The sequence below is a fragment of the Rhodopirellula sp. UH5 genome, assembly GCF_056839225.1.
Genome location: NZ_CM166390.1, coordinates 980,418 through 1,038,088, shown reverse-complemented (window position 1 = coordinate 1,038,088; position 57,671 = coordinate 980,418). Strand labels below are relative to the sequence as shown.

General features: G+C 56.9%; 45 protein-coding genes (2 of these 45 cut by a window edge). 26 read left to right on the top strand and 19 right to left on the bottom strand.

Annotation, left to right across the window (positions count from 1 at the left end; all coding sequences use genetic code 11):
- From UH5x_RS03725 to UH5x_RS03710, 4 genes are all read left to right on the top strand, one after another.
- A protein-coding gene (locus UH5x_RS03725) for an FAD:protein FMN transferase (protein WP_482636118.1) crosses the window boundary here: on the top strand, positions 1-719 show its 3' portion. 301 nt of this gene lie to the left of the window's left edge; the window shows 719 of its 1,020 coding nt (coding positions 302-1,020); its start codon lies off the left edge, out of view; the stop codon is at positions 717-719.
- 182 nt (positions 720-901) lie between these two features.
- Positions 902-1,423 (top strand): hypothetical protein, encoded by a 522-nt coding sequence (locus UH5x_RS03720; RefSeq protein ID WP_047814980.1) that lies wholly within the window; start codon positions 902-904, stop codon positions 1,421-1,423.
- Positions 1,424-1,466: 43 nt separating this feature from the next.
- Positions 1,467-3,473 carry a biosynthetic arginine decarboxylase gene (gene speA, locus UH5x_RS03715; RefSeq protein ID WP_047814981.1) on the top strand — a complete coding sequence of 669 codons (2,007 nt, stop codon included), beginning with the start codon at positions 1,467-1,469 and terminating at the stop codon, positions 3,471-3,473.
- A gap of 88 nt (positions 3,474-3,561) precedes the next feature.
- The gene (locus UH5x_RS03710; protein WP_482634747.1) at positions 3,562-5,130 is read left to right on the top strand and encodes a nitrilase-related carbon-nitrogen hydrolase; all 1,569 of its coding nucleotides are present in this window, start codon (positions 3,562-3,564) and stop codon (positions 5,128-5,130) included.
- Between the two features lie 264 nt (positions 5,131-5,394).
- Here the strand turns inward: UH5x_RS03710 and UH5x_RS03705 are convergent, their stop codons facing one another.
- The 4 genes from UH5x_RS03705 to UH5x_RS03690 all read right to left on the bottom strand — a co-directional run bounded on the left by UH5x_RS03705 (position 5,395) and on the right by UH5x_RS03690 (position 9,885).
- Positions 5,395-6,165 carry a hypothetical protein gene (locus tag UH5x_RS03705; RefSeq protein WP_236696306.1) on the bottom strand — a complete coding sequence of 257 codons (771 nt, stop codon included), beginning with the start codon at positions 6,163-6,165 and terminating at the stop codon, positions 5,395-5,397.
- Positions 6,166-6,337: 172 nt separating this feature from the next.
- The gene (locus UH5x_RS03700; RefSeq protein ID WP_047814983.1) at positions 6,338-7,732 is read right to left on the bottom strand and encodes a beta-ketoacyl-[acyl-carrier-protein] synthase family protein; all 1,395 of its coding nucleotides are present in this window, start codon (positions 7,730-7,732) and stop codon (positions 6,338-6,340) included.
- A gap of 87 nt (positions 7,733-7,819) precedes the next feature.
- Positions 7,820-8,239, bottom strand: a complete 420-nt coding sequence (locus UH5x_RS03695; protein ID WP_047814984.1) for an OsmC family protein — start codon at positions 8,237-8,239, stop codon at positions 7,820-7,822.
- Between the two features lie 131 nt (positions 8,240-8,370).
- Complete coding sequence (locus tag UH5x_RS03690) at positions 8,371-9,885, bottom strand: MFS transporter (protein WP_047815075.1); 1,515 nt, start codon at positions 9,883-9,885, stop codon at positions 8,371-8,373.
- A 562-nt stretch (positions 9,886-10,447) separates the two neighbouring features.
- Here UH5x_RS03690 and UH5x_RS03685 point away from each other — a divergent pair.
- Entirely contained in the window at positions 10,448-11,353 is a 906-nt protein-coding gene (locus tag UH5x_RS03685) for a sigma-70 family RNA polymerase sigma factor (RefSeq protein ID WP_236696307.1), read from the top strand.
- Between the two features lie 197 nt (positions 11,354-11,550).
- On the opposite strand, the gene UH5x_RS03680 is transcribed toward UH5x_RS03685, so the two are convergent.
- The gene (locus UH5x_RS03680; protein ID WP_047815463.1) at positions 11,551-12,744 is read right to left on the bottom strand and encodes an ATP-binding cassette domain-containing protein; all 1,194 of its coding nucleotides are present in this window, start codon (positions 12,742-12,744) and stop codon (positions 11,551-11,553) included.
- A gap of 170 nt (positions 12,745-12,914) precedes the next feature.
- Here UH5x_RS03680 and UH5x_RS03675 point away from each other — a divergent pair, with 170 nt between their 5' ends.
- Positions 12,915-14,117: an ABC exporter membrane fusion protein gene (locus UH5x_RS03675; protein ID WP_236696381.1), complete on the top strand. Its 1,203-nt coding sequence runs from the start codon at positions 12,915-12,917 to the stop codon at positions 14,115-14,117.
- A 104-nt stretch (positions 14,118-14,221) separates the two neighbouring features.
- Positions 14,222-15,361, top strand: coding sequence for an FtsX-like permease family protein (locus UH5x_RS03670; RefSeq protein WP_482636117.1), 1,140 nt, complete (start codon positions 14,222-14,224; stop codon positions 15,359-15,361).
- 33 nt (positions 15,362-15,394) lie between these two features.
- Here the strand turns inward: UH5x_RS03670 and UH5x_RS03665 are convergent, their stop codons facing one another.
- The 3 genes from UH5x_RS03665 to UH5x_RS03655 form a co-directional block, all read right to left on the bottom strand.
- The gene (locus UH5x_RS03665; protein WP_047815461.1) at positions 15,395-16,363 is read right to left on the bottom strand and encodes a UDP-glucuronic acid decarboxylase family protein; all 969 of its coding nucleotides are present in this window, start codon (positions 16,361-16,363) and stop codon (positions 15,395-15,397) included.
- Positions 16,364-16,563: 200 nt separating this feature from the next.
- On the bottom strand, positions 16,564-17,415 hold the full coding sequence (gene panC / locus UH5x_RS03660) for a pantoate--beta-alanine ligase (RefSeq protein WP_482634746.1): 852 nt from the start codon (positions 17,413-17,415) through the stop codon (positions 16,564-16,566).
- A 92-nt stretch (positions 17,416-17,507) separates the two neighbouring features.
- A complete protein-coding gene (locus UH5x_RS03655) occupies positions 17,508-17,927 on the bottom strand; it encodes a bifunctional nuclease family protein (RefSeq protein WP_047815460.1) in 420 nt (139 codons plus the stop codon).
- Positions 17,928-18,258: 331 nt separating this feature from the next.
- Between UH5x_RS03655 and UH5x_RS03650 the strand changes: the two genes are divergently transcribed.
- The 4 genes from UH5x_RS03650 to UH5x_RS03635 all read left to right on the top strand — a co-directional run bounded on the left by UH5x_RS03650 (position 18,259) and on the right by UH5x_RS03635 (position 24,108).
- Complete coding sequence (locus UH5x_RS03650) at positions 18,259-20,298, top strand: flagellin N-terminal helical domain-containing protein (RefSeq protein ID WP_482634745.1); 2,040 nt, start codon at positions 18,259-18,261, stop codon at positions 20,296-20,298.
- Between the two features lie 588 nt (positions 20,299-20,886).
- Positions 20,887-21,342 (top strand): flagellar protein FliS, encoded by a 456-nt coding sequence (locus UH5x_RS03645; RefSeq protein ID WP_315852653.1) that lies wholly within the window; start codon positions 20,887-20,889, stop codon positions 21,340-21,342.
- Positions 21,343-21,520: 178 nt separating this feature from the next.
- Complete coding sequence (locus UH5x_RS03640) at positions 21,521-22,519, top strand: SDR family oxidoreductase (protein ID WP_482634744.1); 999 nt, start codon at positions 21,521-21,523, stop codon at positions 22,517-22,519.
- Positions 22,520-22,704: 185 nt separating this feature from the next.
- Positions 22,705-24,108, top strand: a complete 1,404-nt coding sequence (locus tag UH5x_RS03635) for a sulfatase (RefSeq protein ID WP_482634743.1) — start codon at positions 22,705-22,707, stop codon at positions 24,106-24,108.
- A 21-nt stretch (positions 24,109-24,129) separates the two neighbouring features.
- On the opposite strand, the gene UH5x_RS03630 is transcribed toward UH5x_RS03635, so the two are convergent.
- Positions 24,130-24,345 carry a hypothetical protein gene (locus tag UH5x_RS03630; RefSeq protein ID WP_482634742.1) on the bottom strand — a complete coding sequence of 72 codons (216 nt, stop codon included), beginning with the start codon at positions 24,343-24,345 and terminating at the stop codon, positions 24,130-24,132.
- Between the two features lie 367 nt (positions 24,346-24,712).
- Between UH5x_RS03630 and glpK the strand changes: the two genes are divergently transcribed.
- Together glpK and UH5x_RS03620 are read left to right on the top strand one after the other, a co-directional pair.
- Positions 24,713-26,218, top strand: coding sequence for a glycerol kinase GlpK (gene glpK, locus UH5x_RS03625; RefSeq protein WP_482634741.1), 1,506 nt, complete (start codon positions 24,713-24,715; stop codon positions 26,216-26,218).
- A gap of 72 nt (positions 26,219-26,290) precedes the next feature.
- Positions 26,291-27,883 carry a glycerol-3-phosphate dehydrogenase/oxidase gene (locus UH5x_RS03620; RefSeq protein WP_482634740.1) on the top strand — a complete coding sequence of 531 codons (1,593 nt, stop codon included), beginning with the start codon at positions 26,291-26,293 and terminating at the stop codon, positions 27,881-27,883.
- Positions 27,884-27,916: 33 nt separating this feature from the next.
- Here UH5x_RS03620 and UH5x_RS03615 read toward each other — a convergent pair whose 3' ends face one another.
- The gene (locus tag UH5x_RS03615; RefSeq protein WP_047815453.1) at positions 27,917-28,963 is read right to left on the bottom strand and encodes a DUF1593 domain-containing protein; all 1,047 of its coding nucleotides are present in this window, start codon (positions 28,961-28,963) and stop codon (positions 27,917-27,919) included.
- Positions 28,964-29,224: 261 nt separating this feature from the next.
- Here UH5x_RS03615 and UH5x_RS03610 point away from each other — a divergent pair, with 261 nt between their 5' ends.
- From UH5x_RS03610 to UH5x_RS03580, 7 genes are all read left to right on the top strand, one after another.
- On the top strand, positions 29,225-30,319 hold the full coding sequence (locus UH5x_RS03610; protein WP_482634739.1) for an isocitrate/isopropylmalate dehydrogenase family protein: 1,095 nt from the start codon (positions 29,225-29,227) through the stop codon (positions 30,317-30,319).
- Positions 30,320-30,381: 62 nt separating this feature from the next.
- Positions 30,382-31,683 carry an MFS transporter gene (locus UH5x_RS03605; protein WP_047815451.1) on the top strand — a complete coding sequence of 434 codons (1,302 nt, stop codon included), beginning with the start codon at positions 30,382-30,384 and terminating at the stop codon, positions 31,681-31,683.
- Positions 31,680-32,729: a Gfo/Idh/MocA family protein gene (locus UH5x_RS03600; RefSeq protein WP_482634738.1), complete on the top strand. Its 1,050-nt coding sequence runs from the start codon at positions 31,680-31,682 to the stop codon at positions 32,727-32,729. Before UH5x_RS03605 ends, UH5x_RS03600 begins: the two co-directional genes overlap by 4 nt.
- Positions 32,726-33,373, top strand: coding sequence for a cyclase family protein (locus tag UH5x_RS03595; protein ID WP_482634737.1), 648 nt, complete (start codon positions 32,726-32,728; stop codon positions 33,371-33,373). The genes UH5x_RS03600 and UH5x_RS03595 overlap by 4 nt, the downstream gene beginning before the upstream one ends.
- 48 nt (positions 33,374-33,421) lie before the next feature.
- Positions 33,422-34,822, top strand: a complete 1,401-nt coding sequence (locus UH5x_RS03590; RefSeq protein ID WP_482634736.1) for a four-carbon acid sugar kinase family protein — start codon at positions 33,422-33,424, stop codon at positions 34,820-34,822.
- A 20-nt stretch (positions 34,823-34,842) separates the two neighbouring features.
- Positions 34,843-35,259 carry a VOC family protein gene (locus tag UH5x_RS03585; protein WP_482634735.1) on the top strand — a complete coding sequence of 139 codons (417 nt, stop codon included), beginning with the start codon at positions 34,843-34,845 and terminating at the stop codon, positions 35,257-35,259.
- Positions 35,260-35,263: 4 nt separating this feature from the next.
- Positions 35,264-35,803, top strand: coding sequence for a hypothetical protein (locus tag UH5x_RS03580; RefSeq protein WP_482634734.1), 540 nt, complete (start codon positions 35,264-35,266; stop codon positions 35,801-35,803).
- A 289-nt stretch (positions 35,804-36,092) separates the two neighbouring features.
- On the opposite strand, the gene UH5x_RS03575 is transcribed toward UH5x_RS03580, so the two are convergent.
- From UH5x_RS03575 to UH5x_RS03555, 5 genes are all read right to left on the bottom strand, one after another.
- Positions 36,093-39,185, bottom strand: a complete 3,093-nt coding sequence (locus tag UH5x_RS03575) for a PAS domain S-box protein (RefSeq protein ID WP_482634733.1) — start codon at positions 39,183-39,185, stop codon at positions 36,093-36,095.
- A 58-nt stretch (positions 39,186-39,243) separates the two neighbouring features.
- Positions 39,244-39,642, bottom strand: coding sequence for a response regulator (locus tag UH5x_RS03570; protein WP_047815589.1), 399 nt, complete (start codon positions 39,640-39,642; stop codon positions 39,244-39,246).
- 316 nt (positions 39,643-39,958) lie between these two features.
- Positions 39,959-42,532: an ABC transporter permease gene (locus UH5x_RS03565; protein WP_482634732.1), complete on the bottom strand. Its 2,574-nt coding sequence runs from the start codon at positions 42,530-42,532 to the stop codon at positions 39,959-39,961.
- Between the two features lie 72 nt (positions 42,533-42,604).
- On the bottom strand, positions 42,605-43,687 hold the full coding sequence (locus tag UH5x_RS03560; protein ID WP_047815444.1) for an ABC transporter ATP-binding protein: 1,083 nt from the start codon (positions 43,685-43,687) through the stop codon (positions 42,605-42,607).
- Entirely contained in the window at positions 43,684-44,130 is a 447-nt protein-coding gene (locus UH5x_RS03555) for a hypothetical protein (RefSeq protein WP_236696378.1), read from the bottom strand. Before UH5x_RS03555 ends, UH5x_RS03560 begins: the two co-directional genes overlap by 4 nt.
- A gap of 456 nt (positions 44,131-44,586) precedes the next feature.
- Between UH5x_RS03555 and UH5x_RS03550 the strand changes: the two genes are divergently transcribed.
- The 5 genes from UH5x_RS03550 (at position 44,587) to UH5x_RS03530 (ending at position 52,698) form a co-directional block, all read left to right on the top strand.
- The gene (locus UH5x_RS03550; RefSeq protein ID WP_482634731.1) at positions 44,587-45,636 is read left to right on the top strand and encodes a sensor histidine kinase; all 1,050 of its coding nucleotides are present in this window, start codon (positions 44,587-44,589) and stop codon (positions 45,634-45,636) included.
- Between the two features lie 184 nt (positions 45,637-45,820).
- Entirely contained in the window at positions 45,821-50,056 is a 4,236-nt protein-coding gene (locus UH5x_RS03545) for an FtsK/SpoIIIE domain-containing protein (protein ID WP_482634730.1), read from the top strand.
- Positions 50,057-50,087: 31 nt separating this feature from the next.
- A complete protein-coding gene (locus UH5x_RS03540; RefSeq protein WP_482634729.1) occupies positions 50,088-50,450 on the top strand; it encodes a hypothetical protein in 363 nt (120 codons plus the stop codon).
- Positions 50,451-50,724: 274 nt separating this feature from the next.
- The gene (locus UH5x_RS03535) at positions 50,725-51,780 is read left to right on the top strand and encodes an NHL repeat-containing protein (protein WP_482634728.1); all 1,056 of its coding nucleotides are present in this window, start codon (positions 50,725-50,727) and stop codon (positions 51,778-51,780) included.
- Between the two features lie 6 nt (positions 51,781-51,786).
- Positions 51,787-52,698 carry an NAD(P)-dependent oxidoreductase gene (locus UH5x_RS03530; protein ID WP_482634727.1) on the top strand — a complete coding sequence of 304 codons (912 nt, stop codon included), beginning with the start codon at positions 51,787-51,789 and terminating at the stop codon, positions 52,696-52,698.
- 8 nt (positions 52,699-52,706) lie between these two features.
- Here the strand turns inward: UH5x_RS03530 and UH5x_RS03525 are convergent, their stop codons facing one another.
- Genes UH5x_RS03525 through UH5x_RS03510 form a run of 4 tightly spaced genes read right to left on the bottom strand, consistent with a single transcriptional unit; the run spans position 52,707 to position 57,188 of the window.
- Positions 52,707-54,125: an MBOAT family O-acyltransferase gene (locus UH5x_RS03525; protein ID WP_482634726.1), complete on the bottom strand. Its 1,419-nt coding sequence runs from the start codon at positions 54,123-54,125 to the stop codon at positions 52,707-52,709.
- The gene (locus tag UH5x_RS03520; RefSeq protein ID WP_482634725.1) at positions 54,122-55,222 is read right to left on the bottom strand and encodes a hypothetical protein; all 1,101 of its coding nucleotides are present in this window, start codon (positions 55,220-55,222) and stop codon (positions 54,122-54,124) included. The genes UH5x_RS03525 and UH5x_RS03520 overlap by 4 nt, the downstream gene beginning before the upstream one ends.
- Positions 55,219-56,196 (bottom strand): CDP-diacylglycerol--serine O-phosphatidyltransferase, encoded by a 978-nt coding sequence (gene pssA, locus UH5x_RS03515; RefSeq protein ID WP_047815437.1) that lies wholly within the window; start codon positions 56,194-56,196, stop codon positions 55,219-55,221. Before pssA ends, UH5x_RS03520 begins: the two co-directional genes overlap by 4 nt.
- Positions 56,193-57,188 carry a phosphatidylserine decarboxylase family protein gene (locus tag UH5x_RS03510; protein WP_482634724.1) on the bottom strand — a complete coding sequence of 332 codons (996 nt, stop codon included), beginning with the start codon at positions 57,186-57,188 and terminating at the stop codon, positions 56,193-56,195. The genes pssA and UH5x_RS03510 overlap by 4 nt, the downstream gene beginning before the upstream one ends.
- A 123-nt stretch (positions 57,189-57,311) precedes the next feature.
- On the opposite strand from UH5x_RS03510, the gene nadB reads away from it, so the two are divergent.
- Positions 57,312-57,671: the 5' portion of an L-aspartate oxidase gene (nadB, locus tag UH5x_RS03505; protein WP_047815435.1), read on the top strand. 1,323 nt of this gene lie beyond the right edge of the window; 360 of the gene's 1,683 nt are visible here — the first part of the coding sequence; its start codon is at positions 57,312-57,314; its stop codon lies beyond the right edge, outside the window.

Below are 57,671 nucleotides of genomic sequence, written 5' to 3'. Positions count from 1 at the left end.
AAGGCCGCAAGCCGAAACCAGACGAAATTGAGCTCGCCAGGTCTCGTGTGGGTTGGGAACATCTGATGCTGGACACGACTCACCGAACCGTTCGCTTTGGTGTCGAAGGCATGGCGTTGAATCTGGGGGCAATCGGCAAGGGCCACGCGATTGATGTTTTGGCTGCAGCGATGCGGGCAGACGGCATGCGTGACTTCCTCATCCATGCGGGGCACAGCAGCGTTCTGGCGGCTGGCAATCAGCAACCGTTGGAACCCTCGAGCTCCGAGGACATCGCCCGCGCCAAAACGGAACTCAATGAAGTCTCCGAACGGAACAAGGAAGCAGCCACCCAAGAAGAAGCCCCGACGGGTTGGCTGGTCGGCGTGTCACACCCCACTCGTCCGGGACGTCGATTGGGCGGGCTTTGGCTGCGTGACGAAGCGTTGTCGACCAGCGGCAGTGGCAAGCAATTTTTTCACCACCAGGGCAAACGATACGGCCACGTCATTGATCCACGAACGGGATACCCCGCTGGCCAGTGGTTGTCGTTGACCTTGACGACGACTCATGCGGTGGATGCGGACGCCTTGTCGACCGCTTTGTTTGTGATGGGAAACGAGGACGCGAAAGCGTATGCTGCTGAACACGGCATTGGATTGATTTTGGTCCGTGCTGGAAAACGCCAGGAAGAGGTCTCGATCGACAAAACGGGGCCCTTGATCTGGCACGACAATTGACCATCGTTGGAACATCCCTTGGCGGCCCGTTGGCGGATGGCCCATTCAGCGGGCCCAGGTCTCGAAGCCACAACTTTTTCCAGCCGTTTCGGTGAATCGGTCGGCGATCGTTTGGTCCTTTGATTCCATTGCGTTCTGGCTGACACACCTCACCTCTGCATCGTCCTCGCTGACACCCTTCCATGTCCGATTCATCCACCAGCACCACACCAACAACCGCTCCTCCAACGGAATCGAATCCGGCGGTTCATGATCCACCGCGATCCATCGCGCCGACGCCTCAGTTGTCCAGACGCGGCCTGTTCCTCGCTTTGGCGACGGTCTGTTTTGTCCCGCTGTTCGGGCTGAGTCTGTACGCAGTGATCTTCGGCAAAGCCAGCGAACATGGTCTTCCGGTCGAGATTCTGATCGACCGCCGGCCGCTGATGACCGTGCAAGGCAACTCGCAGTTGTTGGACGATGTCTTGGTGGTGACCAACCAAGCGGACTTTGAGATCCCCAATGTCACGATGAATTTGAACGGCCAGTACTTTCTGTACCAGGACAAGCCGCTGGGCGTGGGCGAAACTCTGGTTCTCCGCCAAGCCGCCTTTGCCACCAAAAGCAGCCAATTCTGGGTTCCTGGACGCTATCCAATCACAGAAATCACGGTAACTGGGAAGTTGCCCACTGGTGCGCGGGGCGTGAAAGAGGTGCAATTCTGACTCTCACGTTTCAAACACAATTTTCTTACACAGGGAACTCTGGGTGAGCTCGGTTTTGGATCCCAAATGGACGCGCAGCGACGCGTCCCAAACGTACGACATCGATCGCTGGGGCGGAGGTTATTTTTCAATTTCCGAATCGGGCACGGTGTTGGTTTCACCCGACCGGGATTCGTCCCAGAGCATTGACTTGAAGGAGCTGGTCGATCGCTTGGGACAACGCAATTTGGACCTGCCGATTCTGTTGCGATTCAACGGGATTTTGCGTGACCGGCTGCGCCAATTGGACGAGTGTTTCAAGAATTCGATCCGAGACCACAAGTATCAAAACCGCTACCGCTGCGTGTTCCCGATCAAGGTCAACCAGCAGCGCGAAGTCGTCCAACAGATCGTCAGCGAGGGCGCCCGACTGGGGTTCGGCATTGAAGCGGGCAGCAAACCCGAGTTGGTCGCGGCGGTGGCAATGGGCGATGCCAGCGTTCCTGTCGTCTGCAATGGTTTCAAAGACGAAGAGTTCATTCGATTGGCTCTGTTGGCGCAGCGTCTTGGCCGGGTTGTCTTGCCCGTCGTTGAAAAGGTCAGCGAACTGGATCTGATCTTGGATGTGGCCAAGGACATTGGCGTGCGTCCAACGATCGGCATGCGTGTGAAGTTGGCGACTCGAGGCAGCGGTCGTTGGCAGGCCAGCGGAGGTTACCGCAGCAAATTCGGGCTGACGGTGGCCGAATTGCTCGACCAACTGGATCGCTTGATCGCGATGGACATGGGCGACTGCCTGCAGTTGCTGCACTTCCATGTCGGCAGCCAAATCGGAAACATTCGGCAACTGAAATCGGCCATTTTGGAAGCGGCTCGAATCTACGTGGACTTGGTGCGTCGCGGCGCAGGCATGCGTTACCTGGACGTCGGTGGCGGCCTGGGCGTCGACTACGACGGTTCACGCAGTGACAGCGAATCCAGCATGAACTACACGATGCAGGAATACGCCAATGACGTCGTCTATCACACGCAAACGGTTTGCGACGAAGCCGGTGTGCCGCACCCCGAACTGATCTCAGAATCGGGTCGGGCCGTCGCCGCTCACCACAGCGTGTTGGTGATGGAGACGCTGGGCGTGACCTCGCAAGGCGTCGCGAATTTGCCCTCGTGGGCAAAAGTCGAAGGCGAGCCAGTCTCACCAGATCACGGGGGCAGTGAGATGGACTCCGTCGGAGCCATTGAGACTTCCGAGATGGAAGGACCACCTCAGTCTTACGAACAACCGGTGCATGATCTGTGGGTTGGTTATGTGAACATGACGCAAGCCAGCATGATGGAGACGTTTCACGACGCGCAGGTATCACTGGATCTTTGCATGAACCTGTTCAGTGGTGGTTACTTGCCATTGGAACAACGTGTGGCCGCGGAAAACCTGTACTTCGCGATCTGCCACCGGGTGCGAGAGCTGGCCGAATCAATGAAGGAACGTCCCGACGATTTGAAGCATCTCGACCGAATGTTGTCGGACATCTACTTCGCGAATTTCTCTCTGTTTCAGTCGATGCCGGATTCCTGGGCAATCGATCAACTGTTTCCGATCATGCCGATCCATCGGTTGCTGGAAAAGCCAACCCGCCACGCGGTGCTGGGGGACATCACCTGCGACAGCGACGGCAAGGTTGACGCGTTTGTTGGCGGCGGTGGACGGCAGCGAACATTGATGTTGCATCCGCTGAAATCCGGCGAACCCTATCAGTTGGCGGTGTTCATGGTGGGTGCCTATCAAGAGATTCTGGGAGACCTGCACAACTTGTTTGGCGACACCCATGCGGTCCACGTGGACATCGAGGACGGTGTGACCAAGGTCCGCTCGATCGTCAAAGGCGACACGGTCTCGGAGGTCTTGGGCTACGTCCAGTACGAGGACCGTGAGCTGATCGAGAACCTGCAAGATTCGGTAGAAACCGCGATTGGCAAAGGGAGCATCGATCATCAGCAAGCTGGCGAGACCGTCGCCGCCTACGAACGCGCACTCAGCGGATACACGTATCTGTCGACACGAACAAAATGATTCGTGGATCTGCTGTGGTTCCGTGGCAGACTTTTTGCACGGTTCGATTTGAGTCGTTTCCTTCTCTTCGGTTCTATGACTGCCCTTTATGTCGTCGCCCACACCTGACTTTGACGTTTCGAACTTCGAACGCGAACTGATTCTCCGAAACATGCGGCTGGAGGACTACGATTCGATGGTCGAGATGCAGCTCGCCTGTTTCCCTGACATGCAACCGTGGACACGAGAGCAAGTCGAAAGCCAGCTGGCGCACTTTCCAGAAGGCCAGATTGTGATCGAATGCGACGGGAAGTTGGTCGCCAGTAGCAGCAGTTTGTTGCTGCACTACGACGACGACTTGGAATGGCACGACTACAAGAAGATCGCCGACAGTGGCTTCATTCGAAACCACCAACCCACCGGCGACACGCTGTATGGCATCGAAATCATGGTGCATTCCGATCTTCGAGGGATGCGTTTGTCGAGGCGTTTGTACGACGCCCGCAAGGAACTCTGTCGTTCACGAAACATCGAACAGATGATCGTTGGTGGACGCATTCCGGGCTACCACTTGCACGCCGATGAGATGAAGGCGAGTGAGTACATTGACCGAGTGATCGACAAAACGTTCTTCGATCCAGTTCTCACGGCGCAAATCGCAAACGGGTTCTCACTACAAGGCTTGATTCCGAACTACTTGCCAACGGACATGCAGAGCTGCGGTTACGCGACATTCTTAGAATGGCGGAACCTTGATTATGTCTCGGCGGCGAAGCGACGTTTCCGCCGCACTGTCCGTCCGGTGCGAATCGGTGCGGTCCAGTATCAGATGCGGGCAGTGAAAGACTTCGAAGAGTTCGCTCAGCAAGCACGCTATTTTGTCGACGTGGCGGGGGATTACAAATGTGATTTCTTGTTGTTCCCTGAGTTGTTCACCACGCAATTGCTTTCGTTCCTGCCCAATGAGCGACCGGGACAAGCCGCCCGGACATTGGCGGAGTTCACGCCGCAGTACCTGGAATTGTTCAGCCACTTGGCGGTCAAGTTTGACACCAACATCATTGGCGGTTCCCACTTTGTGATCGAAGACGAACGACTCTACAACGTCGCGTTTTTGTTTCACCGAGACGGGGGAATCGACAAGCAGTACAAGCTGCACATCACACCCAGCGAACGAAAGTGGTGGGGCGTCGTTGGCGGTCCAGGCATCGAAGTGCTACAAACCGATTGTGGACCGATCTGCATTCAGGTGTGCTATGACATTGAGTTTCCCGAGCTATCACGAATTGCGGTTCAGAAGGGCGCCCAACTGATTTTCGTTCCGTTCAACACGGACAACCAACATGGTTACTTGCGTGTGCGGACTTGCGCTGCCGCACGCTGTGTCGAAAACCATGTTTTTGTCGCGATCGCGGGCTGCACTGGGAACCTGCCGTTTTGCGAGAACGCGGACATTCACTACGCCCAGTCGGCGGTGCTGACGCCATTGGATGTCACGTTCGCTCGTGAAGGCATTGGGGCCGAAGCGAATCCGAATGTCGAGACCGTCGTGATCTATGACGTTGACCTGGAGTTGCTACGCCGACATCGAGAACAAGGCAGCGTGCAGAACTGGAACGACCGCCGGTTGGACCTGTACAACGTCACCGAGACACCCCCAGCCGAAGGTCCTCAGTAGGCAAGCCGAGGGTCGGATTCAAACGACCGCCCACGCTTGCGTCGAACGGCAGCCTGGCCCGAGTCACCCTCCACAAAACTACAAAAAAGGAGCGCGTACAAATTGAATTGCACACGCTCCTTTTGCTGTGGTTGTCTTTTCAATGGCGGCTTCTTGAACCGAACAATGTCAAAACTCGGCCAGTGCCGAAGCGGTTTCGCGATCCCTCACGCAAACGGGCCAAACGGCTCGCATGGTTCTGCCCGTTCATTCCTGCCTAGCTGCTTAGTAGAGCAGGAGCTCAAAACCGGCTTTGAGCACGACTGCGTCATCGAAGCCCATGTTCGCTCCATCCCACGTTGCGTAGTCGGCCAGGTAGTCGATTCCGAGGACGGTGCGACCGGGAATGCCCCACACGCAGATGTCATGTTTGACATCGATGCCGTACGTGGTGGTGAATTTGTTGTTTGAGCCGGTCGTCAGTCCGTCGCTGCTGACGAATTGCCCATCCAGGTCATAGAGCCCCAGACGCAGGTCAACCCAAACGGGGCGACGACCGAATGCAGTTTCCCAACCGGCCACCACGACGGCACCGCGGTAGGAGTTGTCCAGCTCGTTGTCGCTGATCTCTTGCTTCCATTCCATTTGGCTGTAGCCGGTACCAGCGGACAAATCGTGCACCCCAAAGGTCCACGTGTCACGAAGGATGGCGTCGAAGCCGTACATTTCAGTGTTATCGGAAACGGCGTAGGTGACGTTTCCTTCGACGCTGGTTCGGTACCCATCAAAGCGGTGATGACCGCGAATGTCGGTCAGGAAACCAACTGAGTCACCGGAGTCGCCTTGGTAGGTCGGCAGCAGGGGTGCCCAAATCGCTTTGCGACTGGTCAGCTCAGTGCCTTCGACGGCATGGGCGGAGGATGCCGACCAGGTCACGGCAGCGAACCCCACAAGGGCCACGGCAATTCGCAGGATGGATTCGAATCGTGTCTTTGTCATCGCGTCGCTCAGCTTGGCATTGGGAGGATGCACAGGGGCGAACAAACTGCGGCTCATTTGCCGGGGGCTTGTTCGAATGACGCGAGGACCGCCTCACGCGTCTGTCTGAGTTGACTTCGGCCGAGAAGCCGCAGTGGCGACGAACAACTTTGTTGATTTGCCTCAAGTCCGAATCAGAAGCGGTTGCGTGATTCGTTTGTCGATATCACAACGGCGACCACGTTTTTCCTCAAGTTGCGGAAACGATGATCGCCGTCGCTGATCCATGGGATGTGTGCGACAACGCGATCACATTGGGCTGGGTCAACGGAGTCGATGAGGCGACGACATTCAAAGGCTCCGGGCAATCCGAAGCATGAGCCACTGGCGGTGCCACGCCTCGTTGGGCGGCAACCACTGCGGCAATGAGGCCCAGCATTCCTGTCGCCGCACCAGTGTGCCCCAGCAATCCGATGGGCAAAGTCACCGGCACACCCGGCAAAGCCTTCGTAATCGCTTCAGCTTCTTGAGCGTCAATCACCGGGTCGCCCATGCCGTGTCCAACCACCAACCCGATGTCGTTGGCCGTCAATCCGGCGTCGGACAAGGCAGCTTGGATGGCAATTTCAATCGCGGCGGATGACCCGCGTCCAGCGTTCTTTTCAGACGAACTGGTGAACTGCCCCGCAGCAAACGCAGCGGAGGGAACAAAACGCGAAGCCATTCCCAGAACCCTGGCGATGGGCTTGCGATTTCCCGACGAGGCAGATTCCCCCGATTCCAAGATCAAGCACGCCGCTCCTTCGCCTCGTACGATTCCCTGAGCGTCTTTTGCGTGAGGGCGACTGCTGCGGCAGACAGGATCCGATGCACCTGTGAGCGGTTGATCTTCGGTGAACATCGTTCGGGTGGTGTTCATCCGCGACCCGGCCGCGGCGGCGACCATGATGTCCGCGATCCCACGACGCAGGTAGCCACAGGATTCCAGGACCGCGTTGGGGCCGGAGACATCGCCGACGGTCAAGGTGTTGTTGGGACCATGCGAATTGACGGCGATCCCAACGTGACAGGCAGGCATGTTGGGCAGGTACTTCAACATCCACAGCGGCGTGATCGACCGCATCGCCGCGTTTCCAAACTTGGAACGATCGATCTCATCGGCTTCGGTTTTGCAGGCCGCAAAGGCGTCGGCGAGTTCCTCGGGATCCCCGTACAGCATTTCACTGCCAAACACAGTCCCAATTCGTTCGACGGCGATGCGTCCCGACTTCTTGGCTAGTTCGGCCGGTTCAGCGGGAAGCAGCGAGGTCAGACCCGCATCCTCGATCGCCATCTGGGAGGCTGCGAAGGACGTCTGGATTTCGCGGCACATCACCTTCAACGCTTTTCGCGGTTTGACGTACTGCTTGGGGTCAAATTCGGTGATCGGGGCGCCAATCTCGACCGCAGATTCGGGCTGGGTCGGTCCCGAGTGGCCTTCCTCAAACTTGAACCGAGCCGTTGCATTCCGATCGCCCACCGTGGAATCGACCAGTTCGATGACTCCGCTGTTCGCTTGGAGCAGAGATTGCGTGAAGGCTTCCCGCCCCAAACCAATCGATGAAACCACACCGACGCCGGTGATCACGATGTCACTGCGGTTCATGAAAGAATCGGTCAAAACAAGAGAAAACGGGACAAGCGGGTGGCAGCAGTATGATCCGATTGATGGCTTGAAACCAGACCGTGCCTGTCAATCTAGGTCGACAAAATCGATTGGTGCGTCAATGTCCGGATGCAAACTTTGATGAACGGGGCATTTCCGTGCCGCCGCAATCAGTCGATCTCGCATCTCGGGTAGCAATTCCAAACCTGCCGGAAACGCAACCCGAGTTTTGAGGCTGGCAATTCGGCGAACCGGAGTGCTGGCCATTTCCTTTTCGACGCGAATGGTTGTTCCACTCAAGTCAAGCTCGTGCCGATCCGCCACCAATCCCATGATTGTCATCACGCAAGTCCCCAATGCGGTGGCAACCAAATCGGACGGAGAAAATGAGGCACCGCGTCCACCGTTGTCGGTGGGCGCGTCAGTGAGCAGTTGAGTCCCGCTGGGCCCGTGAGTGGCTTCGCAGTGAAGTTGACCTTGATAAACCGCAGTGATTTCAACGGACATGCGTCACTTTCAATCAGAACGAGGAACACGGAGGGAGCAAACGCTCAAAAAAAAACGCGGGCGGAAACAAAGTTCCGCCCGCGAGTTTGGTGGGAAGCTTCCGGTTGTTCAACCGGTCGAGCATCCGCAGGTCAGGCTGGAGCTTCCGCTTCCAGTTCCGCAACCAACTCTTCATTTTCATGCTTGGGAGCTTTGAAGCCGACCAGCAAGATCAGGTAGAGGACTGCCATCGTGCAAGGCACCAAAGCGGTCACACGCAGAGCCATTCGGCTGCCATACAACGTTGCGACTGAAACAGGTTCGCTGTCGACTACCGCGAATTCCTTGTTGGTTTCCCACCAAGTGTATTGCTTTCGCAATTCTTCGTATTTGGGGTCGTCCCAGTCTTCGCCAGCCAATTCCCGGTCCGCTTCGATCGCGGCTCCCGAGTCCTGGATCATCTTGGACTTGGCTCCATCCAGACCGGTGATGGCGGGGAAGACCAAGAACTGGTTCTCATTGGGAGCCTTGACCCGCTCAAACGTTTCCGGAGCGGCTTGTTCCAACTGCTGAGAAGCGTAGTAATCCTGTTTGTAACCAATGCCGGGACCGCCCAACAAACCTGCCGAGAGCATTCCGACGCAGCCCATGATTGCCATGCCGACGGTGGCACTGTTGGGATAACGTTCGCCCAGGACGCCCAACATGGTTGGCCAAAGGAACGTTTTGCCCACGGCGTAAACCGAAGCGGCCAAGAACATGAAGCCAACGTTCGTGCCGATGCTGATCAGGTAGAGACCACAGGCACCGATGACGGCACTGACCAAGAGCAAACCAAGCGACGAAATCCGGTGGACAATGGGGCCAGCGAAGAATCGCAAGATCGTCATCAACAAGGACGTGTAGATGAACAGGGTCGTTCCGGTGCTTTCGCTGTTCAGGATGCTGCCGGTGATCTTATTGATCCAGCTGTCGGTGCCGAGTTCAACGTATCCAACGCAAGCGTGAGCGAGCAGCAAGATCAGGAAGAACGGGCCGATCAGGCGACCAATCATGCCACCGTAAGAGATGTTGCCGCCCTGGGCAGCAGTTTGCGGGAACGTTTCCGTCAAAACGATGAACCCATAGATCAAAACAGGGATCAAGAACGCCGCCATCAAGATTTCCCAAGCGACAATGCTGGAGGCAAACACGATCAGTCCGCCGAGCACCAAACCAGCTGGCCAGCCGGCGTGCAGAATGTTGAGGTAGTGCGTCTTTTGATCAGGGAACAAGGTTGCCGTCAGCGGGTTGATCACCGCCTCGCAAATCCCATTTCCGACCGCAAAAATAAACATCGACCAGTACAGAATGGCGTAGACGGCGTCCTTGCCGCTGGCGTTGAACACCGGCGTCGCCATGAACAACATTGCTGCCGAAACAACGTGACACACAAGTGCCGCCATCAGCAACTTTTTGTATCCGATCACGTCGATCAAGAAGCCTGCGAACAGAATCACGACCCCGAAGCCGACCAAACCACCACCGGTGATCTGTCCGAGTTCCGTCATGGTGAATCCGTATTGGCCAGCCCAGATGCCCAGCAAACCCCCGCGAACCCCAAACCCGATCCCAGCGGCGATGAGGGTTAGAATTCCAGCGATTAGCAGTTTCTTGCGATTGTCCATCGGCATCTCTTGGGAAGATTGTAGGGGGGATTAAACGGCTGTTGACGCCAGGATTGCGGCAGTATAGTTGCATTTCGATTCGCGAGGAATCGGTCTTGAGCGGCATAAAATCAGTCCGCTGCGACTCAGCTGTCGTTCTCGGAGCAAAATCGTTCTGTTCGATTCAAGTTGCCACGTCGAGCACGCCACCGCGCGAGTTCAGGTTCACAGCCAGCGCGCGATCCTCCTGTGGAAGCCTCCGACTCCCCGGCTTTTGCCCAGCCGGAACCACCGTTGCGGCCGACACAAGCCGAACGTTTTAACAACCTCTGATTTCTGGGGCTGGAATTGGTCGAAACCATTTGTGACCACCTCCCGACCGATCTCTCCCCGCGTCGTTGTAGGCATCACACTTGGAATGACGTTTGTCGTCGTTGACTCCAAAGCGTTCCGTTCACTGGCACCTCCCATTTGCCACTGAACAACAGGGAACGCGTTCGGGTTGATGACGAGCATCGTCGCAGTGATGCATCGACTCGTGATTTGTCGGAACCACCTCCCTTTCCCGACCGGATCGCCACCGATGACATTATCCGAATCTCTGGAGCAGGACGAACTCTCGCTGCTGAAAAAGAGTCGCCGCAAAACGCCGACACGCCGAAGTGAAGCGGCTCAGTCGCCCTTGGAAACGTACCTTCGCGAAATCAACGAAACCCCGTTGTTGTGCGCCGCGGAAGAACTCGAACTCGCGGCCCGCATCGCTCAAGGCGACGTGATGGCTCGCGACCAAATGGTTCGTGCAAACCTGCGGTTGGTTGTGAACATCTCGCGTGGTTACACGGGCAAAGGTCTCGGACTGCAGGATTTGATCGAAGAGGGGAACCTGGGGTTGTTGCGTGCGGTCGAAGGGTTTGACCCAATCCACGGGACTCGGTTCAGCACCTATGCAAGTTACTGGATCAAGCAGTCCATCAAACGGGCGCTCATCAACTCAGCCAAAACCATTCGCATTCCAGCGTACATGGTGGAGTTGTTGAGCAAGTGGCGCCGAGCGACCGCACGCTTGAACGAAGAACTGGGACGCACGCCAACCAACGAAGAAGTGGCTCGCGTGCTCGGGTTGCCCAAGAAGAAGTTGCCGATCATTCGCAAGGCGATCAAGATCAACAACTCAACGCCGCAAAGCGATCAGACCGAGGCGGGATGGTCGTTGGGCGACATGGTGCAGGACGATCGACTGAAGGCTCCCGACGAGGAGATGCTCGATCACGACATCCTCAAACACGCGATGAGTTTGCTGGGGGACTTGGAAGAACGCGAATCCACCGTTCTGAAGCTGCGGTTTGGGTTGGGCGGCGTCGAACCGATGACGTTGAAAGAAATCGGTGCTGAGCTGGGGCTGACGCGAGAACGAGTTCGCCAGATCGAAACGGAAGCCTTGCGTCGTTTAGCCGATGGGTTGACGGATCCCCGCGATCGCGGTTTTTAAGCAGGTACGCAGGTGTCATCGGGTATGTGAGCCGTTGGCGTTGGCCACGGTTTTCACGCGCAACCGGGGCGAACGCCTAAACGGCTCACATGGTTGTGCCCGATCATTCCAGCCGACCTGCTCCACGAAGCCAGCGAACGCGGTTGGAGGGCAACCCGCGAACGCGGGGATGGGAGCAGTGGCTTGCGAATTCCGATTCACTCGGCAAACAGCGAGCTGCGGACCTCTTCTTCGATGGATTTGCGCTGGCTCATGACGTCGGCGAAAGTGGCCGCGTCGAGACTGTAGGTCACCGTTTCGGTTTTTGCATCCACGTGTGCGTTGCGAGGTTCTCCGGTCAGCAGAGCGGTTTCGCCGAAGTAGGCACCTTCGGTCAGCTCTGCGACCTCGCGAAAATCGTCGCCGCCGGGATGGGTGGGTTGTTGGATGGAAACGCGGCCCTCGCGGATCAAGTAGAAGCGATCGCCGACGTCACCGTAGGTCACGATTCGATCGCCGGGGCCGTGTTCGGTTCGCGTCATGCTGCGTGACAATTCGGTCAACGTGCTGATCGCGACGCCGGAGAACACGCTGCACTGCGACAGCATTTCACCGAGCACGGCGGCTTCGTTCAGATTGGTGTCGCGAGCGATTTTCCCAAAGTCCATCTTCACGATGCGGTCGGCGACGTCCAAGATTCGGTTGTCGTGCGTCACGATCACGATCGCTACCCCGCGCTCACGCGCCTCGCGTTGGAACAACGTGACGACTTGCCGTCCGGATTCTTCATCCAAAGCCGCGGTGGGCTCGTCGGCCAACAAAATGTCGGGTTGATGGACGAGGCCTCTGGCGACCGCGACCCGTTGTTTCTGTCCGCCGGACAAACCTCCCGGTTTGTATTGAATGCGATCCCCCAGCCCCACGGCTGTCAGCATTTTTGCACAGCGTTCATTCTCTTCACTGCGAGACGCACGGTTGGGTTGGAGTTCCAACGCCATGCGGACGTTCTGCAAAGCAGTCAGCGAACCAAACAGGTTGTGGGCTTGGAAAATGAAGCCCAATCGTTTGCGGAGCGAGCCGATGTTGGTTTGCGACAAATCGTGAAGCGGCTGGCCGAGAACGTTCAACTGGCCTTCTTGGACACGACGCAAAGTGCCGATCAGCGTCAGCAACGTTGTTTTGCCGGAACCGGATTGCCCCGTCATGATGACAATTTCGCCAGGTTGAACCTGGAGATGGTTGTCGTGCAGGACCTGTTTCCGCGCATCACCGGTCCCGTAGTAGTGATTCACACCGCGAACATCGATTGCAGCGGAGCCGTCCAAGGCAATCTCGGGCGTGATCCCGCGTGAAGCGGTCGCACGGACTCCGTTCTTGGCGGTCGGATTTTCGTTTCGAAAGGGAATTTTCACGCGAATTTTCGGGACATTTTGCGTGCCAGACCCGTCAATCGCGATGGCCCGGCGGAGCGGAAAAACGTTACCTTAGCAACTTGTCCCGAATTCGTGTCACCTCGTTTCTGCAGTTGTTCCTCGTGCCCCAAGCCAAGCAACCGATCCCCGCAAGGTCGATCCCACCGGGCATGATCCGATTGCCCCTCACGCTCGCGATCGGGGTTTTCGCGATGATCTGCGGCTGTGATGGCCAATCCGCGGGCCGTTCCGATGAATCAACGAACCCCGACAGGCCCACTCAAACGGTGGCGTTGCAACGAGTCATGGCACTCGGAACGCTGGAGCCTCGAGGAGGAATTCTGGCGGTCATGGCAGCACCGGGAGATCGCGTCGCGAAAATCTTTGTGGATTCCGGGCAAGATGTCACTGCCGGGACCGTGCTGATGGAACTGGAGAGTCTTCCCGCCCGGCAACTCGAACTGACCATCGCCCAAACCAAATTGGACGAAGCTCGACGACGGATCGCAGCGGAGCGAGCGGCAGGAGAAGCCAAACTACAAGTGGCTCGCTCGTCACTGAAGCAAGCTGAATCGAAGTTGAAGGACGCACAGAAGCGTTTCAAAGATTCCAAGGCCGACGGCGGGGAATTGAACCTGCTCAAACAAGCCGCCGATTTGGGGCTACGCCGATTGCGTCAACTGGAAACCGCCTCCCGCGACCCTGCACGCCAACGCTTGGTATCAGAGAATGCCCTGGACACCGAAGCGTTGAAAGTCAGCGAATCGCAGGCTCGATACGAATCGGCTTTGCGAGATGCGGAAGAGGCCATCGACGAAGGCCAGTTTGGTGTCGATTCGGCTGAACAAGAAATTCGTGCGACGGAGTTGTCCTTGATCGCTGCCGAACAATCCGCTTCGTTGGAATCGTTGAAGCAACAAATCGAGCTGTTGAAATTCAATGTGGCCACGTCACGGTTGGTCGCTCCCACCAAAGGCCGTGTGCTTCGCGTCGACGCGACGATCGGAACGGCGACCGGCGTGTCCGCTTTGATGCATCTGGCGGACACGACGCAAATGGTCTGCGTGGCGGAAGTCAACGTCGCGGATCTCTCCCGAGTTGAAATCGGACAAACCGCAATCATCACATCACCCGCCCTGCGGGACCCGCTGCATGGAAAAGTTCAACGCATTCATTCGTTGATCGCCCCTCCGACGTTGGCCAGTCCGTACCCGATGGCGGCGGTGGATCGCTATTCCGCGGATGTGGTGATCGCCATTGACGCGGGGGACGCCGAGAGTGCGAGTCACCTGATCGAATTGCAGGTCGACGTCGAGATCCAAGCCGGCCGCTCCGCAAAGTCGGCCGAAGTGGCGTCGGCAGCGAAGCCGTGACGGAAACGGCCACTGTTGCGAAGCCTGCCAAGCGGTCGGGCAAGAAACGCCGCAAACGCCTCGGCGTGGTGCGAACGTCGCTGGCATGGTCCAACCTCAGTCACATGTGGATTCGCACGGTGGTCTCCATTTGCGGGATCGGTTTCTCGATTCTGTTGATGTTCATGCAACTGGGGTTCCTCGGCAGTGTCGGTGACACCGCCACGGTGTTGCTGGACCAAATGCCCTGTGACTTGCTGGTGCGTTCCCCGGACTACTTGCACATTTACGATGCCTCCAAGACTCGGAATGAGCTTCGGCCTTGGTTGAAATCGATTGATGAGGTCGACGAAGCCGTTCCGCTTGATATCGGTGTGACCCAGTGGATCAACCCGAACAACCAAGATCCGCGAGCGATTGCTGTGATGGGAATCGATTTGAACGCCCCCGCGTTTGACTTGCCGGAGCTGACGCTGGAGATGCGGCGGAAACTGCTGGTCGAAGGCGCTGTTCTGGTTGACGATGCAACCAAGCCCGACTTTGGACCTCAGAACGGGGTGAAGTTCGGACCGGAAGACATTGGGACCGTTGCCGATGTCTTTGGGACGCCCGCCAAAATCGTCGGGACGTTCCATCTGGGCACGGGACTGGCCGCCAACGGAGCGTTGTTGTGCACACGCGAAACATTTCGAAAGCTTGTTCCGGGCAGCAGCGACGAAGAGGTTTCCTTGCTGCTGATTCGGCTGACGCAGGGCGTGACGCGAGAGCGAGGATGCCAGATGGTTGCCGGACGATTGGACTCGCTCGCGGGACCGGCTTCCTCTGCCACAGCACTCACCATCGATGATGCGAAAACGGCAGAACGTTGGCGATGGTACACCGAAACGCCGATCGGAATGATCTTCGCCATGGGCGTGGTGCTGGCGGTCGTGGTTGGTGGTGTGATCAGCTACATGATCCTGGCCTCCGACGTCCAAGCTCACCTCAGCGAGTACGCGACGTTGAAGGCAATGGGCTACGGCACCGGGTTCCTAATGAAAACGCTGCTGACCCAGTCCACGCTGCTAGCAACCATCGCATTTCCGCCCTCGGTGCTGGCGGCATTGCTGCTTTACGCCATCACTTCGGCACTGGCCGGCGTTCCGATTCGCATGACGTTCACTTGGTTGGTGCTGGTCGCCGCCTTGTCGTTGCTGATGTGCAACGCGGCGGGACTGATCGCGATTCGCAAGCTGATTCGCGCTGAACCTGCGAATTTGTTCTGACGCGATTTCGGCCATTCCCTTGCTGGCGGCTGCTCAGCTGAAATTCGGTGTCGGCGGGCGGTAGTCGCTCAAGTGAATGGTTTTGAACCATTCGATGGTGTGCTGAAGCCCCTGATCCAATTCGATCTTTGGTTCCCAGCCCAGTTTCTCTTTGGCGAGAGAAATGTCAGGGCGGCGTCGCGTCGGATCATCGGACGGCAAGGGTGCTTCGATCAGTTTACTGCTCGAGCCCGTCAGCTCGATCGTCTTTTCCGCAAGTTGACGAATGGTGAACTCGTGGGGATTGCCAATGTTGACCGGTCCGATGAACCCATCGCAATTCATCATTCGGATGATGACTTCGACCAAATCATCTCGGTAGCAGAACGATCGGGTTTGCGAGCCGTCGCCAAAGATGGTGATGTCGTCGCCCGCCAACGCTTGCCGGATGAAGTTGGCAACGACGCGTCCATCAAAGGGATGCATCCGTGGTCCGTAAGTGTTGAAAATCCGAACGATCCGGACGTCAACGTTGTTGCTGCGGTGATAATCCATGAACAACGTTTCGGCGACACGCTTGCCTTCGTCATAGCAAGCCCGAATGCCGATCGGATTGACACTGCCTCGATACGACTCGGTTTGGGGGTGTTGTTCGGGGTCACCGTACACCTCGCTGGTGCTGGCCTGCAGAATTCGAGCACCGCATCGTTTGGCGATCCCCAACATGTTGATCGATCCCATCACGCTGGTCTTGATCGTTTTGATGGGGTTGAACTGGTAGTGCCCTGGAGCGGCGGGGCACGCCATGTTGTAGATCTGGTCGACTTCCAGGTGGATCGGCAGTGTGATGTCGTGCCGAATGAGTTCAAAGTTTGGTTTGTCGAGCAGATGAACCACATTCGACTTCTGGCTGGTGAAGAAGTTGTCCAGGCAGATCACGTCGTGCCCTTCGTGCACCAACCGTTCACAGAGATGCGATCCCAGAAAGCCAGCGCCGCCCGTTACCAAAATGCGTTGAATCATCGATCAAGCCGTTTCCAGATAACCGTCTGTCGGTCAGAAGTCAAAATTGAACAAGACCCACAATTCTACACGGTCGGGTGACCTGGGCGAGCCGAATGCGATGAGAAACGGGGGACGATCCTGGGGCGTTGGTCAACCATTCGGAACGTGAGCGTTACACGGATTGCGAATGCTTTCCAAGCCAGCGAGTCAGGAGCTTTTCAATCAACATACAATTCACGATTGTCGATCAACCGCGTGGAGCCCACCCGAGCTGCTATCAGGGCCACCACATTTTGTTCGATCTCTGAGACCGGCAACAGACTCTCTCGATCCACCACCACGGCGTAATCCACGCTGTCACAATCCGTGAGATGATCGGCCAGAATGGCCTGCAGGCGATGGGGGCTTCGCTCTCCCCCGCGAAACGCCGCTTCTGTCTCCTGAAGCGCACGAGACAGGCACAGTGCACGTTGGCGTTCGCTCTTGGAGAGATACCGGTTGCGGCTGCTCATCGCCAAGCCGTCCGGTTCGCGGATGATCTCGCAGGGAACGATCTGGGTTGGCAGATTCAGATCCCGCACCATGTGCTCGATCACACAGAGCTGTTGAAAGTCTTTGCGACCAAAGAACGCGAAATCCGCCGGGGCAGCCAGAAACAATTTCAACACCACGGTCGCGACGCCAACAAAGTGGTCCGGGCGATGCACCCCCTCCAGGGGCAACGCAACGGACGAGGGCTGCACCGAAGTCGCAACCTGCCCCGCTCGCTCGGGATACATCTCCGCCGCCGAGGGCAGAAAGACCGCCTCGACACCGGCCTGCCGAAGCTTGGCCAAGTCCTCTTCGAGCGGCCGGGGATAGTGATCGAGGTCTTCGTGGGCAGCAAACTGGGTGGGGTTCACGAAGATCGTGGTGACACAGTGGTCACAGCGTTCCTTTGCCGCCTGAACCAGCGACAAATGACCTTCGTGCAGCGCACCCATCGTGGGCACCAACCCAATCGTTCGTTGTTCACTGGATTGTTGGCGACACCATGCGCGCATGGAATCAATGGTGGAAAACGTTTGCAACAGAGGGCCTTGAACGAGAACCGGGGAAAGTGAGCGAGAACGCCAAACGGGCCAATTCAAACATGACGCGATGACGATTCACCGTCGGTGAATCAATCGTCGTTGGTTCCGGTGGCACCATCCAAAACTTCTTCCGCGACAAAGATCGGCAACGGGGGATCAAACGTGACCGCCACGGCAATGGCATCACTCGGTCTGGCGTCGACTTCGATCAGTTCGCCGTCCCGGGTCCGCAGGTGCAACTGTGCAAAGTACGTGTGCTCGGACAAATCGCTGATCACGACTTGTTCGATCGTTGCATCGAGCGATTCGGCAACGTTGACAATCAAATCGTGGGTCAACGGTCGCGGGGGGACGTAGTCGTTTTTCACACGTCGATCGATGTTGGTGGCTTCGAAGATTCCAATCATGATCGGGAATTGGCGGGTGCCGTCGACTTCCTTGAGATAAATGACTTGATTGTCGGTCAGCTCGGAAATGATGATCCGAGCGAGTTGCATTTGGACGGTCATGAAAAAATTCGCCAAAAGGTTCCAGAATGCATGCGAATCAATGAATTCGCATGGGCCGAGTTTTCAGGCTCGACCATTGCATGATATCGCAGCCCAACGATGCCTTCCATGATGAGGGTCGCGGATTATTCCGGTTGTGCGGAAGCGGGGAAGGGAAATCCTCCCAGGGCAACGAATTTGGGGTTGCACACACCGCACGTATCACAAACGCGTCCCATGGTTGAGGTGGACGCAGAGCCAAGTGCTTTTTGTCCAGGGTCACTCCGTTGCTTCGGCACCCCACTGGTTGACCCCTTCTACTCAACATCAACCCATCTTTGGGATAAATAACATGACTCGGATCAACACCAACGTTTCTTCTTTGGTCGCACAGAACCGCCTCCAAAGCAGCAACAATGACCTGCAAGAATCTTTGACTCGTTTGAGCACCGGTCTTCGAATCAACTCGGGCAGCGACGACCCTGCTGGTTTGATTGCCAGCGAAGCGCTGCGAAGTGAAATCACTGGACTGACCAAATCGATCAGCAACACGCAACGTGCCAGCCAGATCATCAGCACCGCCGACAGTGCCCTGGGCCAAGTCAGCAACTTGCTCAACGACGTTCGTGGTCTGGTGGTGGAAGCCGCCAACTCGGGTGCGTTGAGCAACGAGGAAATCGCTGCGAACCAATTGCAGATCGACAGCTCGCTCGAAGCCATCAACCGAATCGCACAAACGACGACTTTCCAAGGTCGGAAGCTGCTCGACGGTTCCCAAGACTTCATCAGCACTGCCAATAGCGTGAGCAGCGTCAGCGACGTCTCGATTGATCAAGCCAAGCTCGGCAAAACCGGTCAAATCGACGTGGAAGTGGTCATCAACTCGGCTGCGACGCAAGCGAGTGCAACCGCCAGTGATTCCGGGTTCACGACGCCTGCCAACGCAACTGCCAGCACTCCCGATGTTGGAACAGCCGCACAGACGATCAATGGTGAAACCATCGATATCACTGGCGAAGGCTTGACCAGCATCGTCATCACGAATGACAGCAACGCTTCAGGACCAGGCGAGGCTTCGTTCGACTCCGATACCGGCGTGTTGACGATCACCGGCAACTTCGAAGGCGATTCAGCGAACCCAGGTGAAGTGGACGCTGATGCCGACGCCGAAGTGATTCAGGCTGCGATCAATTCCATCGAAGGATTTGTCGCGACCGGAGCAACAGCTCCTGGTACCGCAGCGGCAGCCACCGCCGCCACCGTTGACTCCAATGGAGCCGCACTGCAAATCGACGCCGCCTCGCTTGGTTCGGACTTCAACAACGTTTCGATCAACTTTGTGTCGGGTGCTGCAAACGAAGCTTCATACGACGAAGATCAAAAGATTCTGACGGTCACCGTCAATAGCAGTGCCCCTCAAGACGCATCCGCTTTGGCAACCGTCATCGAATCGGTGCAAGTCGACGGCGAACAAGCCTTCAACGTAACCGCCAACGCAGACGCCCAAGTCGATATCGCCGACGGCATCGACAGTTTAGACACCGGCAGCACCGGTGGCGAAACCCTCAACGCAGACTTGGTCTTCCAGCTCAACGGCGAGAACGGAGCTGAAACGTTCAACTTCGGTGCTGGAACAAGCAAGGATCAAATTGCTGCCGCAGTGAACTTGGTTTCTGACAGCACCGGTGTGGAAGCCGACGCAACGAACGGCTTGGAATTCACCTCGACCACCTACGGCAGTGATTCCTTGGTCAACATCGACGTCATCAGTGAAGGTGCAGGCGGAACTTTCGAGGCGAGCCTCGACAACGTGCGTTCGACCGGTACCGACGTGGTTGCCACCGTCAACGGTGTGACCGCCAACGGCAACGGAAACAGCCTGTCGATCAACACCAGCTCGTTGGATTTGAGCTTGACCGTCGATGACGGAAGCAGCACCAACTTCAGCTTCAGCATCACCGGTGGTGGAGCCACATTCCAATTGGGTCCCGATGTGACCAGCACCCAGCAAGCAAGCTTGGGGATTGGCAGCGTTTCGACGGGCAAATTGGGCGGAGCGTCCGGACGTCTCTACGAACTGGGCAGTGGCCAATCCAAGAGTTTGACCAACGACGTCGAAGGTGCCGCCAAGGTCATCGACGAAGTGATCGGCAAAGTGGTCGGTCTGCGTGGTCGTCTGGGTTCGTTCCAAAGCACAACGCTGGAAAGCAACATGGTTTCGCTGAACGAAACCAAAGCCAACCTGCAAGAAGCTGAAAGCTCGATCCGTGACGCTGACTTCGCTCAAGAATCAGCCAACCTGACACGTGCTCAAATCCTGGTTCAATCCGGTACCAACGTGCTGTCATTGGCAAACCAAAACCCACGGAACGTGTTGTCGTTGCTGGGTTAATCCCCGCTTCATCTCGATCGGCAACAAAGTTCGCTGGTTGAGCCGAGACTTCCAACATCAAAAAGCAGGAGTGAGCCCAGGCTCGCTTCTGCTTTTTTCATTTAATCAGCGAACTGTCTCAGTCGTTGACGGTTCACGGTCGACTTCAAGCGTCTCGCGTTCGGATTATGCAACGTCACCGATGTCAAACGGCAACGATTGGGAAGCTTTTTCGAGGCACCGTCGCTTCCTGTCACGCATCCTAACCTAGCTGGAGAACGCAACACGGATTCGTTTCCTCATCACGGAGGGAACATCACGCTCTTATCCGGTGTGAGGATGGCCCCCCTCGTGTCTTTGGATGAAGTTTTCCTTCGTCCACGTCGATAACAAAATGCGCTGCATACCGGGACTCGTCCTGTGTGCCCGTTTCCAATTCCCGCAACCGGAAACCCGATGTACAACACGGCTGACTCCTTCGTCCCACCCCCGATGACCTTTGTTGGTGACGAATCCTCTGTGCCATCGAACGAGCCACAAGAGCAAGCCCTGGAGATGCCAGGCGACTCTGCGTCGCGTCATGGCGAAACAGGCAGCCTCAGCGAGGGAATGGAGAACTTTGGTCGACGCCGGGGCGACGCGTACCTGGAATCCATGGTTCAGACAGCATCGCCCGCCCGATTGCGTCTGATGGTGATCGAGCGTGCCGTGGAAGTCTCGCGGCACTTGGCTCACCACTGGAACTCCCAACCTGGCAAACGCGGGACGAACGAGTATTCGTTGAAGTTGCTCGAGTTGTTGTCGGAACTGCTTTCGGGAGTCACCGACAACTCCGTCGAAGTTTGCCGCACCGTCGCTGACCTGTACGTCTTCTTGTGCCAGCACTTGATTGCAGCCGAACAGAATGGCGATTCCTCCATGATCGACGAAATCCGCTTGGTGCTGGAAACGGAAGCAGAGACCTGGCGAATGGTCTGTGCTCAGGAAGGGACGGACAAGACACCTTCCAACAAACGCATCGCTGACGTGCTATCAGGCAGTGGTGGATTGAACCTGCAGGGTTGATCCCTGCCTTTTGAAACAAGCTCGCAGCAATTCCCGAAAACGTTGCTGCGAGATGCTACTTCAGGTCACCGGTCGGCTCACACAGAGCGACTGACGTGACACGTCGACTCGAGGATTGAGTTGACCTTCTTCAGGCCGGACGCCGCTTCGTTCCCCAACGCTACCGGCCTGCCCTTCTATGTCGTCCACCCTCCAATCCGCCATCGCTCAGCTCGCTGGAACACGTTGTCTGGTCACGGGAGCGGCGGGATTCATTGGCTCGCAAATGGTTGAACGATTGCTTGATGCCGGTGCCAACGTGGTCGCACTCGACAACCTCAGCACAGGTTTCCTTCACAACCTGACGCCGTTTCAGGAAGGCCCCGCTCAAGATCGGTTGACGTTCGTTGAAGGCGATGCAGCCGACCGAACCTGCGTGGAAAAAGCCGTCGAAAACGTCGACCACATCTTTCATTTTGCAGCGATGGCAAGCGTCCCACGGAGCATGCGTGAACCCGGGTTGTGCCACGAATGGACAACCACCAGCACCGTTGAATTGCTCGCCGCCGGGGCGGCTGCTGGTGTCAAACGGTTGGTGCTCTCGTCGACCAGCGCCGTGTATGGGAACTCGCCCTATGTCGCCAAGCGAGAAGATGACATGCCCGCCCCTTTGTCGCCGTATGCGGCGGCGAAGTTGTCCTCGGAGAACTACTGCCAAGTCTTTCAGCGTGAGTTCCCGATCGAAACGGTGGTCCTGAGGTACTTCAACGTGTTCGGCCCAAGGCAAGATCCCCAAAGCGAATACAGCGCTGTGATCCCACGCTTCGTTTCCATGATCCTCAGCGGCGAACGCCCGGTCATCTACGGGGACGGACAACAATCCCGCGACTTTGTGTTTGTGCGAGACGTCGCCCACGCAAACATGTTGGCAGCGACGGTGGAGGACGCTGCTGGCGGAGTCTTCAACGTCGGTCGCGGTCAACGCACAACGTTGTTGGATTTGCTGGACACGCTTCGCGAGTTGCTGGAAGGTGACATCCAACCCATTCACGAACCGCCTCGCGCAGGTGACGTTCGCGATTCGCTGGCAGACACGAATCAGATTCGTTCGCGGCTTGGGTTTGAGCCCACCGTGGACATGACGGAAGGACTTCGCCAAAGCATCGAGTACTACCGTGGTATCTGCTCCCAAGCGTGAGCGGTGGATCTGCGACGGGAAGGCCGTTCATGTGCGTGCTCCCCTGAATCGGCCTACAATGGCGAATCCCGTCGCCGTCCTTCCCATTCACTGAGAAAACCTCCATGCGTCTTTGGATGCTGCTCCCCATTCTAGCTGCGCCCCTCCAGTTAGCTTGGCAGGCCCCGGTCGCTGCGAAGCAGCCGATGAACGTGCTGTTCCTCATCTCGGACGACCTCACGTCCACGGCGCTGTCGTGTTACGGAAACGAAGTTTGCCAGACGCCGAACATTGACACCTTGGCGGCCGCGGGAACCCGATTCACGCGGGCGTATTGCCAGGCGACTTATTGCGGTCCCTCCCGAGCGTCTTTTCTGTCGGGGTACTACCCGCACGCAACCGGCGTTTTGGGCTACACAAGCCCGCGTCCACAGATCGGTGACCGCCAGACTTGGCCTCAATGTTTCAAAGACCAGGGCTACTACACGGCTCGTGTCAGCAAGATCTATCACATGGGTGTGCCGGGCGGAATTGAAACCGGCGGGGACGGACGAGACCACGATGGCGGCAACGGGGCGGATGACGCGATTTCATGGACAGAGCGTTTCAACAGCCCGGGACCAGAATGGAAAGCCACAGGCGATGGGGAAACGCTAGAGAACAACCCCGATGGGGCTCGTCCCGTCGTTGGAGGCAACACGTTTGTCGTGGTGGAAGCCGAAGGCGATGACAACGTTCACTCGGATGGGAAAACCGCCGTCAAAGCAGCCGACCTGATTCGTAAAAAAAGAGAGCAACCGTTTTGGTTGGGCGTTGGTTTTGTCCGTCCGCATGTTCCCTTCGTGGCTCCCGCGAAGTACTTCGAGCCCTTCAAACCGTATCGCAAAATTCGCCTGCCGGAACGCATCGAGGGCGACTGGGACGATATCCCGAAGTTGGGCATCAACTACAAAACCAGCCAGAACATGAAGATGGATCTCCGCCGCCAGCGCAAAGCGGTCGGTGGATACTACGCGTCGGTCGCCTACATGGATGCGCAAGTCGGCAAGGTGCTGGCGGCGCTCCGCGAATCCGGGCAAGAAGAAAACACGATCGTTGTTTTCACCAGCGACCACGGCTACCACTTGGGCGAGCATGATTTCTGGGCCAAGGTTTCTCTGAGAGATGAATCCTCGCGGGTCCCTCTGATCATCAAGGTCCCTGGCAAAGCCCCCGGTGTCTGCCACAGTTTGGTGGAGATGTTGGATTTGTACCCGACCCTGGCCAAGTTGTGCGAGGTGGAGGTCCCCGATCATGTGCAGGGCAAGGACCTTTCCAAGTTGCTGGATGATCCCACTCTCGCGGTTCGTGACGCGGCATTTTGTGTCGCGCCAATGAGAAAAGGGTTCCTCTTGAGAACAGATCGCTGGGCGTTCATTCAGTACAAGGAAGACGCGTCGGGCGGGATCGAACTGTTCGACACACAATCTGACCCGCAGCAGTTCACCAACCTCGCGTCCTCTCCCGAGCATGCCGCCGTGGTGGCGGAGATGAAACAACGCTTGACTCAAAAGCTCATTGATGTCCGAACGAATGACCTGGTCAACAGAAAACGGCAACCGGCGAAATAGGGAACGGTACCGAACCCGACCTCATTCTTCGTCTTGGTAGTGCATGCTCGCGGTCACGTTCCCGCAGTACTCACAGTGTGCCTGGATCCGTTTCCCAACCGATGCAGCCCCGCATCGGATACCGCCCACGTCCCACACGGACTGCTCGCGGTGGCAATGCGGGCACCGGATCATCCACTTTTTCGACGAATCGCGAACGCGAACAAACCAAGCCTCTGGCAAAAGCGATTCTGCCATCCTCTGGATCTTCGACATCGTCACACCTCGGTCCACATGAGCCCGCGAATTCGACAACCAGTCTTCAGTCTAGCGAACCGGGGGCGAGGAAGGGCCACGAACTGATCGCGAATGCGGTTGATTCTTGCCGCGACAATGAAATCGGATGGTCGTTCGTCGCAGCCATTGGAAGCAAGATTGGTCCGTTCGCGGCCGACTACCGCGATCGTTGGCGCCGCTTCCAACACGGGCGGTGCGAGATTCCCGATGATCATTGCAAGGGACGCTCAAGCAGCGTTGTTCACCGGCACGTGCCGTCGCCAACTCCGCTAGAATCAGACTGCATTTTGACAACCATGACGATCAATCAACTTGGCGGAGACATTCGATGAAGGCAATTCTGGCACTGGATCAAGGAACAACGAGTTCTCGAGCGATCCTGTTTGCGCACGATGGATCGATCATCGGGATGACCCAGCAAGAGTTCACACAGCACTACCCCAAACCGGGCTGGGTGGAACACGACGCGAACGAAATTTGGGAGACGCAACTGTCGGTCGCTCAAACGGTGCTTCAACAGCACAGCATGGACGCCTCTGACGTGCACGCCATTGGAATCACCAATCAACGGGAAACCACCTTGGTGTGGGACCGCGCCACCGGCGAACCGATTCACAACGCCATCGTGTGGCAAGATCGAAGAACGGCTCCCGATTGCGATGCGTTGCGGGAAGCAGGCCGATCAGAACTGGTTCAGCACAAGACGGGATTGGTCATCGACGCCTATTTCTGCGCCACGAAGCTGCACTGGATTCTCGAGAACGTTTCTGGGGCCAAAGAGCGAGCCGAAAAGGGCGAGCTTGCATTTGGGACCATCGACAGCTGGTTGTTTTGGAAGTTGACGGGCGGAAACGTCCACGCCACCGATGTCACCAACGCCTCTCGAACAATGCTGTGGAACATTCACACAGGGAAGTGGGACGACGAGTTGCTAAAATTGTTTGACATCCCGAAAGCCATTCTTCCCAGCGTCCACCCGTCCAGTCACGTGTACGGTGAAACGGAACCCTCGCTGTTTGGCAAATCCATTCCACTGGGTGGAGCGGCGGGCGACCAGCAATCCGCTTTGCTGGGACAGAACTGCACCCAGCCCGGCATGGCGAAGAACACTTACGGCACCGGATGTTTCATGTTGATGAACATCGGTGACACGCCGTCCCCCTCTCCTTCACGCTTGTTGACCACCGTTGCCTGCTGGGATGGCGACAAACGAGAGTACGCCTACGAAGGCAGCATCTTCATCGCCGGTGCGATTGTGCAGTGGTTGCGAGACGGACTGGGGATCATCCAGTCGTCCTCCGAAGTCGAATCGCTCGCTGCCAGCGTGGACGATACCGACGGCGTGTACCTCGTTCCAGCGTTCGCCGGTCTCGGCGCACCACACTGGGATTCCTACGCACGGGGCATTTTGGTTGGCCTGACTCGCGGGACCACCAAGGCTCACATCGCTCGTGCCGCACTGGAGGGCATTGCCTTCCAAGTTGCAGATGTGCTCGACGCGATGCGGAAGGATTCCGGCGTCGCGATCGAGGAACTGCGAGTCGATGGCGGAGCGGCCGCCAATGACTTGTTGATGCAATTCCAGGCTGACATCATTGGTGCTCGCGTGGTCCGTCCCAAGATCATTGAAACCACGGCGGCTGGGGCGGCCTATGTCGCCGGCCTCGCGACCGGTTTCTGGAAGGATTACGCCGACATCGAGCGAATCTGGGAAACCGACCGCGTGTTCGAGCCCCAAATGGCAGCCGATGAGGTGTCGCGACGCCGAATTCGCTGGGCCAAAGCGCTCGAGCGTTCCAAGCAGTGGGCAGAACTCGAATCCGCGACCGACTGACTTCTCGCTCGCCCTGTGATGACAGGACGCGTCTCCTCTCGCTCAACTTCTCTTGCTCCTTTCGGTTCATAAATGCAACGCGAACATTCCCTGACCCAGCTCAACGAACGTTCCGAGCCCTGGGACATTGTCATCATTGGCGGCGGTGCGACGGGGGTTGGAATCGCCATGGATGCTGCCGCGCGTGGTCTGGATTGCCTGCTGCTCGAACAAGCTGACTTCGGCAAGGGAACGTCCAGCCGCAGCACCAAACTGGTACATGGCGGCGTCCGCTACCTCCAACAAGGCAACATCACGTTGGTGCGAGATGCCTTGAAGGAGCGCACGCTGCTTCGCAACAACGCGCCACAACTGGTGCATGACATGCCGTTTTTGATCCCCTGTGGTTCGTTGATGGAACGGATGTATTACGCAACGGGCCTGAAAGTTTACGACTGGTTGGCGACCGGAAACCGTTTCGGGCGGTCTCACGCGATTGGTCCCCAAGAAGCCGCACAGCGAGTGCCGACCTTGCAGAAGCAGAAAGCCAACGGAGGCGTGATCTATCACGACGGGCAGTTCGATGACACGCGGTTGCTCATCAGCATGGCTCGGACCGCTGCGGAGCATGGGGCGTGCCTGTTGAACTACGTTGCCGTGACGGGACTCTCGAAAGACGATGCGGGTGAAATCAACGGTGTGCTTGCCGAGGACCGCGAAACGGGTGCCACGCTATCGATCGGGGCACGCCGAGTGATCAATGCCGCAGGGCCGTTCTGTGATGCTGTCCGAGCGATGGACGAGCCGGCTGCTGAAAAGATGCTGGCGGCCAGCCAAGGTGTGCATCTCGTTCTGCCCCGCCGCTTCTTCCCCGGCGACATTGCGATGATTGTTCCCAAAACGTCTGACGGTCGCGTTCTGTTCATCATCCCTTGGCACAATCATGCGGTGGTCGGAACCACCGACACGGCGATTGAGACCGTGTCGCTGGAACCCAAACCACAAGCCGGAGAGATTGAATTTCTTCTGGAGACTGCAAAGGAGTACTTGGTCGAAGCACCAGCGCGTGAAGATGTCCTCAGCGTGTTCACCGGGATCCGACCACTGGTCAAAGGCGACAAGTCATCACGAACCGCGTCGCTGTCTCGCGATCACACCATTCGCATCTCCGATTCCAAGCTGATCACGATCACCGGTGGCAAATGGACGACGGTCCGCAAGATGGCTGAGGACTGCGTCGATCGAACGATTGCCTCGACGAAAAATTCAGCCACTCCGCTCACCGCGACTGGCTGCCAAACGGAAACACTTCACCTGCATGGCTACGATCCAAACTCGGGATCGACCAACACCGTCGCCGGTGCGGGGCGAGGGCACTACGGATCGGACCTGCCCGAGATCGAACGACTGGAACAAGAGAAACCCGAGTGGAGCCAGAAGTTGCACACGGACCTCTCCATCACCGGTGGCGAAGTGATCTGGGCGGTCCGGAACGAGATGGCAAGGGCGGTCGAAGATGTGCTGGCTCGCCGAACCCGATGCCTGTTTTTGAACTCCAAAGCAACGGTCCAGATCTCAGAGACGGTTGCCAAGCTGATGGCCACTGAGATGCATCGTGATGAAGCGTGGATCGCGGAACAAGTCGCATCCTTTGCAAAACTGGCTGAGGCCTATCAGATCACCTGACGTGAACTGGACGGGGCAGGTCGCGCGGATGCGTCACTCGGTGGCAGGCAAACACCACTGCATGCGTTTAGCAAAGTCCGCTTGAAATTCGGGACGCCAACGGCTGACCGATGTGCGAGGATCGTAGTTCGTGGTGGCCGTTCGGTCTCGGTACCATCCGTCGTCTTGCTTCGTGAACTCCCCGCCCCAACCAGGTTGGCTTGGGTCTTTGGGATCATTCCCGCCTTTCGGCAGGAAGAAAAACCACGAAGGCGTGTCACCTTCCTTCAGGCAACCGTGCGGATTGGGTGCCGTCCAAGTCTTGGTGGGATACAACGCTCCCAGTGGTCCCTTGCTTCGAACATTGGCTTCAATCCAATTTCGTCCGGTCAGGCTTTCATCACCCGTCAAATACATCCCACGAAAATTCGCGGTGCGTTTGTCGGCGTTCGGTGCCGCTGTGGATAGCACATAGTGCATCCCCGGAAATTGCTTTCGCATCCAATTGGCAATGCCGTCCTGGTCGGCGATGTCATAGACAGAGAACTTGCGAACAAACGCTGCGAATCCATCCGGACCGCGTGTCGCTTGGACTCGGTCAAGGGCCTGAGCCAGATCAGTTTGCCCACCCCAGACGGTGATGCAAAGGGGCGACTCCACCGACCCCGCATCAATCCGTTTGATCAACAAACGTGATCCATCGGTGTCATGTCCCTCACCGATGTGAGGGCGTTCCCGATTCGGATTGCCTGACACGACGACGCCGCGAAGTGCATCCGCCTCCGGCCAACCTTTGGCGTGTTGTTGCAAATTCGGCCGAACATGTTCGTAGGCATCGATGAGTTCATGAATCAGGTCAGGCCGAGTGATCGATTCCTTCAGTTCACCTCGTGTCCCTGACGCACTGGCGATCAACGCTTCGATCTCAAACTCGTTGGAATAAACCAACAGGCGAACCAACGATTGCGTGTCATCGGGATCGCCGCCAATGTCAGTCAACACAGCCAGTCGTGGTCGTTCGGCAGAGACGGTGGGAATCATCACGGACAAGAGACCGGTGAAGATCACCCCAGCCACAAGGAGTTGTTTTCGAGTCGACACATCAGTTCCTTATTGCAAATGCGAAATCATTCTTTCCAGGCAGTGAGTGTATAGAGCGCACCGCAAGAATGTTGGTCATCCTCTGTCGAAACCCACCACACTGTGGTGTAATGTTGGCCGTTGAAGAGAAGCGACGGAGTGCATTCAGTCGTTCTCGGCCGTTCGCAGTCGCAATCGCGATTCGAACATTGGTGAGTGTTGTGTTTGATTCGCCATGCTTTTTGATTTCCCAGTCGCCCATTCTTTCTCGCACCATCCCCCATGACCCAATCCTTTCATCTCGTCATCTTAGGTGGCGATGGCATCGGCCCCGAAGTTTGTGACCAATCGGTTCGGTTGCTTGAAATCATGCAATCGAATTTGAACGGAGTCGCCTTCGAACTCGACCATCACAGCGTCGGCGTTGGCGAGTATCAGCGATCCGGGGAAGCACTGCCTCAGTCGGCATTCGATGCCTGCCTGGCATCCGATGCGGTGTTGCTCGGCGCGATGGGATTGCCTAACGTTCGCTACCCCAATGGCAAAGAGATCGCACCTCAATTGGACCTTCGCGAGCGTTTGCAGTTGTACGGTGGTGTCCGCCCAATTCGCCTCTTTCACGAAGACGACACCCCGTTGAAGGGCCAAGGCCCCGGTGACATCGACTTTGTGCTGGTTCGCGAGAGCACCGAAGGGTTGTTCTATGGACGTGATGCGATTGCGGATCTGGACGCGGATGAAGCGACCAACTTGCTCCGGATCAGCCGATCGGCATCGGAACGGGTTTGCCGCTTGGCATTCCAAACCGCTCGTCGCCGAAACGGCAAGAAGACGGTCACCTTGATCGACAAGGCCAACGTGCTTTCCTCAATGGTTTATTTTCGTCACGTGTTTGACGAAGTCGCCAAGGAGTTCCCGGACATCAAAGCCGATCATGTTTATGTCGATGCAGCTGCATTGTTCTTGGTCCGTCGCCCACAAGACTTCGATGTCATGGTCACGGAAAACATGTTCGGCGACATCCTCTCTGACTTGGCCGCCGGTCTGGTCGGTGGAATGGGAATGGCGCCTTCGGGCGACTTGGGTGACAACGCAGCGGTCTTTCAACCTTCGCATGGTTCGGCCCCCGATATCGCCGGGCAATCGATCGCCAATCCAATTGCGATGCACCTGTCGACCGCAATGATGTTGGAGTGGCTGGGTCACCCTGAAACACGCCGCGCAGCGGACGCTTTGAACGGTGCCATCTCGGACGTTTTGTCTGACCCAACGCAGCGGACCGCGGACATGGGCGGCCAACTTTCGACGGTCGAGATCACGGACAAAATCGCAGCTCATCTGAGTCGACGACTCCAGGGTGAAACGACGCCCGTCTGAAGTTCGCCTTGAATTGATTCAATCGCGAGCGCATTCTCTTTCTCATCCCACGGACATCCCCCATGCCCACACGCTTCTTGCTGATCCTCGGCGCGTTCTTGTTGTCCGTGCTGATGTGGGTGGATCGAGCGTGCATCTCAGCTGCCAAAGAGGACATGGCAACCGACCTCGGTTTTTCCGATCAACAGATGGGTTGGGTCATGTCCGCCTTCGCACTTGGCTACGCCCTGTTCCAAGTTCCCAGCGGAAAGTTGGCCGATCGCTTTGGTCCTCGGAAAGTCATGGCCGTTGTGTGCTTGATATGGTCCGCGTTCACCATCCTCACGGGAGTCGTTCGCGGCTTGTCAGCCATGGTTGGCCTGCGGTTCCTCTTCGGGATGGGGGAAGCCGGTGGTTACCCCACCCTGGCTCGCGCCTTCACGTCTTGGTTGCCCATGAACGAACGTGGAATCACCAATTCGATCAGCTTTTCGGGCGGACGTCTGGGGGCTGCCCTGGCGATGCCGGGCGTGGTCTGGCTGATCGGTGCACTGGGCGGGTGGCAACAAACGTTTTGGTTCTTTGGGGTGATCGGGATCCTGTTTGCGATTCTTTGGTACACGCTCTTTCGTGACCTGCCGGAAGATCATTTCGCCGTGTCGGAATCCGAGGCCACGCACATCATGCAGTCACGCAATCCGAAACGAGCGGCTCAGCTGGAACACGTTGAGGAAACGCCCATCAAGTTCCTTCAGATGTTGCGATCCACCAACATGTTGATGCTGATGTTCCAGTACGTCGCCCACAACTTCACGTTCTTCTTCACCGTCAGTTGGTTTTTCCCCTACCTGAAAGAACAATACTCACTGACCAGCGAACAAACGGGCTGGTACGCCGCCGCCCCCTTGTTGTGCGGGGTTGTCGGCAACTGGATGGCGGGCTTCACTGTCGATCGGCTCTACAGCCGCGGCCAATGGAAACTTTCTCGACGCCTACCGGCTGCGATCGGGTTTGCACTGGGTGCCATTGGGATGAGCTTGTGTGTGAACATGACCACGCCCATGTCCGCTGTCATTTGCATGTGCATCGCGATCTTTGGCAGTGACATGATTCTCAGCCCTTCTTGGTCAACCTGCATGGACATCGGCGGAAAAAGTGCCGGCGCGGTCAGCGGAGCCATGAACATGATCGGCAACCTGGGTGCCTTCGCGACGTCGTTGTCCTTCCCGTACTTGGTCGCCCACTTCCATGCTCATGAGCCGTTCTTCTACTCGGCCGCAGCACTGAATGTGGTGGCAATCTTTCTGTGGTTCCGCATCTCGCCGGACCGGTCCATCGCGGAAGAGCTGGATGCTGCTTCGCGTGTAACAGGAGCCGCCGCATGACTGCCCAACCAACGGAACGAACCTACCGGGGCGCCGTGATTGGTGCCGGTTACTTCAGCCAGTTCCACTACGACGCTTGGAACCGGATGAGCGACGTTGAAATCGTTGCCTGCTGCGACGTGGAGATCGACAAAGCGAATGAAGTTGCTCAGGCAAACGGCATTGCATCGGCCTACGCGGACTACCAGCGGATGCTGGACCGGCACGAGGTCGATTTCGTGGACATCATCACTCGTCCCGACACCCATCTGCGGTTGGTCGACGAGATTTCCCAGCGTGGCCACGCCATCATTTGCCAAAAACCGCTTGCACCAACCGTGCAGGAGGCCCGCGAATTGGTCACGTTGACCGAGCAGAGAGGCATTCGCTTCATGGTCCACGAAAACTTTCGATTCCAACCTTGGTATCGCGAGATGAAACAGCTGATGAACTCCGGTGCGATTGGCAGTCGTTTGCACTCCCTGTCGTTTCGAAACCGAGCCGGCGACGGACATGGTCCAGACGCGTACCTTGCTCGCCAGCCTTACTTTCAGACGATGGACAAGTTCCTGATCTTGGAAGCGGGCATTCATACGATCGACACGTTTCGATATCTCGGAGGCGAAATCGACCAAGCCTGGTGTTGGCACCGCAAACTCAACCCGGTCATCGCCGGGGAAGACACCGCGGTGGGCGTTTTCCGCTTTCATGACGGTGCGATGGGGTTGTACGACGCCAATCGTTTCAACGAATCCACGGCAAAGAATCCTCGTTACACGTTTGGCGAGGTTCTGTTGGAAGGTGACGAAGGTTCACTCCGACTTCACGACGATGGTCGGCTGATGATTCAGCCTCTGGGCGAATCCGAGCGGGAGCACTCTTACTCACCCAGCCAACACGGTTTCGCAGGAGACTGCGTTTTTGCAACCCAGCGACACTTCATCGATCAACTGAAAAATGGCCAAGCCTTCGAAACCGATGGAGCGAGCTACCTGAAAAGCTTGGCGGTTCAGGAAGCCATGTACACTTCGTCACAATCTGGATGCTGGGAGACGCCCCAAGAATGAAAGTCATCGACCTGACATTGCGTCTGGAACCTGGGATGCGAGGCTTTGAATCGGAGAGCAAGTTCACGCTGGCCGAAGACGGTTGGAACGCAAGCACGCTGCATCTGTATTCGCACTGCGGCACTCACATGGATGCGCCGCTGCACTTTGAAGCGAGCGAGCAAACGATTGATCAAATTCCGTTGCAAGATTGCATTGGCAATGCGTGGATCGTCGATTTGGCACACCTGCCTCCCAGAACTCCGATTGAGATCTCGCACCTCGGTGAACTCGCAGAGACCTTTCCGGCGGGAGATGCATTGTTGCTGCGAACGAGGTGGAGTCAGCATGTGAGCAATCCGAGCTACTACCGAGACAACTTTCAGCCGATCAGTCCTGACCTGGCCCGCTGGATGGTCAATCGAAAAGTTCGCTTGGTGGGCGTGGAACCACCGTCGGTTGCGGATGTCAACGATCTGCCAGCGGTGACGGAGATCCATCAGATTTTGCTGGGCGGCAACGTGATCATTGTCGAGGGACTGACCAACCTCGACGCGATCACCGAGCCCCATTGTTTGTTTGGCGCCATGCCGCTCAAGGTGGCTGGCGGCGATGGTGCACCGTGTCGTGCGTTCGCTCTCTTGGATTGCCCGATCGATCCATGAAATGCTTGAAATCTTGAACCTTCATTCGCCTTCTTCGCTCCAATTCCCATGACACTAACTCTCTCGGATGCAATCCAAGGCATCGCGGAAGAACGCTCCGAATCGTTGCTTCCCCAGATTCGCGAAAACAACCAGCGGTCGAACCGCAAGATTGTTGTCCTGGACGATGATCCCACCGGGACACAAACGGTTTACGACACTCCTGTTTTGACCACCTGGGGCGTCGATGAATTGGCCGCAGCGTTGGATTCTCCCGCTGATCTGTTCTATGTGCTCACGAATTCACGGTCGATGACGGAACCTGATGCGGTTCAACTGGCCCAAGAAATTGGCAAAAATCTGATCGAGGCCGCACGGCAAACCAAACAGCGATTTGTCGTGGTCAGTCGCAGCGATTCCACGCTTCGAGGCCATTACCCCGCTGAAGTTGATGCGATCGCGACCGCGGTTGGAACGTCCGAGGCGGTTCACGTGATCGCCCCATTCTTCCTTCAAGGCGGTCGCTACACGATCGGCGACATCCACTATGTCGCCGAAGGAGAAGCACTGATTCCCGCCGCGGAAACTCCGTTCGCCAAGGATGCAGCGTTTGGATTTCAGAACAGCGACCTGAAACGTTGGGTCGCGGAGAAGCACGATGGAAAGCTCGATCCCAACCAGATCGTATCGGTCGGGCTCAATGAACTGCGTTCGCCGGACCTGAATCCGCTTCAAACTCGCTTGTCCGATTTGCCGCCGGGATCGGTGTGCATCGTCAACGCAGCTTCCATGCGAGACATCGAAGCCTTTGTGTTCGCCGCTCAATCTGCCGAACAAAACGGGCAAACGTTCGTCTACCGAACCGCAGCGAGCTTCGTGCAAGCCTTCGCCGGTTTGGAACCCAGGGATTTGCTTCGCGCCGAGGAGATGGTGAACGAGGGTTCGAAAACCGGTCTGGTTGTCGTCGGCTCGTACGTCCCCAAGACAACTGAACAACTGAGGTGTTTGCTCGACAACGAATCCGATCTGACATCGGTCGTCTTGGACGTCGACAAGCTACTGGGGGATGAAAGCGAATCGTACTTGCAGGAAATCGTCACCGCCGTGAACGATGGGCTGGAAAACTTCAACGTCGTCCTTTCATCTTCTCGGAAATTGGTAACCGGGACCGATGCGGCAGCGAGTCTCGCCATTGGAAACCAAGTTTCGAAAGCTCTCGTTTCAGTGGTCAGCAGTCTCACTCAGCGTCCTCGATTCCTGATTGCCAAAGGTGGCATCACCTCCAGTGACGTTGCCACCAAGGGGTTGGGAGCCAAGCACGCGACGGTCCTCGGGCAAATTCTTCCTGGTGTCCCCGTTTGGAAAATGCCAGCCGACAGCCACCTACCGGGGATCGCTTACGTTGTCTTCCCTGGAAACGTGGGTGGTCCAAACGCATTGCTCGAAGCCTTTCAAAAACTCAAAGCCTGATTTCATTCCTAGAGGTTCCCGTGTCTGAGACACCACTTTTCAAGAAACTCGATCACATCGCCATCGTGGTTCGCGATACAGACGAGGCTCTCGCGTTTTACCGCGATCAACTCGGTTTGCCAGTCGTTGTGGACGAATACATTCAGTCTGGAAACGTACGACTGACCCACTTGGACATGGGAAACCTGCATCTGCAACTCGTCCAGCCATTGACGGACGATCATCCCTTGATGGATCATTTGAATCAAAACGGAGAGGGGCTTCATCACCTTTGCTTTGAGACCACCGATGTCGGGCAAACATTTGCAGAGTTGCCGGCAAGGCGAATGACGCCTAAAAACGAGACGCCTCACGATGGAGTGCTGAACAAGAAGGCCGGTTTCATTGATCCGGCAACCACGCGTGGTGTGATTTGGGAAATGACAGGGCCTCAATAGCAGCATGACGACGAACTTGTCCCAGTCGATCCGCGTGACCGTTCGTTTTGCAGGATGGATGTTGTTGAGTTGGTTGGCAATGACTCAGTCGCACGAACTTGGTCATGTGGTTGGTGGTTGGATCGGCGGCGCGACCTTGATTGAGATCGACCTTCGACCATGGCATCTGCCGTATTCGATCCATTCACCGGATCCCGCACCGCTGATCACACTGTGGTCGGGACCGGTCCTCGGGGTCCTTGTACCAGTCGCAATCGCACTCGTCGCAAATCGACGAGTGTTGTGGTTCGTTGCCGACTTTTGCCTGCTCGCCAACGGCACGTACTTGGCACTGGCTTGGTTCAGCGGCGAAGCATTTCTGGACGCGCCAAGGTTGTTTCAGGCAGGGGCGTCCAAACCGATGGTTGCTGCGTATTGCATCCTCACCATTGGTGTTGGTTATGCTCGCTTTCGAAACGATTGCATCTCAATGCTGGAGCACGCGTCCGAGCCACCGATGGCATCCGCCCCCCATCCGGTCCCAGACGAGAACGCGAATCGATGAGGCAACGGATTCGATTTCCGCCACATTTTCGGAAACAACGCGGCAGTTCTGTTCGACCAAGTGAACTGGGTACGCCACCATCCACGCTGGCAGATCGAAGATCGAAAGCAGACCCTCCCGCTCACAGACTCATCCCAGCATCTGATTTTGACCTCACGGTGGCTGGTGGTTTGTCACAGCTAAAAGTGAGGGTTGATCGTGGTGGGCGAGGCGACGAGTCCTTGAATTTGACGCCATTTCAGGACTCGTCGCTTCGTCCACCACCCAAAGAAGAAGTCGTGGCAGACCACTAGGATTGAAACTGAGACGCTCCAACTGCGACACTCAGCCCACCTGAACTCTCACTCAGGTCGCCGATCACCGGTTTTGTCTCCACTTCAATTGGAAGCAGGATCGTGAAGCACGCGCCTTGCCCAGGCGAGGAATCCACCTGAATCGTCCCCCCGTGTTGGTTGACGATCACATCGTAAGCAATCGCCATTCCCTGGCCGGTACCTTTGCCAACGTCTTTGGTTGTAAAGAACGGATCAAAGACGCGACTGCGAACGCTCTCAGACATCCCATTGCCGGTATCCATCACTGTGATGCGAACGTGATCTTCCGCCATCTGAGTGGAGACCGAAATGACTCCCAGTTCCGACGACTCCTGCTCACGCCCTTCTGCGATCGCATCCGCGGAGTTGACCACCAAATTCAAGATCACTTGGCTCATTTGAGCCGGGAACACCGGAAGCGAATGGACAGCATCATCCAAATTCAATTCCAAACTGGCGACGTACTTCCAATGGTTTCTCGCAACAATCGTCGCGTCACGAATCAATCGGTTCAGATCCGTGGTGGACTTTGCTGAGGTGCCCGGGTGCGACATGGTCTTCATCGCGCGAACGATATCAATCACTCGGTTGGCGGCATCATGAGCTTCTTGGATTGACTCGGTGATGTTGTGCTGCAAGGAATCAAAACGACAGCCCAACTCTGCCTTTTGAACGACTTCCTTTGCCAATTCACTGGGCTCGGAATCGTCTCGCAATTCGCGATACGTGTTGATCAGTTGAAACGCTTTGTCGAATGCCATGTTCAGGTATTCCACATTCCCAAACACGCACTGCATCGGGGTGTTGATTTCGTGAGCAACACCAGCTGCCAACTGGCCAATGCTTTCCAGTTTCTGTGTCTGTGAAAGCTGTCGTTGCATTTCCTTTTTGTTGGAGATGTCACGCAACACGGCTTGCTGGTAGACCTGCCCCGACAAATTGAACGACACAACCGAGATGTCACAGTCAAAACATCTTCCATCATTGGACATGTGGGTCCACTCAAAGTGAATCTTCCCATCGGTATTGAGAAGGTCCATGATCTTGCTTGCTTCGACGTCCGAGCGTTTCCCGTCGGGTTGCAATTCTGGTGAGAGCGAAACGAGATCGAAACGTGCCATATCGCGGAGGCTTTCAAACCCGAACAGTTCAAGGGTTCGTGGGTTGCAATCCAAGAGTTCCCCATTGGAAAGAAACACAATGGCATCTTGCGATGAATTGAAAACAGCCTGCGAACGCTTTTGGCTTTCAACGAGGGCCAATTCGACTCGCTTGCGTTCATTGATCTCCATGGTCGTCCCAGCCACGTAGGTGGCTTGCCCGGCCTCATCACGCTGCACGACATGGCCGCGGGCAAACAACCAACTGAAGTCCCCGTTCTCTTGCATGCACCGCCATTCAATGACGAAACCTTCTTTTTCGCCCGAAATACAGCGATTGATTTCTGATTCCACTTGGGCCAGGTCTTCCGGGTGAATTCGTTCGAACCATACATTCGCTGGGTCACCACCTTCGGGTGAATGATGCCCGGTGACTTCATAGCCGCGACTGTCGTAGACGATCCTTCCTTTGGAAATGTCCCAGTCCCAGATCGACATTTGTCCCCCGTCGAGAGCATATTCCATTCGTTCGTTCACGCGTTTGATACGTGCTGCGGCCTCATGGGCTTCCGTGACGTCATTTTTGATCGCCAAAAAACCGACCTGCTCCCCGTCATCATCAAGAAGTGGCTGAATGTCGAGGTAGACCCAGTATCGAGTCCCATCCTTGCGTTGATTCAGTAGTTCACCACAAAACCCCTTCTGATTGGCGAGAGCCTCTTGAATCAACTGGAGAGTGTTGGGATCCGTATCTTTGCACTGGAAAATATCCCCCGGAGATCGGCCTTCCACCTCACTCAACTGATACCCCGTGTTGCGGATGAACCCTTCATTGACCCACGTGATCTTTCGATCCACATCCGTGATGACCACCTCATTCGTTGTGCGTTCGGCAACCATCGCCAGCCGGCGTAGGTCGACAAGCATATGGGACGCGAGTTTTTGCGCACGATACGCGTGGGTGCTCAAGTTCAACACCAGAATGAAAACCACCAACGTGAAGCATCCTCCACCAACGGCAATCGTCCATACAAGCGAATGAACGGTCGTGGCGAAATCCTTTGTTGGGAAGACTTCCACATTCCACAGTTGTCCCGCGATCAATTCGGATGTGCGTCGCTGGAAGCCAAGGGAACTCTCGCTGGAATCACTCTGGCTGGATGCAAGTTGAAACTGGGAATGGAGCCCCTCTTGGATGAACAACCTGTAACCCAGTTCATTCCCCGTGGCAGCTTCCAGATTCTCGAACACCGATGCACCATCAAGGGCCATGCCGACCCAACCAACGATTGAGTTCAAACGTTCCGCTTCCGTCCTTGGGGTGCCTCGATAGTGTGGCATCATGAACAGGAAACCAGATTCGTCGGGATCACTCCCCATCAACTGCAAACGTGGGGTGATGCACGCCATTCCTGTCCTTGCGGAACGTTCGGCCGTTTCTCGGCGGAGACGATCCTCGCCAAGATCCAGTCCAACGGCGCAATCGAAACGCGTATTGGGCTGAACAAATTTGATGATGAATCGACCAGGAATCAGTTTGTCAGTCTCGACGTCATTGAAGTGCAATCCAGCCGCTTCGTGGGTCGTGACCCGCAATGGATTCAAGCCGGACGCCACCAACTCTGCGTTGAGTTGTTGCGTCGCTTCTACGGTGTCAGGAACAACTGCCAAGTACCCGAACGCTTCGGCGCCCAGGAATTCATCTTCGCGATCAATTTGTGAGAGCAGTCGAATGAAGTCGGAATACTCAACCTGTTCGTTGGCAGAGAAGAGACACTGAACAGCAATCAATCCCAATTCGCTTTGTTGCATGCGGCGCTGAAACTCGCCTTGCAAGCGATCTGCCATGTGGTCGAATCGCTGCCGGTCATGCCTCAATGCGGATTGACGCACCATCTCCACAGTGGCAACCGTCGCGAACACCCCGATGCAGGCAATCAGAAGGGATAGAAGAATGGTACGTTGCATGAGGTAGCCCGAGGCTGGGGACTTCGTCCGTCAAAGAAGAGTGACGACCAATCGTTGTTCACGCACTCACGGTGAACGGGGAATTGGACGATGGCGGAAGACGCTTTTCTCTGCGATGTTGGAGCGCACTCTCGATCGCCTCGATGATTTCAATGCGTGGCGAAGGCTTGTTCATCAATCGGAAGACGTTGGATTCGTTGATCGCTCGTCGCTCGCTCTCTTCGTCCTGGTTGCCAGTCAGAATGATGCATGGAACCTCGGGCCACTCGATCGCAATCGTCTGAACCAACTCAATGCCATCCATCGCGGGCATCCGCATGTCGCTGACCACGCAACTGATTGGCTCACTGCTGCGAAGAATTTCGAGAGCCCGTTGACCCGATTCTGCGGTCTCGACGTCGTAGTTGTCTTCCATGCTACGACGGAGCACCCGCAAGACGATTGTGTCGTCGTCCACGAATAGAATTCGATCGGTACTGCACATGCATATTGTCCCCGCCTAAGAGAAGCTTTCTGAGAATGTAGTTGGGGCTCTCTACACTAGCCCTCCGTTATGCTCAGGCAGCTTGTCACTTGGTGCATTGCGGAGACACGCAACGCATTTTGTTTCCCCATCCAACCAATCCCTACAACTGGACCTGGGACCGCGATGCACGCTTGCCATCTCCTTGTGCAACGGATTGAACCAACGTGAATTCAACCGCGCGGAATTGCGTTCAGGCTCTTAAGCTCTGACGCCTTTCGTTCCAAACATCCAGTTGTTCAGCAGTTGTTCAGAAATCGCTGCGAGCAAAGTAGACGCAGCTCAACGTCAGCATGACGGCGATGAAGACACCACAGCTGATGATTGGCGTCGCGATTCCATAGCGGACGACTTCCCCTGCCTCCATGTCGCCACCGCCGACAATGAACGCCTTTTTGCCAGAGACCATCCCTGCGGTGGTGTCACCCAGTGCGAGCACCTGAGGCGTCAGCAATTCCAGCAACCCAATTCCATACCGATCGACGCGGCGCCAAAACGATCGTTTCGGTTCGATGCTACGAACGACACTCAGGTCAGCCGTGTCCGCCTGGCTGCTGACATGGAATTCGCTGACTCGGTCGACGTCATGAGCGACGACCAACTGGACCACCGATGAGTCCGGCGTGAACTCCACCATTGCGGTTTCAATCTCATCCACCGGGAGTGTGGCGACCACTTGCAACGGGTGATTTTCCGAGCCCGGTTCATCACCTTGTTTTTCAACCACGCGTAGCAGATGGCCGCTGCCTTCTGTTGTCACAACCAAGAACAGGTCTTCCGCGACAGCGTGCAGTGAAAGCGGCGCGATGTCATCGGGCCAATCGCCAGCGAAGATCTCACTCAGATCCTTGGTGGTGAACACGCGCGCCACCTCATCACCGGTGCTGGCCACGACATATCGGTTCGAGGCAGCCAACACGGGAGGCAAGGGAGTGTCTGAGCGAGGCAAATCAGCTGTGAGATCCCGCTGCCAGACATTCTCCGTCGGATCGCCATCGGGTACCAATTGCTGCAATTGGCTTCCATTGAGAATCAACAAACGCGTCGATTCGCTTGCACTCTCCCCGTTCAAATCAGCCGCGTCCAAGGGAACCGCTAGCCGAATCGGGGGACTCAGCGCCACATTTCGCGGCAGGATCGAAACGAATTCTTCCGTGGCGCCGCCTTGCATCGTCACAAGGGTGCTCAACCAAGCACCAATGGAATCCGCCGATTGTCCCCGCGGAGATCGACCGTCCCCACCACCGTCGCTGTCACTGTCTGGATCGTCGGATTCCTCTTTGACCTGCTTGCCGATTGACGAGAGGATGTCCCGGTTTTGGGTGATCAGCAAATCCGCGGTGTTGACCGCCAAGGTCTGTCCCGAACCGGACTTGTCCGTCAGTCCAATGGGAATCAAACGTTCAGTCGCGGTTGGCAATCGCAATCCAGGTTGAGGCTTCCAATCGTTGTCGCGTGCCAACACGATCAGATCGAGCGACCCCGAGCCGAATGGGTTGAATTTTCCATTGCGAATTCTCGCAGTCAGAACATGATCGTCATCGATTGCAACAGGCCGCAAAACGCGATCGTTGGACATCGCTTTGCTTTCGATCACAGGCACCCACTGCTGTTGATCCTCGTCCATCCGGTTCAACCCGCCGCCGTTGGTGACCGAGATCAAATCATCCCCCGCTCGAACCAGGCCTGAAATGCGTTCCGGCTGAACAATCCGAGTGTCGAACACGCCCGCGATGATGCTGAACACGAGGCAGATCGCAGCCAGAGCTCCCGCCGCTGCGATTGAAATGATGGGGGAACGCCACTTCAATCCAGCCGGCACAGACACGCTGAAGAAAACAGCGAACAGAAAGACAGCAACGGGAATGCACCACAGGATTCTGGGATTCCAGATCTCCAGCCGCATTCCCGCAATCAGATACAGTCCGATGACCAACTGAGCCACGCACAAGAACACAAACGCGCATCCACCGACGAACTTCGCCAGCAGCAGGGCCGGACGGGAAACGGGTTTGCTCAGCAGCAGGTGCAGCGACCCGGTTTGCAGCATGTCGGGGATCATGGATGCGGTGACCAAGACACCGAGGAAGACCAGCACGAAACCAAGCAGCCAGTGAACCAGGGTCGGAATCACAAACTGATTGAACAAGGATTCGAATTGAGTTCGATCAATTTCAAACCCAGTCGGAAAATCCAATGTCCCGTACGTCAACAACACCGATCGAGCACTTCGAGCTTCGAAGACTCCCGGTAACGCGGCCTCGATCCGAAGTCTGGCCCGACGCCGGATTAGCGAATCGGCCAACTCCTCCGCCGGCTTTTCATCCAGTTCACGCAGCTCCCGAAGTCGAACGGTTTCCTGCCAGGCTTGGGCATCGTACCAGTGACGCGAATCGGAGGCTTTTTCGGACGTTTCGCCGGACTCTTCGTCAGCATCTGGAGCGTTGGTGGCGAGTTTGAAGTCTTGATCGATCAACTCGTTCAGTGCATCCGTCAGCATCGGCAACGGAATCCGGACCTCGTCGCCTTCCCCCACTCGTTGGAGTTTCCGCGAAAGCTCCTCTGGCATCGCAGCGGCGATCCGCCCCAGCGGAGCGTCCTTTTGGTCTGGGTCGACCATGCCCTGCGCGAGCATCGCCTTCATTCGCGTCCCGTTGTAGACGTCGAAGAAGCGAAACGTCGTCGTGTAATCTTCGCGAACGCCGATGGGAGCCAGCATGGCCAGCAAAATCCAAATGGCCAGCATCGCTGCCCACAGAACTCGCGACGCCATCGCGGCATGAAACGAGTCCCAAACGACGGCGAAATAGGGTCGCCAATTCAATGCATCTCTCCAGCGATCGTTTTCAAAGTGGGTGGTGACAGCAACGGCGGGCCAATCAAAGGATCATTGGCCTCACGGCGTCGGGCCGGCGTCACGGCCGGGCGAACCGGCTTGTTGAACCAATCGCATGAACGTGTGTTCCAAAGTGTGTCGATGTGGTTGCAATGTGACGATCGAGCCATCCAGGCTACGAACCACATCCACGCTCGCGTCCACGTCGGCTTGTTCATCGCAGTCCAACTGGACTCGCCAAAGATCATTCGATTCTTTCGAACGCACCAGCTGCCAAGCAGAATCGGTCGACATCATTGGCTGCAGTTGCTCCTGCAACGTTTCCAACTTGGAACGCTCCAGTTCAATTTCCATGTGAATCGTCATCGCCGACTGGGAAACTTCGATCCCGGGACCGCTCAAGTTGTTGATGGGGCCCGACGCCAGCACGCGGCCTTTCGCCATGATCGCCAAGTGAGTGCACACCAATTCCACTTCGTGCAGAATGTGGCTGTTCATCAGGATGGTTTTGCCTGCGTCTCGCAAACGTTCGATCACCTGACGCACTTCGGACCGACCGACGGGATCCAAACCATCGGTGGGTTCATCCAGGACCAACAGGTCGGGATCATGCATCAGGGCTTGTGCCAGTCCCAACCGCTGCAACATGCCTTTGCTGAACTGCCGCACCGGTTCCCGATCTCGACCGGCGAGTCCGACCAACTCCAGCAATTCGTCGCTGCGTCTGCGGATTGTCGTGCCGTCGAGTCCACTCAGTCGACCGTAATACTTCAGCGCTGTCCGTGCGGTGTGGTGCCGATCAACTCGCAATGACTCAGGCAGATACCCAACTCGACGACGAGCCGCTGCCGAGCCGGCTGGCAAACCGAACAAACTGGCTGTTCCACCGGACGAACGGATCACTCCCAGCAAGATTTTGATCAGTGTCGTTTTGCCAGCCCCATTGGGCCCGAGCAGACCGAAGACTTGACCGGCATCCGCATTCAGGGTGACACCCGAGAGAGCATGCACGTGAGAGGAACGCAGCCAGCCTCCGCGGTAGGTTTTCTGCAGCCCGTTGACGGAAACGATCGTTCCATCTTTCACAGGCGTTTCGAGAGGTTCGGCGACGCACTCAGCTGGATCAGCGGCAAAAGAACTCACGCCAGCAGATTCTTCAGCGTCAGCAAGAACAACGTCAAAGCAGCCACCGCCATCATCGCGGCCAGGAACAAACGATTCGCTGGGTGCCGCCAAGAAGGGCCGCTGACCTCACGGTCGTACAACGAACGAAAGCCTTCGCGTTCCTGAGGGGTATCAAAAACCCCGTCTTCCACCAACTCCTGCAGCCCAAACTGAATTTGATACTCGACCACCCCGAACACGTCTTGCCGATGATGGCCCTCGTCAACGCCTTTGCCTTCGAAGTACCAAAGTTGGTTGCCGAAGTGATTCTCTGACTCAGCCCGATCGTCAACACATTGCAAGCGAACGACCTCACTGGTGTCCGGGCAGAACTTCGCCTTCGCGAGCGCACGGACGCTGTCCAGCCGAACCTGCTGGAGCGTTCTCTCAGAATATTGTCGTTGCTGCGTTTCGGCACGCATGATCCTATCTCCGCGTGGCAATGAAGAAGACACTTGGTCTTCATGAGTTTCATTATTGCCGGTTGGGCAACTGCCGTCAGGGTCGGGGGCCCATTTTTGAAGAAGTTTTGACTCATTTTTGTCTTGATCCGATCTGCTACCCACCCCGAGGTGTGGCAGCCTGTCACGACCACGGTTGCCCCGTCGGCCTCTGCGGGAGCCTCGATTGGAGGCGACCAGCCCAATCCAACAGGCGTTCTGGCTTGCCCACGCGACGGATCGGCATTCCCCGGATCCAATCTTCGGCAGGCTTCTTCGATGCAACCTGGAACGCTGCTATCTTGCTGCAGAATTGTTCGCATTCGCTCACGCGAGCGTCCCGACCCACCGGGAATGTGAAGAACCAAGTGTCTGGTTCAATTTCAACTCGCCCATGCAAAGGACACGGTCATCGTCTCGCCCATTTCGAACCGCCCGTTGACCCTGCGAACGCCCGTCACACTGGGCGTTGTGCTGATCGTCCTGGTCGTCTTGCTGACCGCGGTTTGGATCAGCGGAACGGTTTGGGGCGCTGTCCGCAACGATTCCACCTCGGGCATGTTCTGGGTGATGCTGGGTGCCGGGGCGCCGCTTTTGATCGCAATCCTGGCCGGCGTCATCGCTTACCTGACGCTGTCGGTCAAAGCGTTCAACTTGAACCGTCGGCAATCCAACTTCATCGACTCCGTCACCCATGAACTCAAAAGTCCGATTGCGTCTCTGAAACTGTACCTACAGACGATGACCCGCCACGACGTCAGCGTCGAACAACAGAAGGAATTCCATCTCATCATGCTGGAAGACGTGGAACGTTTGGACAGCCTGATCAATCACCTGCTCGATGTCGCCCGAGTCGACCGAGGAGGCGAAGCCTATGAGGCCTGCGATTTGTCTCTGCACACGGTACTTTCCAAGTGTGCCCAAGGCGCCTGTGTGCGATACAAACTGCCGCCAGAAACCGTCCGCGTGAAATGCCCGCCAATTCTCGTGCACGCGCCCGTCATCCAAATTGAAATTCTGTTTCGCAACTTGATTGACAACGCCATCAAATACGGTGGGTCGCCTCCCAAGGTCGAGTTGACTGCGGTTTGTTCCGCCTCGGGAGATGTCACTGTTTCAGTTTTGGACAACGGCACAGGAATTCCCGCTAACTTGCGACGCAAAGTTTTCGGGCGATTCGTCCGGCTAGGCAGTGAACTGGAACGCAGTCAGCAAGGCACCGGTTTGGGGCTGTACCTGGTTCGCAATATCACCCACGCCATGGGTGGCCGCATCAACATCCAAGACGGTCACTGGGAAGTCTCCACTGAACCCGCAGACCATTCCCCCTCGGACACACCCGAAGGCGGCTTGCCTGAGACCGCGTCTCAATCATGCCAACAGGGAACAAGAATCGATGTCACGTTGCCCAACGGCAAACTGGCTGAGTCAGAACCCCCGCCTGTCTCACCTCCCCAAGACCAAGCTTCGGACATCGCCGAAGACTAGCAGTGGCACGTCCGCTCGGCAGCCCACCATGAACGCTGCCACTTCAAACAGTGGTCGCAACGGCGGGGACCTTTTGGATCGGCCGCGCAACTTTTGGTGAACGCTCAAACTTCATCCGCCAGCTTTTGATTTCGATCGCTTCACAAACGCGCCGTGGGCGTCGGATTGGAGTAGAATCGAAACCATGAAAGACTCTGCTGTTTCGCCTGCACTGTTGTTTGCTCCGGAACGCCAACGCCGTCTGCTTCATGGATTGATCCAACGCGTTGCGGCTTCGCGAGACGAACATGCTCGATTGGTTCGCCAACAAGGCGACCAACATGCGGACATCGAACAGCGTCTGACAGACCAGCTCGCTGCGGTCAAACAGAACTGCCACACCGATCGCCTCAACACGCTGACGCAGTGGGACACGGCGCAAGAGCAAATGATCGCCGCGTACGAGGTGGCGACCCTGCAGACACGTGACCAACTGCGACGATGCGGCGTCCGTTTTCGGAGGCAGCTCGCCGAAGACGAAGCGGTGATCCATGGCAAGGTCGAAAAGCGACTGATCGCGATCAAGAACCAGTACGACGCCCGCAAGGATCAGCCCAAAAAGCTGGCCGCCAAAGAACATCATCAGCTCGACGCGACTCTTGCGGAATCAAACGAAGACATTGAATGGGCTCGGGCGCTGACGATCCGTCGACTCAACCGCTTGCTTGATGTCCAAACGCCAAGCGATCTGTACGCTGAATTTGGTGAGTCCCCACCGACCAAGGTGGAAGATGCGTTGGATCTGGTCCGCCGTCAGAACCGTCGATTGAAATCCACTGTCTCCGAGATGCAAACCGGATTCGCCGCGCACGTGGTGGACGCGGTGTATTACCTGCCCTCGCTGGTCGCCGTTCTGTTGTTGATCTTCTCCGGCCTCTCGATCTTGTTGAAAGCCGAACCGCTCATTCACTACTTGATCGGCTCCGTCATCGTATCCGGTTTGATCGGGTTCACTTGCTACCTGATTTTGATGTGGCCTCTGCGGAAGATGACTCGATCTTTGCACCCTGCCACCGAACGAATTCGCTTGGCATCCCAAGACGCTGTTCTGCGGGCCAAACGAATTTCGACGGCGGCCGCCAAGAAGACCAGCCAGGAATTGATTCTGCTGCGCGACTCGCACATCAAAGACGCTCAACAGTGGCAAAAAAACCAACTGCAGGACCTCCGCGAAGAGCTTGCCGCAAAACAGGTCGCCGAAGAAGCACGACTGCAAGACCAGTTGAATCGGATTGAGGAACAATTCCGAACCAGTTTCGCGGATCTTCAGCAATCGATGCGTGAACGGGCCAATCAAACGGCCACGGACATCTCGCAAAAACTCACCCAATCTGATGCGGTGGCCGGCCAAACTCTGCAAGCGGTGGCAGAACAGCATCGGCACACGCTGGAATCGTTGGCGCAGCGACTGCAATCTGGCATGCATCGCGGGTTGACGCGAATCCTCGCGGCCAACGACTTGGTCGAGTATCGGTATCCACATTGGGACGAATTGCTTTCCAACCCACCGCCGCTGCATCCCGGAATTGATTTCCTGCCCGTGGGATCGATCCGGTTGGGCAATCGCCTGAAGCAGCAATTCGATTCTGCTCTGGGTTACGACACATCCCATCACGTCGAGCAAAACGGTGACGCTCACGACGAAGCCGACATTCTGAATCGGTTGCAAGTCCCAGACACGATGCCAATCGCGATGCACCGGCGAATGCATTCGGGCGTGATCATCGAAGCACCCACGGCCCACATCGAGGATGCCATCAAAATCGCACACCAGGTGCTTTGGCGTTTGCTCAGCGCTGCTCCACCGGGCCAAGCTCGTGTGACCCTGATTGATCCAGCAGGGCGAGGCCAGAACTTCTCCAGCTTTCTCGCTTTGGCTGACCACGATCCCAGCCTGATTCACCATCGCGTCTGGACGCAGGGCGACCAAATCACGGCTCGCATCGCCGACATCAGCCATCATGCTGAAAACATTCTGCAGTCGTGTTTGAGGGACCAATACGAACGTTTGGAAGACTACAACAAGGTGGCTGGATCGCTGGCACAACCCTACGAAGCGATTGCCGCGGTCGGATTTCCGGACGGGCTGTCTCGGGACGCTCATTCGCACCTGGCATCGCTCATCCGCAGCGGAATTCGCTGCGGTGTATTCGTCATTCTGGTCGTGGACAGCAAACACGAATGGCCGGCGGACATGCCGATGTTTGACAATCCCAATCTGCTGCGTCTGAGATATGGCCAAGCCGGCTTGGATACCGGCGAAGAAGCCGCTCGCAAAGATCCTTCAGCCGCCTTTGATGGGATCGATCGGTCCAGTTTGAACGCGGAACCGCTGCAACCGAACGAGGATGGGATCATTCCAATCGGCAACAAGCGACGTGTTCGAATGTTGGAGGAGGGTCTGACCGCTGGCCATTGGCGTCTTCTCAACGCGGGATTGGATGAGTTCGAATTCTGGCCCGCGCCGCCGCCCATGCCCCAAGACCGCTCGGCACTGATCCAGCGCATCGGGCGTTTGGCCCAGGAAGCCTCGCGCGTCATCGTGCCGTTGACCTCGTTGATGCCCAATGAATGCATCCCCACGTCCGATCAAACGAGCACCGCCGCTGATGGTCTCCACATCGTCATTGGTAGCTCCGGGGCGGGACGGAACCGGTCACTCGATTTAGGCGAAGGTGTTCGCCAACACGTTCTGATCGCCGGCAAAACGGGCTCGGGAAAAAGCACGCTGCTGCACAGCATCGTCACATCCGGCGCTGCGATGTACTCTCCCGATGAACTGCAGTTCTATCTGCTGGATTTCAAGAAGGGCGTCGAGTTCAAGATCTACGCCGATGCCAAACTACCTCACGCTCGCGTCATTGGCATTGAAAGCGAACGGGAATTTGGACGCAGTGTCCTGCAACGACTCGATTCGGAAATGACCACCCGAGGCGAGTTGTTTCGGGCTGCGGGAGTCCAGGAACTCGGTGCCTATCGGCGCGCCCGCCCTGACGAAGTCATGCCCCGTTTGATGCTGGTCGTCGACGAGTTCCAAGAACTGTTCACTCGAGACGACACGCTCGCCTCCGATTGCACCGCACTCTTGGATCGCCTCGTTCGACAAGGCCGCTCGTTTGGCATCCACGTTGTTCTCAGCAGTCAATCGCTGGCCGGTGCCAACAGCCTCCCCCGAGCCACGTTGGGGCAAATGGCGGTTCGAATCGCGATGCAGTGCAGCGAGGCCGATGCCGCCTTGATTTTGTCCGATGACAACACGGCGGCTCGGTTGATATCCCGGCCCGGTGAAGCCATCTACAACGACGCCAGTGGCCTGGTCGAAGGCAACCAGCCCTTCCAGGTCGCTTACTTAGAAACCGCGGAACAAGTCCGACTACTCCATGAGATTGGGCAGCGAGACGAAGCTTGGAATCGGGAACTCGGCGCCGCTGTGGTCTTCGAAGGCAACCGACCAGGACGTTTCACCGCCGACATGGCACGCCAAGCCATCGAAGCATCACAGCCCTCCGACACCCTGGTCGGATTGCTGGGGGAAGCCGTTGAACTCGGCCCCCCGTGCGCTTTGCGGTTTCAATCCAACACAGGCCGCAACGCCTTGCTGGTCGGTTCGGCACGCAATCGCCCTAGCGTCCTGAGCAGCATCATCGCGTCCGCCAGGGCGCATCGTCCGGACCTCTCGTTGGTCTTGTTCGACGGCTCCCGAGCCGAAGAAGGAGACTCGGTCGTGCAGTGGACCCAACAACACCAGGTGGAAGCACACGTCATCCGGCCTCGCGACGCCGAGAACGCCATGATTCAGCTGGCTGAGTTCGTGGACGCCCGACTCGGCAAACCCACCCAGGAAACTTCGACCACGGACGGACTCGCCACGACCGCCCCTTCGTTCAGTCTCGATTCGGATGGCACACTCGTTTCCGCCAAAACCAAGGCGGATGACGTTCCGCCCATCGCGACTCTTCCGCAAAGCAACGACACGCCCCTGTTGGTCGTGCTGGATGGCCTGGATCGGTTCCGCGATCTTCGTCAACCGGAATCGATGAACTTCTCATTGGACGCCGCCACCCAAATCTCTGGTTGCGATGCGTTGCAAACCGTCCTTCGAGAGGGCCCGGCCGTCAACGTGTTCGTCATCGCGAGTCTGCCATCCGCAGAAACGCTGAATCGATGGTTGCCTCGGCAGAGCCATCATGATTTGGAATTGCGTCTGGTGGGACCGCTCAACGCCGGTGACTCATCGCTTTTGATCGATTCCCCCGCGGCGGCCGATCTCTCTGCCGCCACGATGATCTTGTACGACGATTCCGATGGACGAATGACAAAATTCCGGTTGTGCGACCCGCCCACGTCAGGAGAATTGACGTCGCTGTTGGCGACAACTTGACTCTCAACTTTTTCTCGTTCGGAATGTTCTCTTGGCCAAGTGTGACGAAGGCTATCGATGCGAAGTGTGCGGCGAAGATGTGATGTCAATCGTCGACAGCGATCTCTACCTTCGCTACGTCATCGGACACCTTGATCCCGAAAAGCTCCATGTTTCTCCCGAGCGACACATCCGCTGCAATCCTATCCTCGCGCAGTGCATCCGCGATGAACGAGTCGAACCGAGCTCGGTTGCGGGGCCATTTGCACTCTCCGAACTTGACTCGAACCACGCCGAAGCAATGGCTGAATTGGTCACTCGGGGCTATCAACGCCTGTGGGAAATCAATGCCGAGGACGGCGACCGAGACGTCACCGACTACCCGCTCCCCGAAGTCCGCGAACGATACCAATAGCAATGCCGGCCTGCGTCCGATTGAGCCGCTGCCTGAATGGATTGCCCTCTCGTCGGTGACCCAACGAGTGCACACGGAATCGATTCATTGATCTATAGTGTGTGTCCGCACACCCCGGCCAGTTCCCTGCCCACCTCAAACTGGTCTCGGCGTCTGGCTTGGTTGGTTCGCGATGGATCTTGCTAACAAGCCCACCTTGTCACAACCCGCCTCGTGAGCGAGCAAAGCTGGTCCTGACCAATCCCCTCCCACCTACCTCCCCACCGATTCCATCATGCAGCCCCACTTGCTTCGCAACCTCGTCCTCGCGTTTGCAGCGATCGCGTTACTTGCCCCCCTGCCAATGCTACTGGCTGACGACTTACCTGTTCTGCCTGTTGAAGTGCTGATCGGGCCAACCGAACCGGCTCCAGAAAACGCTCCCGCCCCGGGACCGCTACGGACTCCGTTTGCAGTGGAGTTTGATTCCCAGAACCAGATGTGGATTGTCGAATTTGATGGAGGCCGAGTTTTGCGATGCCCTCCCAACGACCCGACCAAACCGGAAGTGATCGCTGGGCCGGAATCGGCAACCGAGCCGAACGCTTTGGGATACGTTGACGGTCCTGCTCGCGAAGCACGATTCAATAAGTTGCACAATCTGGTGATTGATGGCAACGACGTTCTGTATTTGTCGGATCATGCGAACCATTCCGTTCGCCGTTTGATGCAGAACGATCAAGGCGAGTGGATCGTGGACAGCTTTGCTGGCCATGGCAAATCAGGGCCGGCGACCGACAACGTGAACCGGAAACAAGCGACCTTTCGAGAACCAATTTGCATCACCTTGGACGCGAAGAAAAATCGTTTGCTGATCGCGGACATCGGCAATCAAGTCGTCCGGTCAATCGATCTCGCATCGGGAACGGTTTCAATCCTAGCTGGGCAAACCGCCAAGTTCAAAGATCCCCGTGCGGTGGAGTTGGCCCCTGACGGTCGTTTGCTCGTGCTGGAACGCAACGGCAATCGTCTCCGCCGCGTCGAAGCCAATGGCAGCATCACGACACTGGCGGGAAGCGGGCAAAAGGGCAAGGCAGATGGCGACGCTGACCAAGCCAGCTTCAATGGTCCCAAGCACATGGACGTCGGTGACGATGGGCTTGTCTTCATCGCCGACGACGTCAACCATGTGATTCGCGTTTACGATCCACATACCAACGTTGTGCAAACCTTGAATCTAGGCGAATACACCCTTCGTCGGCCCCACGGCGTTTGCATTCACAACGATCAACTTTACATTGCCGACAGTTTCAACCATCGCATCTTGCGAGTTCCCCTCCCCACCAAGTGAAAGCTCATGGCCAACGATCAATCGCTCCCCAAAATTGGATGGATCGGCACGGGAGTGATGGGGACCAGTATGTGTGGGCATCTGCTCGATGCCGGCTACGAGGTCGCTCTGACGACCCGTACGTTGGCAAAAGCCGAGTCGTTGCTCCAACAGGGTGCGAGTTGGTTCAGCACCCCCAAAGACGTCGCCGCGAACAGTGATCTCATCTTCACCATCGTCGGTTATCCACACGATGTCCGAGAAGTCATCCTCGATCCGGAAACAGGTGTGCTGGCAGGCTGCAAACCTGGCAATGTGCTGGTGGACATGACCACCAGCCAACCATCCTTGGCCGTCGAAATCGCAGAGCAGGCCGCCAAACGGGAAGTCGACTCGCTTGACGCCCCCGTTTCCGGCGGTGACACCGGGGCACGGGGCGGCACCCTGTCGATCATGGTCGGCGGAAGCAAGCGAGCACTCGAGACAATCCAACCCTGTTTGGATTTGATGGGCAAAACCGTCGTCCACCAAGGCGGCCCTGGCGCAGGCCAGCACACCAAAATGGTCAATCAAATTTTGATCGCGACCAACATGATCGGCGTCTGCGAAGCACTCGTCTACGGTCACAAAGCAGGCCTGGACTTGCCGACCGTGATGCAATCGGTTGGCTCAGGTGCGGCGGGCAGTTGGTCTTTGAACAACTTGGGGCCGCGAATCATTGACAACCAGTTCGACCCTGGTTTCTATGTCAAGCACTTTTTGAAAGACATGGGAATTGCCTTGGCTGAATGTCGTGCGATGAAGCTATCCATGCCAGGTTTGGCCTTGGCAGAACAACTCTATCAATCCGTCGCCGCTCAAGGGCACGAGCGAGACGGCACGCACGCACTCGCGCTGGCCATTGCAAACTTATCCGGCATCGATTGGAAAAACCGTTGAGCAAACGGTCAGAACTGAAAGTAAACAAACGGTCGAAAGCCACGCGGAGCGTACAACACCAACGCCCAGATCATCACGGCAGTCGCGACGGGCGTGAACCAACGATCCGCGGGCAATCGCATCCATCGTCGTCCGCGAGTTCGCCAAACCAAGTGCTCCGCCACCATGCATCCGAGCGCCAACAACGGCAGTGGCGGCAACCAAAGAATCGTGCCAGCCTCCGCCCATGTGCCGCCCACCACCCCCAACAAAGGCACCGGTGACGTCAAGCCGATCAATCCGCGATAGACCGCGACCGCGTTCTGAAACGAGCTCGCACGGAACAAAACCCAGCCAAACAGTACGACACTCATCGTTGCACACCAACCGGCCACTCGCGGCAGGGGCAACCGCTTGGAACGCGCAACCACCAGGGCCAAACCGTGCCAAACGCCCCAGCAGACAAACGTCAGCGCGGCTCCGTGCCACAACCCACCCAGCGTCATCGTGATCATCAGGTTGCGATTCGTTTGCGAAGCAGGACCGCGAGAACCACCCAGCGGGATGAACAAGTAATCTCGCAACCAGGTGGACAACGTGATGTGCCACCGATGCCAAAACTCACCCACCGAGGTCGAAAGATAAGGGTGGCGAAAGTTCACGGGAAAGCGGTACCCCAACATCTTGGCGATCCCGATCGCCATGTCGCTGTACCCAGAAAAGTCATAGTAAATCTGCCCGGCGTAAGCGAACACAGCCAACCACACGGTCGCGGGATGATACAGCTCCGGTCCCGCGAAAACCCCATCGACGAGATCTGCCAGATGATCCGCGATCAAGACCTTCTTCACTGCACCGCGAAGCAACTGCTGCCCGCCGTTGTACATTCGCTTGGAATTCCACGTGGGGCTCACTGCCAATTGCGGTAACAGATGAGCGGCACGGACAATTGGCCCCGCCACCAATTGCGGAAAGAACGCCACGTACAATGCGAAGTCCAACAGATTGTCGGTCGGTGACATCTTCCGGCGATACACATCGATCGTATAACTGAGCGTTTGAAACGTGAAGAACGAGATCCCCACCGGCAACACAATTGGCAACGTCGACGCGTTCATCCCCAAAGAACGAACAAGCGGTTCAGCGGTCTCAAGGAAGAAGTTGAAGTACTTGAAGAACCCCAGCATCCCAAGGTTGGCGATTAAACTGCACACCAACCAACGCTTGCGGGTCGAGTCTTCCTCACTCGCGGCAATTCGTTTCGCGACAAAGAAATCCACCGCGGTCGATAACAGCAACAAGCCGCAGAAACGAACGTCCCAGTACGCGTAGAAGTAGTAGCTCGCCAGCAACAACAGACCATTGCGAGCCACACGTCCACGCAGCATCCACGCGATAGAAACGACAACTGCCAAAAAGCAGAGAAACTCGAGTTGCGTGAAATTCACTCGGGGCCTCCAGCGTTCACCAGCGAGCGGTCACCACGTGGAAATGCCTTCCAACGCTTCGCGAATTCGCGGGTGATCAATCGATAGCCAACTGGATTGAGGTGCCCGTTCCCAATCCGTCCGTTCTGGAATCCGTGAGGGAAGACACCGCGTCGCACGGATTCGCGAAACGCAGGCCGACAATCAATGACCTGGATGGATTGTTCCGCCGCATGTTGCTGGACAATTCCCCAAAGAAGGTCGTCCGGATCTTCCCAACGCAACCTTCCGTCCATGACCACTGGGCAACGCGGTGCGTAAACGATCCACAGCGGTTTCGTCGTCGCATCTCGCAGCGAGACCAAACTGTCCAGGATCCAGCGTTCCGCAGCAGCTCGATCGACCTGGTCTTCCAAGGTGATCCGCGTTGGTTCCCCCAAAGAACGAATTGGCCCCAGGCCAAACCGCAGTCGTCGCGGAGCCAGTGTGTCCGGATCGGTGACCAGATTCCGGCCCGCATGCAGGACGAAGTCTGGAACCCAGCGTGTCACTTGGTTCATCCTTGCGATCTGGGACGAATCCACTGGTGCCCTGCCCCCGGGCGTCTCCTGCCGGCCCATCATGTCCACCATCTCGCAAAGCAGAATGACGTGTTCATCCACTGCGAACCCCGCTTCGCTCAGCGGCAACTCAGCGGTCCAGTCAGCCACGTCATCACCGCTGCTCGCCAACGGCAGGACCTGCACCGGCGAGCGTGCCAACTCATTCCGACCGGATTGATATCGCAGGTCCAATTGAAGTTGTTGCCACAACTTTTCTAAATCAGGGACGCAAACCCCTTCGGCTTGCGAGTCTCCCCAGAGAGCAATCACGGTTGCTCGTGGCGACTGCGAATCCGTTGCCACAGGCAAGTTGGTTCGCCCCATCATCCCATGCGGACCGATCGCAGTCGTCGCATAGCCCTCGGCTCGCCAGCGATACGATTCGCCAGGGCTCAGCAACACTCGCTGTCGAACCTCATCGTACTGCCGCGGCACATAGCTGCGCACGAACCATGGCGATGTTGCTGCGATGATCAGGGTGCCCAGCGACAGACCGATCAACCAACGGACGATCATCCGCCTTCAGCCGACGACGGAGAAGGAGAGCTCGTTGACGAAGAACCCGGAGGCGACTGCTTGCGTTGCAACAAAGACCGAATCGGCGACGTGAAGGCGAAGTAGCAGAACACCACCGGAAGCGCGACCCAGTGCAACAACAAAATTCCAACGACCGCAAAGAGAGCTTGTCCAATTTGATGCGGCGCTCGTCGTCCCCGAACCAATTGCGCGAACACGTGGGGATACTCGTAACGAGACACCATCAGGAACGCCAGCACCAACGCCAAGGTTGGAATCACGTAGTGCGACGCATCCAACGCGATGCCCGCTAACGAATGGATCCATTCGGGATAGCTTTCCCCCACTGCGAAATCAGCCAGGTCTGGGATCGCGATCGCAAAGGCGGCGATCGTTCCGGCCGCGGCGGGGGAAGGCAATCCTTCGAATCCCTCGTGGTCGTCGTCTTCTGGGGTTTCCACGTTGAAGCGAGCCAACCGAATCAACACACAAAGTGCGAACAGAACGCCAATGCCCCAAGTCAAACGTTGCAGCAACACGTCACTGATCCGCCAGACGATGACCGCTGGTGCGACACCAAACGTCACCGCATCGCACAGAGAATCCAACTCCGCGCCAAACCGACTGGCTTGACCGGTCAATCTCGCCGCTGACCCGTCCAAGGCGTCAAACAACATGCCGCCGAAGATCAGCAAACCGGCCGCAAAGAGTTTGGACTCGGGGGTCCAATCCAACGTTCCCGTGCTGACCGCGATCGCAATCGCCGCCAATCCACAAACGCCATTGCCCAGCGTCAACAACGTGGGCAACACCGCCAGGGTCAACCGCCGACGTTTGCCGGAGCGACGTTTGCGGCGACGTCCAAATTTCGAACGATCCACAAACTCATCTTCTTGGATGAGGTCGGATTCGTCGTCGACGCTGTCGTCGTCCAGGAAGGGAGGTCGTGGTTTCAGTTCGCTCATTTCGATCAACCTTGTTGATAACGGGCGAACACAGTCGAGCCGGCACTCACCTTTTCACCGACTTGAGCCACGATCTCGAGGGCTTCGTCGCGAGGGATCACCAACTCGGTTCGCGAACCCAGTTTAATCATTCCGAATATTTCTCCGCGTTGCAAAACATCGCCCACGCGAGCCCAGCAGACAATTCTTCGCGCGAATTGACCAGTGACCTGCCGAATCCGGACAATTCGGCCGCCAATTTCAGGACATTCCAACTCCACGTCCATGTTTTCGTTTTCTTTGGACGATTCGGAACGCCACAAATTCAAAAATTTCCCCGGGCGGTATCGAACCCGCACGACTTTGCCCGGCATCGCAATTCGATTGGCATGCACATTAAAAATCGACAAGAAGATTCGAAAACGGATCGCCGCCCCTATGATTGGGTCATCGACTTCGGCAATCTCAACCAGTTTGCCGTCCGCGGGGGACACCACCGTGCCAAACGTGTCCGGAACTTTGCGGCGTGGATTCCGAAAGTACCACGCCACCAGGCAAGCGACGGCCAGGAACGGCACGGCCAGGGGCCACCAGAACCACCCGAACAGAACGGCCAGGACAAGCGAAGCGGAGGTCAGCACGATCATCTCGGCTAACCCAACCCGTACAAACGGGAGCGACTCCCGCCAGAGAAACGGGTCATCGGCATCTGCCCACCAATAACTGTCTTGGTTGCGATAGTATTTCATGTCTCGCGAATCCACCGGATCGAACGGCAACTCGCCGCGATGCCCCTGGCGACGATCTCGCATTTTGGCCACGTACTTGGGACGGACCGCTCTCAGCCATGCTCGCCGGACTCTCCCCCATGCCAACTCGACCGACATCACCACGCCGCCACCGGGCTGGATCGATTTCAACGATGGATCCATGGCAGGTACTTCCGATGCGAGCGCATCCGTGGTCAGCGGATTCGGGTCGTCGAGCGGGATGGAAGCGTTGGAGGTCAAAAAGCTGGCCATGGATTCAATATGAAAGCCAAAACGACGGCTTGGCAGGGGGCCGGTCAGCAGGAAGCGTACTGGTTACACTGTGAAATTGTCGAGAACACTCGCGCTCGAATTTGTTAACACGATGGATGGACGATGATCACTCCCCGGTATCTTTTGCCTTTTGATTCGCGAAGAGCCCTTCATCGTTTCACAGATGTGTTGGTCATCGGAGGTGGTTTGGCAGGCCTGCGGGCAGCCAACGCGGTGGAACCGAACCTTTCCGTTTTGGTCGTCACCAAAGACGAACTGCGAGAATCCAACAGCAACTACGCTCAAGGCGGCATCGCCGGGGTCTTGGATCCCGAAGATTGCTTTGATGATCATATCCGAGACACGCTGATCGCGGGTGGAAACCTTTGCGATCCCGCTGTTGTGGCGCGTGTCATCCACGAGGGGCCCCGCCGAATCGAAGAACTGATTCACTGGGGCACCCAGTTCGATAAACGCGAAGGT

What these genes read in the sequence shown, in the direction of transcription:
- UH5x_RS03535 (WP_482634728.1), top strand. Translation starts at nt 50,725, where the DNA reads ATGCAGCCCCACTTGCTTCGCAACCTCGTCCTCGCGTTTGCAGCGATC.
- UH5x_RS03705 (WP_236696306.1), bottom strand. Translation starts at nt 6,165, where the DNA reads ATGAGCCGCAGTTTGTTCGCCCCTGTGCATCCTCCCAATGCCAAGCTG.
- UH5x_RS03655 (WP_047815460.1), bottom strand. Translation starts at nt 17,927, where the DNA reads ATGACCGTCCAAATGCAACTCGCTCGGATCATCATTTCCGAGCTGACC.
- UH5x_RS03610 (WP_482634739.1), top strand. Translation starts at nt 29,225, where the DNA reads ATGACCCAATCCTTTCATCTCGTCATCTTAGGTGGCGATGGCATCGGC.
- UH5x_RS03620 (WP_482634740.1), top strand. Translation starts at nt 26,291, where the DNA reads ATGCAACGCGAACATTCCCTGACCCAGCTCAACGAACGTTCCGAGCCC.
- UH5x_RS03665 (WP_047815461.1), bottom strand. Translation starts at nt 16,363, where the DNA reads ATGATTCAACGCATTTTGGTAACGGGCGGCGCTGGCTTTCTGGGATCG.
- UH5x_RS03635 (WP_482634743.1), top strand. Translation starts at nt 22,705, where the DNA reads ATGAACGTGCTGTTCCTCATCTCGGACGACCTCACGTCCACGGCGCTG.
- UH5x_RS03590 (WP_482634736.1), top strand. Translation starts at nt 33,422, where the DNA reads ATGACACTAACTCTCTCGGATGCAATCCAAGGCATCGCGGAAGAACGC.
- UH5x_RS03520 (WP_482634725.1), bottom strand. Translation starts at nt 55,222, where the DNA reads ATGATCGTCCGTTGGTTGATCGGTCTGTCGCTGGGCACCCTGATCATC.
- UH5x_RS03700 (WP_047814983.1), bottom strand. Translation starts at nt 7,732, where the DNA reads ATGAACCGCAGTGACATCGTGATCACCGGCGTCGGTGTGGTTTCATCG.
- UH5x_RS03555 (WP_236696378.1), bottom strand. Translation starts at nt 44,130, where the DNA reads ATGCGTGCCGAAACGCAGCAACGACAATATTCTGAGAGAACGCTCCAG.
- UH5x_RS03600 (WP_482634738.1), top strand. Translation starts at nt 31,680, where the DNA reads ATGACTGCCCAACCAACGGAACGAACCTACCGGGGCGCCGTGATTGGT.
- glpK (WP_482634741.1), top strand. Translation starts at nt 24,713, where the DNA reads ATGAAGGCAATTCTGGCACTGGATCAAGGAACAACGAGTTCTCGAGCG.
- UH5x_RS03685 (WP_236696307.1), top strand. Translation starts at nt 10,448, where the DNA reads ATGACATTATCCGAATCTCTGGAGCAGGACGAACTCTCGCTGCTGAAA.
- UH5x_RS03530 (WP_482634727.1), top strand. Translation starts at nt 51,787, where the DNA reads ATGGCCAACGATCAATCGCTCCCCAAAATTGGATGGATCGGCACGGGA.
- UH5x_RS03595 (WP_482634737.1), top strand. Translation starts at nt 32,726, where the DNA reads ATGAAAGTCATCGACCTGACATTGCGTCTGGAACCTGGGATGCGAGGC.
- UH5x_RS03580 (WP_482634734.1), top strand. Translation starts at nt 35,264, where the DNA reads ATGACGACGAACTTGTCCCAGTCGATCCGCGTGACCGTTCGTTTTGCA.
- UH5x_RS03720 (WP_047814980.1), top strand. Translation starts at nt 902, where the DNA reads ATGTCCGATTCATCCACCAGCACCACACCAACAACCGCTCCTCCAACG.
- UH5x_RS03690 (WP_047815075.1), bottom strand. Translation starts at nt 9,885, where the DNA reads ATGGACAATCGCAAGAAACTGCTAATCGCTGGAATTCTAACCCTCATC.
- UH5x_RS03695 (WP_047814984.1), bottom strand. Translation starts at nt 8,239, where the DNA reads ATGTCCGTTGAAATCACTGCGGTTTATCAAGGTCAACTTCACTGCGAA.
- UH5x_RS03710 (WP_482634747.1), top strand. Translation starts at nt 3,562, where the DNA reads ATGTCGTCGCCCACACCTGACTTTGACGTTTCGAACTTCGAACGCGAA.
- UH5x_RS03575 (WP_482634733.1), bottom strand. Translation starts at nt 39,185, where the DNA reads ATGCAACGTACCATTCTTCTATCCCTTCTGATTGCCTGCATCGGGGTG.
- UH5x_RS03645 (WP_315852653.1), top strand. Translation starts at nt 20,887, where the DNA reads ATGGAGAACTTTGGTCGACGCCGGGGCGACGCGTACCTGGAATCCATG.
- UH5x_RS03510 (WP_482634724.1), bottom strand. Translation starts at nt 57,188, where the DNA reads ATGGCCAGCTTTTTGACCTCCAACGCTTCCATCCCGCTCGACGACCCG.
- UH5x_RS03545 (WP_482634730.1), top strand. Translation starts at nt 45,821, where the DNA reads ATGAAAGACTCTGCTGTTTCGCCTGCACTGTTGTTTGCTCCGGAACGC.
- UH5x_RS03630 (WP_482634742.1), bottom strand. Translation starts at nt 24,345, where the DNA reads ATGGCAGAATCGCTTTTGCCAGAGGCTTGGTTTGTTCGCGTTCGCGAT.
- UH5x_RS03670 (WP_482636117.1), top strand. Translation starts at nt 14,222, where the DNA reads ATGTGGATTCGCACGGTGGTCTCCATTTGCGGGATCGGTTTCTCGATT.
- UH5x_RS03605 (WP_047815451.1), top strand. Translation starts at nt 30,382, where the DNA reads ATGCCCACACGCTTCTTGCTGATCCTCGGCGCGTTCTTGTTGTCCGTG.
- UH5x_RS03675 (WP_236696381.1), top strand. Translation starts at nt 12,915, where the DNA reads ATGATCCGATTGCCCCTCACGCTCGCGATCGGGGTTTTCGCGATGATC.
- UH5x_RS03640 (WP_482634744.1), top strand. Translation starts at nt 21,521, where the DNA reads ATGTCGTCCACCCTCCAATCCGCCATCGCTCAGCTCGCTGGAACACGT.
- UH5x_RS03650 (WP_482634745.1), top strand. Translation starts at nt 18,259, where the DNA reads ATGACTCGGATCAACACCAACGTTTCTTCTTTGGTCGCACAGAACCGC.